43 protein-coding genes and 2 pseudogenes (1 of these 45 running past the window's edge) are annotated in these 57,671 nt (G+C 62.8%); 15 read left to right on the forward strand and 30 right to left on the reverse strand.

Annotated elements, in window-relative coordinates; genetic code table 11:
* The 4 genes from repA (at position 1) to N2597_RS28540 (ending at position 4,878) form a co-directional block, all read left to right on the forward strand.
* Positions 1-1,197, forward strand: coding sequence for a plasmid partitioning protein RepA (gene repA / locus N2597_RS28525; protein ID WP_183598750.1), 1,197 nt, complete (start codon positions 1-3; stop codon positions 1,195-1,197).
* On the forward strand, positions 1,194-2,189 hold the full coding sequence (gene repB, locus N2597_RS28530) for a plasmid partitioning protein RepB (RefSeq protein WP_096762846.1): 996 nt from the start codon (positions 1,194-1,196) through the stop codon (positions 2,187-2,189). The genes repA and repB overlap by 4 nt, the downstream gene beginning before the upstream one ends.
* Before the next feature lie 156 nt (positions 2,190-2,345).
* The gene (repC, locus tag N2597_RS28535; protein ID WP_097663906.1) at positions 2,346-3,560 is read left to right on the forward strand and encodes a plasmid replication protein RepC; all 1,215 of its coding nucleotides are present in this window, start codon (positions 2,346-2,348) and stop codon (positions 3,558-3,560) included.
* A gap of 181 nt (positions 3,561-3,741) precedes the next feature.
* The gene (locus N2597_RS28540; protein ID WP_096762848.1) at positions 3,742-4,878 is read left to right on the forward strand and encodes an RHE_PE00001 family protein; all 1,137 of its coding nucleotides are present in this window, start codon (positions 3,742-3,744) and stop codon (positions 4,876-4,878) included.
* Between the two features lie 121 nt (positions 4,879-4,999).
* Here N2597_RS28540 and N2597_RS28545 read toward each other — a convergent pair whose 3' ends face one another.
* From N2597_RS28545 to N2597_RS28555, 3 genes are read right to left on the reverse strand one after another with little or no spacing between them, the layout of a single operon-like run.
* Positions 5,000-5,710: a Bax inhibitor-1/YccA family protein gene (locus N2597_RS28545; RefSeq protein WP_040111272.1), complete on the reverse strand. Its 711-nt coding sequence runs from the start codon at positions 5,708-5,710 to the stop codon at positions 5,000-5,002.
* A gap of 20 nt (positions 5,711-5,730) precedes the next feature.
* Positions 5,731-6,498, reverse strand: coding sequence for an anti-sigma factor family protein (locus N2597_RS28550; RefSeq protein ID WP_183598752.1), 768 nt, complete (start codon positions 6,496-6,498; stop codon positions 5,731-5,733).
* On the reverse strand, positions 6,485-7,024 hold the full coding sequence (locus N2597_RS28555) for a sigma-70 family RNA polymerase sigma factor (RefSeq protein ID WP_183598754.1): 540 nt from the start codon (positions 7,022-7,024) through the stop codon (positions 6,485-6,487). The genes N2597_RS28550 and N2597_RS28555 overlap by 14 nt, the downstream gene beginning before the upstream one ends.
* Positions 7,025-7,201: 177 nt before the next feature.
* Between N2597_RS28555 and N2597_RS28560 the strand changes: the two genes are divergently transcribed.
* Positions 7,202-7,510 (forward strand): hypothetical protein, encoded by a 309-nt coding sequence (locus N2597_RS28560; RefSeq protein ID WP_040111275.1) that lies wholly within the window; start codon positions 7,202-7,204, stop codon positions 7,508-7,510.
* 5 nt (positions 7,511-7,515) lie between these two features.
* On the opposite strand, the gene cueR is transcribed toward N2597_RS28560, so the two are convergent.
* The 6 genes from cueR to N2597_RS28590 form a co-directional block, all read right to left on the reverse strand.
* Positions 7,516-7,905 (reverse strand): Cu(I)-responsive transcriptional regulator, encoded by a 390-nt coding sequence (gene cueR / locus N2597_RS28565; RefSeq protein ID WP_096762849.1) that lies wholly within the window; start codon positions 7,903-7,905, stop codon positions 7,516-7,518.
* 9 nt (positions 7,906-7,914) lie between these two features.
* Entirely contained in the window at positions 7,915-10,434 is a 2,520-nt protein-coding gene (locus N2597_RS28570) for a heavy metal translocating P-type ATPase (protein ID WP_077989538.1), read from the reverse strand.
* A 347-nt stretch (positions 10,435-10,781) separates the two neighbouring features.
* Complete coding sequence (locus N2597_RS28575) at positions 10,782-11,288, reverse strand: hypothetical protein (RefSeq protein WP_183598756.1); 507 nt, start codon at positions 11,286-11,288, stop codon at positions 10,782-10,784.
* 318 nt (positions 11,289-11,606) lie between these two features.
* Complete coding sequence (gene treY / locus N2597_RS28580) at positions 11,607-14,213, reverse strand: malto-oligosyltrehalose synthase (protein ID WP_183598758.1); 2,607 nt, start codon at positions 14,211-14,213, stop codon at positions 11,607-11,609.
* A 60-nt stretch (positions 14,214-14,273) separates the two neighbouring features.
* The gene (gene pbpC, locus N2597_RS28585; protein ID WP_183598760.1) at positions 14,274-16,355 is read right to left on the reverse strand and encodes a penicillin-binding protein 1C; all 2,082 of its coding nucleotides are present in this window, start codon (positions 16,353-16,355) and stop codon (positions 14,274-14,276) included.
* Positions 16,352-21,823, reverse strand: a complete 5,472-nt coding sequence (locus N2597_RS28590; RefSeq protein ID WP_183598762.1) for an alpha-2-macroglobulin family protein — start codon at positions 21,821-21,823, stop codon at positions 16,352-16,354. The genes pbpC and N2597_RS28590 overlap by 4 nt, the downstream gene beginning before the upstream one ends.
* Before the next feature lie 209 nt (positions 21,824-22,032).
* Here N2597_RS28590 and msrA point away from each other — a divergent pair, with 209 nt between their 5' ends.
* The gene (msrA, locus tag N2597_RS28595; protein ID WP_077989533.1) at positions 22,033-22,737 is read left to right on the forward strand and encodes a peptide-methionine (S)-S-oxide reductase MsrA; all 705 of its coding nucleotides are present in this window, start codon (positions 22,033-22,035) and stop codon (positions 22,735-22,737) included.
* A gap of 8 nt (positions 22,738-22,745) precedes the next feature.
* On the opposite strand, the gene N2597_RS28600 is transcribed toward msrA, so the two are convergent.
* The gene (locus N2597_RS28600; RefSeq protein WP_183598850.1) at positions 22,746-23,285 is read right to left on the reverse strand and encodes a L,D-transpeptidase family protein; all 540 of its coding nucleotides are present in this window, start codon (positions 23,283-23,285) and stop codon (positions 22,746-22,748) included.
* Positions 23,286-23,555: 270 nt separating this feature from the next.
* Here N2597_RS28600 and N2597_RS28605 point away from each other — a divergent pair, with 270 nt between their 5' ends.
* Positions 23,556-23,996: a response regulator gene (locus N2597_RS28605; protein ID WP_010047776.1), complete on the forward strand. Its 441-nt coding sequence runs from the start codon at positions 23,556-23,558 to the stop codon at positions 23,994-23,996.
* Here the strand turns inward: N2597_RS28605 and N2597_RS28610 are convergent, their stop codons facing one another.
* A complete protein-coding gene (locus tag N2597_RS28610; RefSeq protein ID WP_183598764.1) occupies positions 23,997-24,737 on the reverse strand; it encodes a TetR/AcrR family transcriptional regulator in 741 nt (246 codons plus the stop codon).
* A 172-nt stretch (positions 24,738-24,909) separates the two neighbouring features.
* On the opposite strand from N2597_RS28610, the gene N2597_RS28615 reads away from it, so the two are divergent.
* Together N2597_RS28615 and N2597_RS28620 are read left to right on the forward strand one after the other, a co-directional pair.
* Positions 24,910-26,109, forward strand: a complete 1,200-nt coding sequence (locus tag N2597_RS28615) for a multidrug effflux MFS transporter (RefSeq protein WP_077989530.1) — start codon at positions 24,910-24,912, stop codon at positions 26,107-26,109.
* Between the two features lie 106 nt (positions 26,110-26,215).
* Positions 26,216-26,362, forward strand: a pseudogene (locus N2597_RS28620) (MFS transporter); the annotation flags it as partial.
* Between the two features lie 9 nt (positions 26,363-26,371).
* Here the strand turns inward: N2597_RS28620 and N2597_RS28625 are convergent.
* The 5 genes from N2597_RS28625 to N2597_RS28645 all read right to left on the reverse strand — a co-directional run bounded on the left by N2597_RS28625 (position 26,372) and on the right by N2597_RS28645 (position 33,332).
* Complete coding sequence (locus tag N2597_RS28625) at positions 26,372-27,409, reverse strand: LacI family DNA-binding transcriptional regulator (protein ID WP_009993615.1); 1,038 nt, start codon at positions 27,407-27,409, stop codon at positions 26,372-26,374.
* Between the two features lie 34 nt (positions 27,410-27,443).
* Positions 27,444-28,538: a LacI family DNA-binding transcriptional regulator gene (locus tag N2597_RS28630; RefSeq protein WP_183598766.1), complete on the reverse strand. Its 1,095-nt coding sequence runs from the start codon at positions 28,536-28,538 to the stop codon at positions 27,444-27,446.
* Between the two features lie 305 nt (positions 28,539-28,843).
* A complete protein-coding gene (locus tag N2597_RS28635; RefSeq protein WP_183598768.1) occupies positions 28,844-29,158 on the reverse strand; it encodes a hypothetical protein in 315 nt (104 codons plus the stop codon).
* A gap of 94 nt (positions 29,159-29,252) precedes the next feature.
* Positions 29,253-31,151, reverse strand: coding sequence for an ABC transporter ATP-binding protein (locus tag N2597_RS28640; protein ID WP_183598770.1), 1,899 nt, complete (start codon positions 31,149-31,151; stop codon positions 29,253-29,255).
* A 219-nt stretch (positions 31,152-31,370) separates the two neighbouring features.
* Positions 31,371-33,332, reverse strand: a complete 1,962-nt coding sequence (locus tag N2597_RS28645) for an ABC transporter ATP-binding protein (RefSeq protein WP_183598772.1) — start codon at positions 33,330-33,332, stop codon at positions 31,371-31,373.
* A gap of 83 nt (positions 33,333-33,415) precedes the next feature.
* Between N2597_RS28645 and N2597_RS28650 the strand changes: the two are divergent.
* The 3 genes and pseudogenes from N2597_RS28650 to N2597_RS28660 all read left to right on the forward strand — a co-directional run.
* Positions 33,416-33,663, forward strand: a pseudogene (locus tag N2597_RS28650) (NADPH-dependent oxidoreductase); the annotation flags it as partial.
* Positions 33,664-33,906: 243 nt separating this feature from the next.
* A complete protein-coding gene (locus tag N2597_RS28655) occupies positions 33,907-35,313 on the forward strand; it encodes an FAD/NAD(P)-binding protein (RefSeq protein WP_183598776.1) in 1,407 nt (468 codons plus the stop codon).
* Between the two features lie 69 nt (positions 35,314-35,382).
* On the forward strand, positions 35,383-37,314 hold the full coding sequence (locus N2597_RS28660; RefSeq protein ID WP_096762863.1) for a hybrid sensor histidine kinase/response regulator: 1,932 nt from the start codon (positions 35,383-35,385) through the stop codon (positions 37,312-37,314).
* Between the two features lie 66 nt (positions 37,315-37,380).
* Here N2597_RS28660 and N2597_RS28665 read toward each other — a convergent pair whose 3' ends face one another.
* The 6 genes from N2597_RS28665 to cyoA form a co-directional block, all read right to left on the reverse strand.
* Positions 37,381-38,556: an acyltransferase family protein gene (locus tag N2597_RS28665; RefSeq protein ID WP_096762864.1), complete on the reverse strand. Its 1,176-nt coding sequence runs from the start codon at positions 38,554-38,556 to the stop codon at positions 37,381-37,383.
* 110 nt (positions 38,557-38,666) lie between these two features.
* Positions 38,667-39,425, reverse strand: coding sequence for an SURF1 family protein (locus N2597_RS28670; protein ID WP_183598778.1), 759 nt, complete (start codon positions 39,423-39,425; stop codon positions 38,667-38,669).
* A gap of 46 nt (positions 39,426-39,471) precedes the next feature.
* Positions 39,472-39,873, reverse strand: coding sequence for a cytochrome o ubiquinol oxidase subunit IV (gene cyoD / locus N2597_RS28675; protein WP_040111295.1), 402 nt, complete (start codon positions 39,871-39,873; stop codon positions 39,472-39,474).
* The gene (gene cyoC / locus N2597_RS28680) at positions 39,870-40,490 is read right to left on the reverse strand and encodes a cytochrome o ubiquinol oxidase subunit III (protein ID WP_040111296.1); all 621 of its coding nucleotides are present in this window, start codon (positions 40,488-40,490) and stop codon (positions 39,870-39,872) included. Before cyoC ends, cyoD begins: the two co-directional genes overlap by 4 nt.
* Before the next feature lie 5 nt (positions 40,491-40,495).
* On the reverse strand, positions 40,496-42,499 hold the full coding sequence (cyoB, locus tag N2597_RS28685; RefSeq protein WP_183598780.1) for a cytochrome o ubiquinol oxidase subunit I: 2,004 nt from the start codon (positions 42,497-42,499) through the stop codon (positions 40,496-40,498).
* A 42-nt stretch (positions 42,500-42,541) separates the two neighbouring features.
* Entirely contained in the window at positions 42,542-43,720 is a 1,179-nt protein-coding gene (cyoA, locus tag N2597_RS28690; protein WP_096762866.1) for a ubiquinol oxidase subunit II, read from the reverse strand.
* Between the two features lie 376 nt (positions 43,721-44,096).
* Between cyoA and N2597_RS28695 the strand changes: the two genes are divergently transcribed.
* The 3 genes from N2597_RS28695 to N2597_RS28705 all read left to right on the forward strand — a co-directional run bounded on the left by N2597_RS28695 (position 44,097) and on the right by N2597_RS28705 (position 46,422).
* Entirely contained in the window at positions 44,097-45,428 is a 1,332-nt protein-coding gene (locus N2597_RS28695) for an MFS transporter (protein ID WP_096769600.1), read from the forward strand.
* Between the two features lie 245 nt (positions 45,429-45,673).
* Positions 45,674-46,135, forward strand: coding sequence for a ParC-related protein (locus tag N2597_RS28700; protein WP_183598782.1), 462 nt, complete (start codon positions 45,674-45,676; stop codon positions 46,133-46,135).
* Positions 46,132-46,422: a type II toxin-antitoxin system RelE/ParE family toxin gene (locus tag N2597_RS28705; protein ID WP_096769601.1), complete on the forward strand. Its 291-nt coding sequence runs from the start codon at positions 46,132-46,134 to the stop codon at positions 46,420-46,422. Before N2597_RS28700 ends, N2597_RS28705 begins: the two co-directional genes overlap by 4 nt.
* A 9-nt stretch (positions 46,423-46,431) precedes the next feature.
* Here the strand turns inward: N2597_RS28705 and N2597_RS28710 are convergent, their stop codons facing one another.
* From N2597_RS28710 to N2597_RS28745, 8 genes are all read right to left on the reverse strand, one after another.
* Positions 46,432-46,899 (reverse strand): cyclic nucleotide-binding domain-containing protein, encoded by a 468-nt coding sequence (locus N2597_RS28710; RefSeq protein ID WP_004679746.1) that lies wholly within the window; start codon positions 46,897-46,899, stop codon positions 46,432-46,434.
* Between the two features lie 99 nt (positions 46,900-46,998).
* On the reverse strand, positions 46,999-49,713 hold the full coding sequence (locus N2597_RS28715) for an ABC transporter ATP-binding protein (protein WP_096762867.1): 2,715 nt from the start codon (positions 49,711-49,713) through the stop codon (positions 46,999-47,001).
* Between the two features lie 165 nt (positions 49,714-49,878).
* Complete coding sequence (locus tag N2597_RS28720; RefSeq protein ID WP_096762941.1) at positions 49,879-51,039, reverse strand: glycosyltransferase family protein; 1,161 nt, start codon at positions 51,037-51,039, stop codon at positions 49,879-49,881.
* Complete coding sequence (locus N2597_RS28725; protein ID WP_183598784.1) at positions 51,036-52,283, reverse strand: glycosyltransferase family 4 protein; 1,248 nt, start codon at positions 52,281-52,283, stop codon at positions 51,036-51,038. The genes N2597_RS28720 and N2597_RS28725 overlap by 4 nt, the downstream gene beginning before the upstream one ends.
* A gap of 9 nt (positions 52,284-52,292) precedes the next feature.
* The gene (locus N2597_RS28730) at positions 52,293-53,501 is read right to left on the reverse strand and encodes a glycosyltransferase family protein (RefSeq protein WP_040111303.1); all 1,209 of its coding nucleotides are present in this window, start codon (positions 53,499-53,501) and stop codon (positions 52,293-52,295) included.
* A gap of 97 nt (positions 53,502-53,598) precedes the next feature.
* The gene (locus N2597_RS28735; protein WP_040140856.1) at positions 53,599-54,771 is read right to left on the reverse strand and encodes an ABC transporter permease; all 1,173 of its coding nucleotides are present in this window, start codon (positions 54,769-54,771) and stop codon (positions 53,599-53,601) included.
* Positions 54,771-55,769: an ABC transporter permease gene (locus tag N2597_RS28740; RefSeq protein ID WP_040111305.1), complete on the reverse strand. Its 999-nt coding sequence runs from the start codon at positions 55,767-55,769 to the stop codon at positions 54,771-54,773. Before N2597_RS28740 ends, N2597_RS28735 begins: the two co-directional genes overlap by 1 nt.
* Before the next feature lie 3 nt (positions 55,770-55,772).
* Positions 55,773-57,671, reverse strand: the 3' portion of a protein-coding gene (locus N2597_RS28745) for an ABC transporter substrate-binding protein (protein ID WP_183598786.1). The gene runs 9 nt beyond the window's last position; the window shows 1,899 of its 1,908 coding nt (coding positions 10-1,908); its start codon lies beyond the right edge, outside the window — the gene reads right to left on this strand; it ends in the stop codon at positions 55,773-55,775.

A 57,671-nucleotide genomic window follows, 5' to 3' on the forward strand; every position in this document is an offset into this window, starting at 1 on the left:
TTGGACAACATTAGCGTATCGACGACAGATGTGCGGATCGAGCGGCATGCGAACCAGCTTTCGCGGCAGTTGAAGCTGCTGCGTGACAAGCTGTTTCCGCCGCTTTCGCAGAAGACGCTGCGTACATTCTCCTCCGGCGAGGCCGCTCAGATGATCGGCGTTTCCGACGGCTATCTTCGCCAGCTCTCGCTGGATGGCAAGGGGCCGCAACCGGAACTTTCCCCGAATGGCAGGCGCTCCTATACGCTCGGCCAGATCAATGAATTGCGCCATTATATGGCGAAGCTGAAGCCGAAGGATGCGCTCGGCTATCTTCCCTGGCGGTGTCCCGGCGAGAAGCTGCAGACGGTCGCCGTCACCAATTTCAAGGGCGGTTCGGCCAAGACGACGACGACCCTCTATCTGGCGCAGTATCTGGCGCTGGCCGGTTACCGGGTGCTCGCCATCGATCTCGATCCGCAGGCCTCGCTCTCCTCCATGCTCGGCGTGCAGCCCGAATTCGATCTCTCCGACGGCGATACGCTCTATGGCGCAATTCGCTACGATGCAGCCCGCAAGCCGCTGAAGGATATCGTCCGCAAGACCTATTTCGACGGGCTCGATCTGGTGCCGGGCAATCTCGAGCTGATGGAGTTCGAGCATGAGACGCCGCGGGCGCTCAACGATCGCCAAAAGCCGGCCGAGCTGTTCTTCCGCCGGGTCGGCGTGGCAATTGCCGAGGTCGAGGCGGATTACGACGTGGTGGTGATCGATTGCCCGCCGCAGCTCGGCTATCTCACCCTCGGAGCCGTCTGCGCCGCCACATCGCTGCTCATCACCATCCATCCGCAGATGGTCGACGTCGCGTCCATGTCGCAGTTCCTGCTGATGACCTCGGATCTGCTCTCCGTCGTTCGCAAGGCCGGCGGCGACCTGCAGCACGACTTCATCAAATATGTCGTCACCCGCCACGAACCTTTCGATGCACCGCAGTCGCAGATCGTTGCGCTGTTGCGCAGCCTGTTCGGCGATGACGTGTTGACGGCAACCATTCTCAAGTCGACGGCGATTGCCGATGCCGGCCTGACCAAGCAGACGCTCTTCGAAATCGAGAAGGGGCAGGTGCGCCGCTCGACTTACGATCGGGCGTTGGAATCGGTCAATGCCGCCAACGGTGAGGTTCTCGCTGGTATCCACAAAGCCTGGGGCCGCACATGAGCAGACGCGATCGCCTCAAAGGTCTTTTCGACGATACGGCGCAGGAGTTGGCCGCGGCCAACTACGAAGAGACGTCTTCGCGTGGATCGGCCGGGCCGGTTCGGACCATGGCGCTGACCCTCGGCCGCATGGAGGAAGAGAGCAGGGCGATGCAGGAGGCTTTGCTCTCCGGCGAACGCATCGTCGAACTCGATCCCGATCTGATCGATTCCTCCTTCGTCCGTGACCGGCTTGCCGACCAGCCGCTCGATATGGAAGACGAGCTGGTGCAGTCGATTGCCGAGAACGGCCAGGAAGTGCCGGTTCTCGTTCGTCGCCATCCCGACAACGAGGCCCGTTACCAGATCGCTTATGGCCATCGCCGCCTGCAGGCCGTCAGGCTGCTTGGGCGCAAAGTGCAGGCGATCGTCCGCCAACTCGACGATACCGATGTCGTCATCGCGCAGGGTATCGAGAACTCGGCGCGCCGGAACCTTTCCTATATCGAACGCGCCGTCTTCGCCTTCAATCTCGAGCTCAAGGGGTTTGAGCGTCCTGTCATCATGAAGGCGCTGTCGACCGACAAGACGGAGTTGTCGAAGCTGTTGTCGGTCGCAAAAGCCATCCCGGCCGAGATCGTCCGCTCCGTGGGAGCTGCCCCCGGCATTGGGCGGCGTAAATGGATGGCGCTGGCCCAGGACTGGAACGGGATGACGGCGGCGCGGCTTGCGAAGCTTATCGCCTCGGAACAGTTCATGGCGGAAGAGAGCGACCGCCGTTTCGAGCTTTTGGTTGCCGAGCTCGCCCGGAAAGAGGCGAAGCCGGAGCCCACGGAATATGACTGGAAGCCGAAGAGCGGCGGCAAGATTGCCGGCCGAATCAGAAGCGCCGGCAATTCTTTCACGATCGCGTTGAAAACAGGCGATGCGCCGGATTTCGGCGCTTATATTTCACGCCGTCTCGATGAGCTTTACGAAGCCTATCGGGAAGGCAAGTTGCAAGCAGGAGAGTAGGCCGCAAAAGAAAAAAGCCTCCGAACGTTGCCGTCGCGGAAGCCTTTCTCATATCTGGACAATCTGAGAATCGCACTTCCTCGAATCACTGTCAAGCATCTTCGGCATCCTTTTGGGTGGTAAGATTTCTTTTGCCTCGAAAAAAAGGTGAGGGACATGGAGCCTCAATATGTATCGACGCCCTTTGGGCGGCGATCGATGACGCTTGGCATGCTGGCAAGCCAGGAAAGCGCCAGCAAGGTCGATCCGGACGCATCGGTTGACAAGTGGAAGATCTTTCGCTCGCTCTGCGAGGCAAAGGACATGATCGGCGTATCCGATCGTGCGCTTGCCGTTCTCAACGCGTTGTTGACCTTCTATCCGAAGAACGAGATTGCCGAGGCCAACGGCTTCGTGGTTTTTCCTTCGAATGAGCAGCTCTCGTTGCGCACGCATGGCATGGCCGGCACGACGCTGCGGCGGAATCTGGCGATGCTGGTGGAAGCCGGCCTGATCATCCGGCGCGATAGCCCGAACGGCAAACGGTTTGCCCGCCGCAACGGTGAGGGCGGGCTTGGCGAGGCCTTCGGCTTCAGCCTGGCGCCGCTTCTTGCCCGCGCCGGCGAGATCGAAGCGCAGGCGGCTCAGGTGATGGCCGATAGGCTCGAATGGAAGCGCCTGAGGGAGCGCCTGACGCTCTGCCGGCGTGACATCGCCAAGCTGATCGAGATCGCGCTGGAAGAGGAAATTGCGGGCGAATGGATCGAGATGCAGAAGCATTTCAATCTGCTGTCGGCCAGCCTGCCGCGCCGTCCGTCGGCTGCGGAGATGAGAAGCCTGCTGGCGGATCTCGAAGCGTTCCGCGAAATGATCATCAAGACGCTGGAATCGAAAACGAAAACAGAAAAAACAGACGCCAATGACAGCCAAAACGGTCGGCACATACATAATTCAAACCCACACCTAATATCTGAACTTGAACCAAGCTTCGAAACGAAGCAGGGCGCAAAGCCGGAGGAAGAACCGCGGGCGTGGCGGGAGCCGCCAAAATCCTTCCCGCTTGCCATGGTGTTGCAGGCCTGCCCCGAGATCGCCGCTTATGGGCCGGGCGGCGGGATCGGTAGCTGGCGGGATCTGATGGCCGCGGCCGTCATCGTCCGCTCGACGCTGGGCGTCAGCCCGAGCGCCTATCAACTGGCCTGCGATATCATGGGGCCGGAAAACGCCGCCACGGTGATCGCCTGCATTCTGGAACGAGGCGGCCATATCAACTCGGCCGGCGGCTATCTGCGCGACCTGACCCGACGGGCGGAACGCGGCGAATTCTCGCTCGGGCCGATGCTGATGGCGTTGATGCGGGCAAATGGTCCGCTGGCGAGGAGAACCGGGTGAGCGGGTGGCCAAAAAGCCTCGCGCCAGCTGCGAGGGTTAGAAGGAAATGCGGCCTGTCGATGAAACCCCTAACCGCTTTCTTCCCCCACCACTTTTATTGAAATACACCGTTAACCATGTCATAGTGACGGAAGAAAACATGTCTTTTGCTTCCATTTGTGAAAAACCGTAAAGCTTAACAATGCGCTACGATATAGACGGTGCGATGCTGCAAAACCTGCTTCCACCCCTTGCCGCCGCAGAGGACGGATTGGCACGGCTGGACGAGCGGGTGTTGCGCTCGCCGGTCGGCGAGGGATTTGCCGAACGCAGTCATTTCTTCGATGCCGCCGGTGCGCTCTGGGTCGCCGGCGAACTCGTGCATGTCGAGGATCTCGTTTTGCACGACGCGCATATGGATAGCCGCGCGCCGAGCCACGAACTGACGATCGCCCATTCGGTGCTGCGGACGCGTCGGCGCATCTGGACCGGGGAACCTTCCTGGGCGATCGGAGCGTCGGGCCTTGCAACGCTGACGGCAGCCATGGGGGAAGGGGAGGGGGCCGCGCTGGAAAGCAAAAGCCCGGCGATCGAGGTCGACACCGAGGAAGAGGGCGAGGATGAAGACGGGCCGCTCGCCGCCGAGATGGCGGAGATCGATGCGCTGCTTGCCCGCTCGCAGAAGCTCATCGATATCCATACGGGCAAGGCGCCGGCCAGCGAGGCGGTGGCCGCAATGTCCTCAGCCAAGCGCAACGACGACCCGCTCGGCCTGCTCGGCGACGAGGAATGGGACGAGGAACAGCGGCTTGCGGAGTGGCGAAACGTCTTGCCATTGGCCGACAGCCTGCCGCCGGTTCTCGGCGCCGTCATTCTGTTCGAGGCCTGGGACAGGATCGAGCCGCTACGGCGTCAGCATTGGCTCGGTGGTCTTCTGGTCGCAAGTTATCTACGCGCCCGCGGCAAGGTCGCCTCGCATCTCTTTTCCTTTTACGGCGGGCTGAAACTGGTGCGTCACGAGCGGCGTCGGGCACGTGACCGGGCCACCCGGCTGCAAGCCTTTCTGGAGGCGATGCATCTGGGTGCCGCGGCCGGTCTCAAGGAAATCGACCGGTTGTCGCTGGCACGCACGCAGATGGAGTTGCGCTATCGCGGCCGCCGTTCGAACAGCAGCCTGCCGGACCTTGCCGATTTCATCCTGTCGCGGCCGATGGTCTCGGCGGCGATGATCGCCCGCCATCTCAGGATTACGCCGCGCGGCGCGCTGAACCTCGTCAATGAAATCGGCATTCGCGAAATCACCGGCCGCGGCCGCTATCGTGCCTGGGGTATTATTTGAAAAGAAAACGGCCGGGCGTGAACCCGGCCGCTTCGTTTTGAGATGAGCACCCGATCTGCCATCCTGTCACAGACTGCAGACCGGGCGCTCTTGCGCTTCCATTGCCCCCGGAAGCGCGGTCCTATTCCCGCTCGCCCGTGAAGTTGAGCAGAAGCGTGAAGATGTTGACGAAGTTCAGGTAGAGTGAGAGCGCACCGAAGACGGCGAGCTTCTGGTTCGATTCCTGATCATAATTTTCCGAATACTGTTCCTTGATGTTCTGCGTGTCGTAGGCGGTGAGGCCGACGAAGACGACGATGCCGATCACCGAGATGGCGAACTGCAGCGCGCTCGAACCCAGGAAGATGTTGACGATGCTGGCGATGATGACGCCGAAGAGGCCCATCATTAGGAACGAGCCCATGCGCGACAGGTCGCGCTTGGTCACATAGCCGTATAGGCTGGTGGCGCCGAACATCGTGGCGGTGATGAAGAACGTGCGCGCGATGCTCATCCCGGTGAACACCAGGAAGACGGAGGCGAGCGACAGGCCCATCACGGCGCAGAAGGCCCAGAAGGTGATCTGCGCGGTGCTCGCCGACATCGTCTGGATGCGGAACGAGAAGAAGAAGACGAAGGCGAGCGGCGCCAGCATCACCACCCACTTCAGCGGCGAGCCGAAGATCGGCACGTAAAGCGCCGGCGTCGAACCGACGACGAAGGCGACGAGGCCGGTGATGACGAGGCCGAGAGCCATGTAATTGTAGACGCGCAGCATGTGCTGGCGCAGACCCTCGTCGAAGATAGCCTGGGAGCCGGCAACGGCGCCATAGCGGGGATTGATCGGGTTCATGCTGATCTCCTCGGTTAGAATTAATAGAGCGAGCGGGCGAGCCGTTCGGCCGCCTGATCGAGATTGAGACCGCTATCATCGGCGATAAGCGCATACGCGACTTCGCCGATCTGCCAATAGGCGGCTTCTGCTTTGTCAAGCGTGAGATGGCTGACCGGCTTGACCTCGAAAGCGCCCGGACGGACGGCGAAAAGCGACAGCCGCTTTCCATCCGACTGCTCGATCGCCATCTCGACGCTCGGGCCGAATTCGGACGGGAAGATCTGCACGTCGGCGATCTTCCAATCCGTAGGCAGTTCGGGCATCACGATTGCGGTGGCCGCGCGGATTTCGTCGGCGCTGTAAGTGGTCGGTGGCTGCGAAGGCATGGTTTCGCGCAGGACCGCGGTCTGATAGGCGCGGACGGCATCCTCGACATAGGCGGGCGCTGGAACGGAGGCCGCCACCTCGGTCGCCGAGAATGCACCGAAGGAATTGTGCGCCACCCAGCCGGCGGTCACCAGAATACCGACGGCGGCGATGCGCTGCATCGAATGGAAAATGCGGCCGTACGAAAGGCCGCGTTCCAGCCGGCGGGCGGCATCGCGGGTCTCGGGACGGCCGAAGGCTCTTTCGCCGGCAAGCGACAGGCGCAGTTCACCCTTCATGCTGAGATCGGCCATCACCTTGGCGGCAATCGCCGGATTCTCAGAAAGATAGGACTCCACCTGGATGCGGCGGGCGACATCGAGCTCGCCGTCCACATAGGCGTCGAGATCGGCATCGACGATCGGATCAACTGCTTTCATGGCCGTTCCCTCCGATTAATCTCAGTTGCGAAACGCGCGGCGTCTTCTCCTCGAATTCGCGCAGCTGTGTGCGGGCGCGGGAGATGCGCGACATCAACGTGCCGATCGGGATGCCGAGCGCATTGGCGGCTTCCTGATAGGAAAGATCTTCGATTGCCACGAGATGCAGCGCCTCGCGCTGTTCCTCCGGCAGATCGAAGAAGGCGTCTCGCACCTGCTGCAGACGCACGGCATGCTCCTGACCGGCGGGCAGGGACTGCTCGGCTTCGACAGCCGCTTCATCGTGGCGGCGCGTCAGCGACCGGTTCTGGCGAAGTCGATCGATATGGGCATTGTGCAGAATCGAAAGCAGCCAGGTACGCAGGTTGCCGCCGCTGCGGAAGCTTTTTCGCTTCTCGAAGGCGCGCACCAGCGCATCATGCACCAGGTCTTCTGCCTCGTCCGAATTGCGCACCAGCGCGCGCGCGTAACGCCTTAGCGCTGCGAGCTGTCCGATGACGTCAAAAGGACGGTCTTCGCGTTCCATGATTGAGTATACGCAAGCCCGCCGGATTTTATTCCCCGGCAGGGCAAAAAAATCAGCCGGACGGGACATCGCCGCCGAAGATTCGGGCAGGATACGATCAACGCCTCAAATCGGCGATTGTTTATGACAATTACATGACAGATTATTCACGCCGCTGATTGGAGGGGAAGATACAAAATGAAGGAAAAGAAGCGGGTCTACGAAGCTCTCGTGGACGGCGCCATGGAAGGGCTGACGGGTGAGGCGCTCTATGATTTCGTCAAGATGCGTTGTCCGAAGGCCACCAGCAAGAAGATCGTCCGGGCCTCGCTTCTCGCCCTGACCGATCCGCATCTCAAGGACCGCAATATTCTCGACGTGATCTACGCGCTGGCGATCAAGCACCGGCTCGACGACGGCGTACTCGATGACGGCGACGAGGATGATGCTGCAGAGCCGGCGCCGTTCTCTCACGCGCTCATCCAGGACACATCTCGACCTTCCTGAAATGCTCAGCGGCCATCTGAAAGCTCTTCGAGAATCGGACAGTCCGGCCGGTCATTGCCGTGGCAGGCATGCACGAGGTGCTCCAGCGTGCGGCGAAGTTCCGTCAGCTCACGGATCTTGCGGTCGATCTCCCCGAGTTTGCTCTCGGCGATATCCTTGACGTCGGCGCTCGCCCGACCTTTGTCCTCATAGAGCGCCAGCAATTGCCGGCATTCGTCGACCGAAAAGCCGAGACCGCGCGAGCGCTGCAGGAAACGCAGTTTGTGAACATCGCTCGCAGCGTAGTCGCGATAGCCGTTTCCGCCCCTTTCGGGACGGATCAGGCCGATATCCTCGTAATAGCGGATCGTCTTCGAAGGCAGGCCGGACCGCTCAGATGCCTCGCCGATATTCATCGTCATCTCCTATAATTTTGCAAAGCGCAGCCTCAGCGCATTGGCGATCACCGACACCGACGACAGGCTCATTGCCGCCGCTGCGATCATCGGCGACAGCAGCAGGCCGAAGACCGGATAGAGCACACCGGCGGCGACCGGGACGCCGAGGGCATTATAGCCGAAGGCGAAACCGAGATTCTGGCGGATATTGCGCATCGTCGCCGCCGCCAGCCGCCGCGCCCTGACGATGCCGTTGAGGTCGCCCTTGACCAATGTAATGCCGGCACTTTCCATCGCCACATCGGCGCCGGTGCCCATGGCGATGCCGACATCGGCAGTAGCAAGTGCCGGCGCATCGTTGACACCGTCGCCGGCCATGGCGATGACGGCGCCCTTCGCGCGCAGTTCCTCGATCAGCGCCTTCTTGCCTTCCGGCAACACGTCGGCGCGGACCTCGTCGATACCGAGGCTCTTCGCCACCGCCCTCGCCGTGCGCTCGTTGTCGCCGGTCGCCATGATGATCTTCAGCCCGCTTTCGTGCAGCGCCTTGATGGCGGCTGATGTCGTCGGCTTGATCCGGTCGGCGACGGCAACGAGGCCGGCAAGCTTGCCGTCGACCGTGACGAACATCACCGTCTTGCCATCGCCGCGCAGCGCTTCTGTCTTCTCCGACAACGCCGACGGATCGACGCCGAGATCGGCGAGCATTGCGGCATTGCCGAGCGCCACGCTCGTGGTGGCGGCAAGGCCCTTGACACCCTTGCCGGTCTTAGCCTCGAAGCCGGTGACCTCGACGAAGGTGGCACCGCGCTCTTCGGCGCCGGAAACGATCGCTTCGGCCAGCGGATGTTCGGAGCCGCGCTCCAGGCTTGCCGCCAGCGACAGCAGCCGGTTTTCTTCGATGCCGCCGAAGGCGACGATGTCGGTGAGAACAGGCTTGCCTTCGGTCAGCGTGCCTGTTTTGTCGACGATCAGCGTGTCGACCTTGGAAAAGCGTTCCAGCGCTTCGGCATCCTTGATCAGCACGCCTTCCTGAGCGCCGCGCCCGGTCGCGATCATGATCGACATCGGCGTCGCAAGACCGAGCGCGCAGGGGCAGGCGATGATCAGAACGGCGACGGCGGCCAGCAGCGCATTGGCCAGGCTCGGTTCCGGCCCGATCGCGGCCCAGACGATGAAGGCAAGGATGGCCGCGACGACGACGGCCGGCACGAAGACGGCCGACACCCGGTCGACTGCGCCTTGGATTGGCGCCCGCGAGCGTTGCGCCGCGGCGACCATGTCGATGATGCGCGACAGCACTGTGTCTGCGCCGACTTTCTCGGCCGACATGACGAGGGAGCCGTTCTTGTTGATCGTACCGCCGGTCAACCCGTCGCCCGTCGTCTTCTCGACCGGCAAGGGCTCGCCTGTAATCATCGATTCATCGACGGTCGACTGGCCCTCAAGGACGGACCCGTCCACCGGAATGCGTTCGCCGGGACGCACGCGCAGCCGGTCGCCGGCCTGGATGTCGTCCACCGGCACGTCGCTTTCGCTGCCGTCGGCATTGATGCGGCGCGCCGTCTTCGGCGCGAGATCAAGCAGGGCGCGGATCGCCGAGCCGGTGCGTTCGCGCGCCTTCAATTCCAGCACCTGGCCGACGAAGACGAGCGCGACGATGACGGCGGCCGCCTCGAAATAGACCGGCACGGCGGCGCCGTGGCCGCGAAAGCTCATCGGGAAGATCCCGGGCGCAAGCGTGGCGACGAGGCTGTAGAGATAGGCGGTGCCGACGCCGAGACCGATCAGCGTCCACATGTTCGGGCTGCGGTTGACGAGGGACGCCCAGGCGCGGCGGAAGAAGGGCAGGGCCGCCCACAGCACCACCGGCGTTGCCAGCAATAGCTCGATGTAGGTCGCCTGCGGTTCGCCGATCGCTTCGCGGAGCGGCAGGCCGAGCATCGGCCCCATGCCGAGCGCCAGCAGCGGCAGGGCAAGGATGGCGCTGACCCAGAGCCGTCTGGTGAAATCCACAAGTTCCGGGTTCGGGCCTTCGTCATCAGGAGGAATACCCGCCGGTTCCAGCGCCATGCCGCATTTCGGGCAGTCGCCGGGACGGTCGCTGACGACCTCAGGATGCATCGGGCAAGTATAGAGCGTGCCCTTCGGCGCCGGCTTTGCGGCCGGGCGGTTGCCGTCGCGATAGGCCGTGGGGTCGGCTTCGAACTTGGTCTTGCAGCCGGCCGAGCAGAAGTAGAATTTTTCGCCGTCGACCTTCAGAAAATGTTTTGCCGTCGAACGATCGACGGCCATGCCGCAGACAGGGTCCTTCGCTGTCAGGTAATCCTGCGGCGTCGCCGCGAATTTCGTCCGGCAGCTCTCGGAGCAGAAATGGTGGATGCGGCCAGCATGCGTAAGCGAGGGCTTGCCGGCCTCCGGATCGACGGTCATGCCGCAGACGGGATCACGAATGACCGTGTCGGCGGCTTTCTCCCGAGCATGGCTGCAATGGCTATGATCATTGCCATGGGTGTGACCGTGATGGTGGTCGTGTTTTTTGTTCATGCTTATCTCCTATGCCCCAAGGGCAGTTGGAGAGACTTATCGACCTTCCAGCAACTGGAAGGTCAAGTGCTAATTTCGGCGAGATTGATTTTTCGACGGCCGCCGCTCGCTTCCGGAGCGGGTGGGGGGCTTCACATAAAATGGCACAGATATACGCTAAGCGCTTTGGACATCGGAAATTCCGATCTTTTGGCGCAACGGCCGCAGCCCTCCGGCCGTCGCGGAGGCGCGATCCGAGAGCGCAGGCCCCTGTCAAACAAGATGTTTTGCCGACAGGCAGCTTTCCGACGAACTGCAGCGCGACCAATGTCCGGAAAGCCGTGGCGGACATTCGTGCTTTCGAGACTTCAGTTACCTTTAATGCGTGCCCGAAGCTTGAGGAGATAAGACCTGGCCTTCCAAGCGAATAGCGCAAAGCTGATGTTTACAGCCACTGCAACGGTGACAACGGTCGTAAGCGCCCACAGACTGCCGCTTAAGAAGCTGCCGATAGTCAGTAGCAAGACATCTGCGACGATCAGCACTCCCCATCCTGGTCCGGCGTTAATTTGACGTTGCAGGGACCGCAGCGACCCGCGCCGAGATTGCTGAAGCTCCATCGCCCGGGCTATAAACTTGTTGAGCGGATAATTGGCTTCCCGATCCTTGATCGAAAAGCACACCTCCAACTCGTACTGGACGTCATCCAGAAAAGCGCGGAACCTACGAAGCCCTCGAAAGCTGTCGTAGAGCGCACCCTTCCTTTTGGGATCGGCCAACAAGAAGTCGAGAAAGTGGTCTTCGTCGTAGGGTGCGCCCGGCGTCGCGCGGTGCTTCTCGAAAAGGCGAAGAATTTTAGTTCGGGCTTCAGTCATGCTTGCTTCCCCAACGTCCAACTCGTTGTTCAATGATAATCCTTGCAAAAACTCGTTGCGCCGATTTCCGCATGTTTGATTCTTACGCCAGTCCGAACGTCTCCTTTTTCACACACCCACACCGTTAGCGGATTCTGTCCGGACGCGGCAACCTTGCCGTCGAACCTGCGGCAGATTCCGACGGAGGATCGGACGCGTCGAAGGTGGCAAGCGGCTATTCCTGCTCCAATGTCAAACAGGTGTTTTTAGACACCCGCCATCCTTAGCGTATATCTTTGCCCATTTTATGTGACGGACCCGGGTGGCTTGGCGCCATCCTCAGGTCGGGCTGATCAGCCCGAGGGGCTGGCTTCCGAGCAAGGCGGCAACCGAGATGCTGCCGCCGGGCTCGATGGGTTTTCCGGTCAGCAGATCCGCCTTCAACCCGTGAAGAGGGGAGGGCACCGCGATCGCCGTGTCCTCCCAGAACTCCGGACCGGCAAAAAGCACGCGGGGATCGAGCCAGCCGAACATCATTCGGGGCACGGCGACGATTGCGAAATCGCCTTTATGCACCCGGGCAAAGGCGAGCAGATGGTCGCGGCGGCTGCCCGTCGCCTTCAACGGCAGATAATCGCCTTTCGAAAACAGAGCCGGGTGCCGCCGGCGCAGCTGCAGGCCAATGCTGACGATGCGCTGCTTCAACGCCGCCGCCTGTAGCTTGGCGATCGGTCCGGCTTCAGCAAGCCAGGCAGCCAGCTGTTCGTGGTCGACCGGTCGGCGATTGTCGGGATCGACGAGACTGAAATCGAAACCTTCCGCGCCCTGGTAAATGTCGGGAATGCCCGGCGCCGTCAGCTTGAGCAGTGTCTGCGACAGGCTGTTGACGTAGCCGGCCGCAATGAAGGGCTGCAGTACTCCTTCGAAATCTTCGAGAAAGGCGTCATTATCGGGCGACACCAGCGCCGCGGCATAACTCGTGACGGCCTCCTCATAAGCGTCATCCTGTTCCGTCCAGGCGGTGCGCAATTTCGCCTCGCGCACCGCCTTGACCGCGTAGTCGGTAAAGCGGGCGCGCAGCTCTTCCATCTGCCCTCTGTCGAAATCCTCCGGCCAGACGCCGGCAAGCGCCTGATAGAGCATCCATTCGGTATTCGGCTCCGGTGCCGCACCATCCGGCAGATCCTTCAGCCACGCCCGGTTCATCTCACGCCAACGCGCCACCGCCTGGGCAAAAACATCCGAGCCCTCGCTCAAGGCATAGAGCCTTGCGCGTGTATCCTCGCCGCGCTTGGTGTCGTGGGTCGCCGTTGCCGAAAGCCCATGCGGCTGCAGCCGCGCCCGTTCGGCCATGCGGCGGTGGAAGCCGTCCAGGCCCTCGGGCGGCTTGCCCGGTTCGCTGCCGACTTCGTTTGCGGCAAGCAGCCGGTTATAGCGGTAGAACAGCGTATCCTCGGTCGCCTTCGCCATGACCGGCCCGCTCAATTGCTGGAAGCGGATCCGGAATTCATGAGCCGCATCACCGTCGATCCTGCCTTCGAGAAGCTTCAGCACATGATCAAGCGCGCGCCGGTCGTCGAGCTCTGCCATGACGTGCGATGCGGTCGCGGCTAGGACAGCCGAATCCTGCCAGGATAGCGGACCGCCGTCGCCATAGGTGCGGTAGACGGGAAAGGCGATGAGCAGCGCGTTGATAGCGGTGGCGATCTCTGCTCTGTCGAGTTCGGGAAAGATGTCCGCGGCGATCGTTGTCAGGGTGCCGGTCTCCCCGGCGAAATTGCGCTCCACCATCTGTCGCCTGGCAAGCCGCCGACCCTCTTCGGGATCAGCCGTCTCGCCGGCGAGGCGGCGATAGGCATCATCCAATATGCGCAGTCCGCCGGCGTCGATGAAGAGTTCGCTCAGCGCGGCGATGAATTCATATCCTGTGGTGCCCGCGACCGGCCAGCTCTCCGGCAACACCTCGCTTGCTCCGAGGATCTTTTCCACCACGATATAGATATCGGCTCCGACCGCTCCCCGAAGCCTGTCGAGATAGGCCTTGGGTTCGGCGAGCCCGTCGACATGATCGATGCGCAGCCCCTGCACCTTGCCCTGGCGCACCAGCTCGAGCACCAGCCGATGCAGGTCGTCGAACACCGGGGGATCTTCGACGCGGGTGCCGACCAGTCCGGTCACTTCGAAAAAACGGCGATAGCTCAGATGCCGCGCCGCCTCCTTCCAATGCGTGAGGCGCCAATGCTGTTCCTCATGCAGGCTTCTGAGAAAGTCATGATCGGACGAAACGTCCTCGAGTTTTTGCCGGAGGATCGACCGATCGCCGCCTTCGAAGAGGATATCGCGCAGCGCGCGAGCAAAATCCGCCCCCGATGTGACGGCCGCCTCCGCCATTCGCATGGCGACTGGATCGTCGAGGCGGTTGGCGAGCGCACCGTAGCTGCTGGGGTTCAGCGGCAATAGGGTCTGGAAGTAAGCCAAGCCAAAGTTGCCGTGCGCCTCGTCGAGCACGAGACGCAATTCGCCTGCAGCCAGCGCCTCTTCGAAATTCTGGCCGAGCTGCGGCAGGGTCAGCGGCTCGCTCCAATCGATATCGAAGTGGCCGGCATAAGCGCTTTGCCGCCCGAACGTCAGGACGTCGCGCCACCAGCCGTTTTCCGGCGAGGCGGCCATATGGTTCGGGACGATGTCGAGGATGAGGCCCATGCCCGCCGCGGCCAGGCGTTCCGTCAGCCGGTCAAAGCCTGCCCGGCCGCCGAGCGCGGGGTCGATGTCGTTGGCGTCGGTGACGTCATAACCATGGGTCGAACCGCTGACGGCGGTGAAGATGGGTGAGGCGTAAAGGTGGCTGATACCGAGCGTCTTGAGATAGGGAATAAGAGCGCAGGCGCGATCGAAGGTCATGCCGTTGCGGAACTGTATCCGGTAGGTCGCTGTCGGAAGTGTCATGAGCCCGTCTGACGTTGGAGGGAGATTTCTTCCAACGGTTGCCTCCGGGCTTTGGTTCCTTCAGTCGATGAAAACGCCCACACTTGCGGCTCGTCCGGCTGAATCGATGACGGTCAGCTTCGAATAGCCGCCGCCATCGGGCTGCCATTGTTGGGTGCGCCGACGCGATAGGTCAGGCAGCGGCTTGCCGTTTGCAAGCCAGCGGAAGGGCGCGCGGCCGCCCTGCAGCTTCAGCATCAACGGCGATAGATCACCGCCTTTTGCGCCGAGATCGATATGGGCGCCTTCGGGCGGATAGACGATCTGCGGCGCGGGTTCGCGCCCGGAGGCGACGAGCAGGCCGCTGGCATTCAGCGCAAAACGCCGCTGGCTGATCGGAAGCTCCGATTGGGCGATGCGGATGGCCCCGGCGGGGGGCCGCGGCAAGGGTGTCGTCGCGATACCTGATTTGGCAAAAGCTTCGAACAGGATGGGTGCTGCGGTGCCATAGCCGGTCAGACCCGGCACGGCGCTGTTGTCGGGCCGGCCGACCCAGACGCCGAGCACATAGCGCCCGTCATAGCCGACCGACCAGGCGTCGCGGTAACCGTAGCTGGTGCCGGTCTTGTAGGCGATGCCGCGCTGCGGCGCGCCGGCGGGGGGAATGACGCCGGAGAGGATATCGGCGACGTTCCAGACCGCGACCGGCTCCAGCAGCGGTTCGCCGTCGAGCTTATCAGGTGTGCCGGTTATGCCGTCGCCGAGCCGTGCCGGCTGGCCGCGATCGGCGAGCGCCGTATAGAGCTGCACCAGATCCTTGAGCGTGATGCCGACGCCGCCAAGACCGATCGCAAGACCGGGCGTCTCGTTCGGCGGCAGAACCGGGCGCACCTCGGCACGGCGAAAGCGCACCATCAGCCGTGACGGGCCGACGGCGTCGAGCAGCTTGACGGCCGGCACGTTCAAGGAAAGCTGCAAGGCCTCGCGCACGGTGACGTCGCCCTGGTAGCTCATGTCGAAATTGCGCGGCCGGTAGCCGAAGAAATCGGCCGGCCGGTCTTCGATGATCGTCTCCTGAGAGACAAGGCCCTGTTCGAAGGCGAGCCCGTAGATGAAGGGCTTCAGCGTCGAACCGGGCGAGCGGTTGACGCGCGTCATATCGATCCAGCCGGAGCGGCTGGCGTCGAAATAATCGGCCGAGCCGACCTCGCCGACGATCGCGCCGGTCTGGGCATCGGCCATCACCATGGCGAGCGAAAGCTTCGGTCCGAGCTTCATGGCCGCCGCCCGGGCGACCGCTTCCAGCCCTTGTTGCACCTGCTTCTTCAAGGTCGTCCGATGCTTGAGGACATCAGGCTTCTTGCGAAGCGCGGCTTCCGCGACATGGGCGGCCAATGCCGGCAGCTGCATGCGCCGCATGGGGATCGCGACAGCTTCGGCCCGCTCCGCCTCGCCATCGCCGACGGCCTCGGCCACTGCGGCCCGCTCCAGCACGCGTTTGCGCGCCCCTTGCGCCGCCTGGAGATTGCGGTCCGGCCGGCGCCGTTCCGGCAATTGCGGCAGGGCGACGAGCAGGGCGGCTTCGGCGACGGTCAGGCGGCGCGGCTCCTTGCCGAAATAGGCGAGGCTTGCGGCGCGCACGCCCTCCAGATTGCCGCCATAGGGCGCATGCGTCAGATAGAGATCGAGGATCTCGTCCTTCGACAGCCGCCGTTCGATCTGCACGGCGCGGGCGAGCTGCAACAGTTTTGCCGCAAACGAACGTTCCGCGCGCGGCTCGATCAGCCGCGCCACCTGCATCGATAGCGTCGAGGCGCCGGAGACGATGCGGCCGTTGCGGACGAATTGCAAGCTGGCTCGCCCGAGGGCCCAGACGTCGACGCCGCCGTGATCGTAGAAACGCTGATCCTCGTAGGCAACAAGCATGCGCAGGAATTGCGGATCGACATCGGCGACCGTCGTTTTCAGCCGCCAGCGGCCTTCGGCCGTCGCGAAGGCGCGCAGCAGCTGCCCGTCGGCATCCAGCACTTCCGGGGAAACCATATCCGCCTTGTCGAGCGGCGGCGGAAAGGCCTTGTCGGCGGCGTCGAGCGCGAAGAGGGCCGCGCCGGCAAGAAGAATGCCGGCGGCGGACCCGATCGCAAACTTGTGCCATCGTCTCATTGTTGCGCCGCTACGACCTCCATCTTGCCGGTCGCCGTGCGGGCCGAAAACTCCGGCCGATACATATCCTCGACGCTTGCTGCCGGATGGTCGTAGGTGCCGGGGGTGACGGCGCGCACGACATAGGCGACGTTGAATTCGCGATTGTCGCCGGCCGCACGGTTGAAGGCGGCGACGAAGCGGTCGTAGCGGAATTCCGTATGGGCAGCGGAGATTTCGCCGATCCAGTCGAAATTCGTCATCTGGGCGCTGTCGACGAGGTTGGGATTGTCGATCTCGAAACCGGCGGGCAGAAGATCGGTGATGACAATGCGCGACGGCCAGTCGTTGGTCTCGCGCACATGGATGACGACGACGTAGCGTTCATTCTGCTTCGCCTCGGTGACATTCGCCTGCTCGCCGTCGAGCGTGTAATAGCTGCGCTCGATGAGGAAGCCATCGCCGCCGGCCGGCAGCGGCACGGTCGGGGCGGCAACGGTCGTAACGATGGCCGAGACCGCGTCTTTCGTCTGGTTGGTCAAGGTCAGCGGATGGTCGGCGAGTGCCTCGCCGGCCAGCCGGGCCATATAGGCGCCGGTGTGCGCCGCGCCATTGACGTCGATCTTCAGGCCGTCATCACCGCCCTGGATGGCGCGCGCGGCAAGCAGCATCCAGGTTTCTTCCTGGGTGCTCTTGTATTTGCTGCGACCCCATTCCTTGGCGACGGCCTTGGCAAGATCCGGGATGACAGGCGGAACCGGCCGGCTTTCGGCAGCAAGCGCCAGGATCGCCGCGCCGTCGCGCAGGATCGTGCCGTAATCGGTCCGCGACAGGTTCACGCGCGACACCATCGACTGCTGCGACATCTGCAGTGCGTCGACGAAGATGTTCTTCGAACGCTGGGCGTCGCCATAAAGCGCCAATGCGGCGGCGATATGCGCCTTGGCGAGCGGCGTCGGGAAGTCGTTGATCATCGTATCGGCGTAATAACGCAGATCGCTGATCGCGGCCTTCTTGTTGCGGGCCAGCACATAGACGGCATAGGCGATCTGGTCGCCCTGGCCCTTGATGTCGGTGGTGTAGGAGAGGGTATTCTGCAGGTTTTCGAGCGCCTGCACGAAGGCCCTTTCCGGCACGTCATATTTCATTTCGCGGGCTCGCGTCAGGAAATCGGTGACGTAGGAATCGAGCCAAACGTCGCCCGAATCCGGCCCCCAGAGGCCGAAGCTGCCGGCCGAGGCCTGGTAGGAGAGCACGCGGTAGATCGCGTCCTGCACGCGCTTGCGCACATCGTCGTCGTTTTCGATGCCGGCCTGCTTGGCCACTTCGGCGAAGTAGAGCAGCGGTAGCGCCCGGCTGGTGGTCTGCTCGGCGCAGCCGAAGGGATAGCGGTCGAGCGTCATCAAGAGCGCCGGAATGTCGAAGGCGGCCGAACGGGTGACGTTGACGCTGATTGCCGCGCCGGGCAGCACGCTGTCGGCCAGGAGGTTCTTGTCGACGGTGAGCTTGGCCCCCGGCTTCAGCGCCAGCACCCTGCGCTGGGTGATCGGCAGGGATGCCGGGCGTACCGGCACGTTGACGGTCTGGTCGAGCGACAGGCCGGAGGCGTCGGAGAGGTTGATCGAGACGCTGCCGGCGCCCGGCTGCTTGCCGATCAGCGAAAGCGTCAGCTCCGTCTTTGCGCCGGCCTCGAGGCGGATCGTCTGCGCGGCGGAGGTCTGCTCGATGCCGACCGCCTCATCGCCGGTCAGCTGCAGTTTGAAGTCGCCGGCCGGCGCATCGGTATTGGCAATGTCGAGGCGCAGATCGGCCTTGTCGCCGGGGGCCAGGAATTTCGGCAGGCTCGCGGTGACGACGACGGGATCACGGATGATGACATCCTTGACGCCGTGGCCGACACCGGTCTTCGACCATGCCACAGCCATGACGCGCGCCGTACCGTTGAATTGGGGGATATCGAAGGAGACGTTGGCCTTGCCTTCGGCGTCGAGCTTCACCGGGCCGGAGAAGAAGGCAACGAGCTTCTGCGTCGGCGGGCTTGCCTGCAACGCAATGGCGCCGCCGTCGCCGCCGGTCCTGAGCTTGCCGGTGGCACCCAGCGAACCGTCGATCAGCCGGCCATAGAGGTCGCGGATCTCAAGGCCGAGCTGGCGCTGGCCGAAATACCAGTCCTCCGGATTTGGCGGTTCGTAGCGCGTCAGGTTGAGAATGCCGACATCGACGGCGGCAACCGTGACATAGGCATCCTCATTGGCGCTCGCACCAGCCACCTGCAGGCCGATGTTCAACGGTCCGCGCGGCAGCATCTTTTCCGGTGTGTCGAGTTTGACCTGCAGAGCGCGCTGTGCGGGATCGACCTTCAGCCATTGGATGCCGATCGAGCGCATCGGCATGTGGCTGTCCTGGGCGTCGCCGGGACGGAAGAGGGTCGCGGTCACATAGGCGCCGGCGCCCCAGTCTGATGTGACGGGGATGTCGACCTCGCCGCCGCTCTCGCCGATCGTCGCATTCTGCACGGCGACGAGCTTTTCGGTTCCTGATGTCACCATCAACTCGCCGCCGTAGCGCGAGGTGACTTTCAGCTTGGCCGTCTCGCCGATCTTGTAGCTGTCCTTGTCGAGGGCGATTTCCAGCCCGTCCGGCGTTTCGGTCGAGGTCGAGGCGACGAACCAGCCGGCGTCGAATTCGACGCTCGAGGTCGGGCCGTCGGCATCCGGGCTTTCCACTTCGAGGCGATAACGGCCCCATGTTACCGGCACGGAGATCTTGCCGCCCTCCAGCGTCGCATCGACGCTGCCGTTGGAAATCTGCTCGGCGGTATAGACCGGCTCGTATTTCCACGCCGTTCCCTCGCGATACCATTGGTATTCGCGGTTGAGGCTGTAGAATTTCCAGCGCAGGTCCTTGCTCTCCTGCTTCTTGCCATCGGCGCTGACGCCGATCACCGTGAAGTTGGCGATCGAATTCTCGGGCAGTTCGTCGGAAAATTCCGGCTTGATGCCGATCGAAGCGCGCTCGTTCTTCACCGGAATGACAAGCGAGCGTTCGATGGCGCGTCCGCCCGCTTCCTGCATCCTGATGTAGACGGTGGCGTTGAGCAGCTGCGTCGTCGCCGGCAGCTCGCCGACGGTGAGATCGGTCGAAGCTTGCCCGTTCTCGTCGAGCTCCGGCAGACCGTCGATCGGCAGGCGCGAATCTTCGCTCGCCTCTTCGTCGGCGAGACCGAACAGAAAGCCCTTATAGGCGGCGTTCTCACGCGTCGGTTTGACGACGACATCGCCTTCAAGCGTCAGGCCGGCGGCCGGGGCGCCATAGAGATACTTGCCCGAAATGGTGACATTCGCCGGCGTATCCGGGCCGATTTCCTTGGCCTCGGTCTTGATCTCCATGTCGGTGCGATCGGGCACGAAATCATCGACGAGGAAACTCTTGCTGGCGATCGCACTGCCCTTGGGATCGGTATAGATGTTCATCGTCCAGGTGCCGCGCATGGCGTTTTCCTGGGTGGCGAAATCGATGGAATAACCGCCAAGGTTGCTGGTCTGGCTGACGATCCGCCGGTCTTCGACGCCGTCCGGGCGGCTGAAAATGAAGGTGAGCGGCAGGTTTTCGATGGCGTTGCCGTCGGTGTCGCGGGCAAGCGCCTGGGCATGCACCGTTTCGCCGGCCCGGTAGATGCCGCGTTCGGTGAAGGCCAGGACGTCGATTGCGCCGGGTGCGGCGCGACCGGTGACGCCGCGGTCGAAGAGGTCGAAGCCGGCCCGGGTCATATCGAGGAAGACATAGTCCGACGTGCCGTTCCTGGCGGCGATGACGGCGGGCGTCAGCGCCGCCGTGCCGCGGATCAGGCCGGCGGTGAAGGTGGCGCGGCCGTTTTCGTCTGTTGTCGCGGTGCCGAGCACTTCATTGTTCTTGGCAAGCAGCTGCAATTCGACGCCTGACATCGGCTTTGCCGAGGCAAGCGAGCGGGCGAAGACGTTGAGCCCGTCCGTGCCGGCATAGGTGGTGATGCCGATATCGGAGACGAGGAACCATTGCGTCGCCTGCGAATTCCACTCCTGCGCCGGGCCGTTCGGCGCCGTTGCCGTCATGACGTAGATGCCGGGCTTGCGCTCCGGCAGCGCCTCGTCGACCGGGAAGCTGGTGACGATGTCCTTGTTCAGCTCGTGGGCGATCTCGATCGAGCCCTGCCAGACGAGCTCGCCGCTCTGGTCCTGGATGTTCTGGGCGCTGTAGCCGTCGAGCTGGCTGAGGAACTGCGAGTTCGTCAACAGCGGCGCAATGGCGCGGTCGCCGATGCGGTAGAGTTTCAGATTGGCCGAGGTCATGTTGACCGAGACGATCGGGATGCCGCGGCGCGCCGTCGAGGGCAGCACGAAGCTGTCGCCGGTAAACCGCACCATCTGGCTGCGGTCCTTGATATAGACGTCGACGGTGACAGGTGCGTCGAGGGTCTCGTCGACGGACGACGGCAGCCCGGTGCGGAAGGCGATCTTGTAGGTCTCGCCATGCGTCAGTCCTTCGACGCAGATCTGCTTATCCTTGGTCTCGACCGCCTTCGGCGCCTCGCCGTTCAGCGTTACGAAAGGTGTGTAGTCGGTAGTCTTGACGAGCGCCTCGGAGAAGGTGGCGCAGGCGCGCGGCGTGGCGCTGTCGGCGTCGACCGTGTGTTCGGTGATGCGGAAGCCATGCGTCGCCTTCAGCTGCAGATAGGCCGCCTGCACATCGTCGGAGGCAACGAGCGCCAGGCTCGCCTTGTAGGCGTAGAGGGCCGGGCGGTAATTGGCGTTTCGGTCCAAGGCGTCGGCGAGCACGGCGAGCGCCTCGGCGCGCTTGGCCTTGGTGCGCGTCAGCTCGTAGCCGTTCAGCGCGTCGAGCACGGCCTGGCCGCTCGTGCCGGTCTGGGTGCTGCCGAGCGTAGCGGCGGCGCGGGCGGTTTCGAGCCAGAGATCGGCATCGTCGGGCGTGATCGACAGTGCGCCATGAAAGGCGATCAGCGCGTCGGTCAGATTGTTGGCGGTCATGTCGAGACGGGCGCCGGCCGTCAGGCTGTCGACGCTCTGGCCCTGCTGGGCGTCGGTTAGGGCAAGATTGTCCCTGAAGTCGTGGGCCTGCTGGATCAGGTCGTCGGCCAGGAAGGTCAGGCGCGGCGCCGCGCCGATATCCGGCTCCTTCTGGGCGGCGGTCTCAACGATCTTGCCGGCGATGGCGCCGGGGAAGGCGTTCATCGTCTTGAAATCGGATTTCAGGAAGCACCATTTCACCTTGGGATTGTAAGTGAAGGCCTTGCAGCTCTTGTCGCCGATGCAGGAGGTCTTGCACTGATCGAGCGAGACGTTCTGCTCGGTGCGAAGATCGAAGCCGAAGAAATCGGCGTCCTTGATCGTCTGGATGTCACGCTTGGTTTCCGCGGCGGCGGCTGGAAAACTGACGGCGATCATCGACAAAAATGCGATGCTAGCGAAAGCGAAGAACGAGCGCACGGACATAGGTTCCCCCCAAAGGATACAGGCGATGCTGGCTCTGACTGGCCGCACTCTCCTCACTCCTCACGAGATTGTCAACTCAACTTGAGGGTTGTTTCACCTTCGCACAGGGGCTTTCTTCGAGCTGTCACATCGGCGTGAGCAACCGCTTTGTGATTTGCCGCATTTGCAAGGGTGAGCAAGGATTTGGGCGACCCTTTGGAGGTAGCCCGATGTCCATCTCTTCCAACCGTCGGCGCCTCGCCACGTTCCTTGCCGTCGCGGCCGTTTTGCTCGGTGCGGATGTAGCCGCCGCTGCCGAAGAGGCGGTCGTGATCCCGCCGCCTGCTATCGACGAAGCCCCCGGCTCGGGCACGCAGACCGCCATTTTCGCCGGCGGCTGCTTCTGGGGCGTCCAGGGCGTCTTCCAGCATGTGAAGGGTGTCGAAAGCGCCGTCTCCGGTTATGCCGGCGGCACGGCCAAAACGGCGCAGTACGAAATCGTCAGCACCGGCTCGACAGGCCATGCCGAAGCCGTCGAGGTGAAGTTCGATCCGAAACAGGTCAGCTACGGCAGGTTGCTGCAGATTTTCTTCTCCGTGGCGCATAACCCGACGCAGCTGAACTTCCAGGGACCGGACCGGGGCACCCAATATCGCTCGGCGCTGTTCGTCCTCGATCCGCAGCAGCGCAAGGTCGCCGAGCGTTATATCGATCAGCTCGACAAGGCGCATGTCTTCCCGCGGCCGATCGTCACCAAAGTGTCTGAAACCACCGGCTTCTATCCTGCCGAAGCCTATCATCAGGATTTCCTGACGCTCAACCCGACCTATCCCTATATCGTCTATAATGACCTGCCGAAAATCGAGAACCTGAAGTCGCTGTTTCCCGCCGACTACCGCAGCCAGCCGGTCCTCGTCGGCAAGACCAGGGGCTGATTAACCGGTCAGGGCATGATGTCGATGGGTGTACGGTCGGGGACGCGAGCCCAGATATCGCGCATTTCCGCATTGGTGACGGCAATACAGCCATCGGTCCAATCCCAAAGGCGATGGGCTTCGCCAAGCAGGCCCCAGCCATTGGGCAGCCCGTGAATCATGATGTTGCCGCCAGGCGGAAAGCCGTTCACATTCGCCGCGCGCTGCTCTTCCGGCTTCGGATAGGAAATATGCAGGCTCAGATGCGCCATCGATTTCGGATTGCGCCAATCTATTTCGTAGCGCCCTTCAGGCGTCTTCTCGTCGCCTTCGCGTTGTTTGGGGCCTGCATCGGCAGCACTGCCCAGAGAAATTTGATAGGTCGCGATAGGAGCGTCGCCTTTAAGGAGAACCATGCGGCGTTCGGATTTATAAACGCGAATAAGATCGGCGCGCTGGTCCACCGGTGCGTCCGGAGGCGGCGAGCCTGAGCCGATCCTGGCCATCACCTTGGTATAGGCGAAAAGGCCAACGGCCACGATCGCCAGCACGACAACCTTGTTTCTCAAGCCGATCCTCAATCATCGAGCCAATGAATAATCATATCGTGTCATCGCGCCCTCAACCAGAGGTGCGCGCTCAAGATCGGCGATTGTTTTTTGCCTTGCCGGCGGCCTGTTAATAATTCATCAACGTTAACAATATCTTAAATCAGGAAAATCGCGTTTCACCGCGGAACATATCTCCAAGTTCCTCGTTTCGACAATGAGCTTCGGGCAGGCACAACTGCCGGAGCGGATCCTTCTTTCGAAGTATGTGCGTAACAAGGGGACGGTATCATGGCCACCAATGTCGTGCGGCGCTGGCAGCGAGATGATCTCATGAAACAGCGCGTCTTGATCGTCGAAGATGAATTCCTCATCGCACTCGATCTCGGCGCGACGGTGGAAGGCATGGGCATGCAGGTCGCCGGCTTGGCGAATGATCGCGAACAGGCGCTGCGGCTGGCGCCGTCGGCCGATATCGCCTTCGTCGACGTCAATCTTGCCGATGGCCCGACAGGTCCCGAGCTCGGCAGGCGGCTGGCGGAAGAGCATGGCATCGCCGTCGTGTTCATGACCGGCAATCCCGAGACCGTCGCCGATGGTGTGAAGGGCGCGGTCGGGGTCGTCCAGAAGCCGGTCATGCCTTCGGTTGTCGAACAGCTGGTGAAATATCTTGCCGCCCGCCGCGCCGGCATGTTCGCCGTCGTGCCGGCGCAGATGACGGTTTTTGCCTGATCAGCCGGATACGGCTGCCAGTTGCGGCTGAACGCCGGCCTTGTTCGCCGCCGGTCGGCCATAGGCCCTGAGAAAAGTACGAACGGCATTGCGGGCCGCCTTTTCCAGTTCCGCGTCGGTCGGTGTTCCCCCGAAAAGCGTCAACATCTGCAGGTCGGCATTGCCGAGCGCGACGAACTGCCGGGCGGCGACGTCGAAATCGTCGATGACGAGCGCTCCTTTTTGCGCCAGCCGCGCGAGAAGCGCAGAAAGCGCGGTGGTCAGCTTGCCGGGCCCTTGCTGGCGCCAGCTTTCGAAGAGATGCGGATATCGCTCTCCCTCCGTCTGCACCAGCTTGCGCAGGAATTTTCCGTCCTGGTTGCAGATGCAATTCTTGTTGAGGCGCACGACGAAGGCGGTCAGGTCGTCCTCCAGATTATCGGCGTCATCAGGGAAGGCCGACAAGACGGAGAAGAGCATGGCATTGGCGCGGTTCATCACGTCATCGACGACGGCGACGAACAGCGTTTCCTTCTCGCGATAGTGGTTGTAGATCGTCTGGCGGGAGACACAGGCGACCGCGGCGATCTCATCGATGCTGGCGGCGGCGAAACCCTGGCGGCAGAAGACGTCGGCGGCGGCATCGAGGATGGACATGCGCTTGGCGCATTGCCCGCGCTGGCTATGTCCCGTCATCCGGCCTGCCGGTGTCATGCGATCTTTCATGAGAGCGAAGATAAGACGTCTTGACGTTTTAGACAATGGCGTCTAGTTTTACATTAGTGTCCAAAATTATTGACACGCCTGCTTCCCAGCTGAAGATGTGAGCTCCCAACTTCGTCTTCGCGCGAACAATCATCATTGAACCCCTAAGAGCACTGCGGCGAAGCGACGATCCGGCGTCTTTGCTGCGCTTTTATGAAAGATCACCATTATGACGGCTTCCTTCTTCCGCATTGCCCTCATTCTCGGCCTTTTATCGGCCATCGGCCCCTTTGCCATCGACATGTATCTGCCTGCGCTGCCTTCGATCGGCCAGGATCTTCATGCCGACAATAACGTCACCCAGCTGACCCTTCTCGCCTTCTTCATCTCCTTTGCGCTCTCCCAGCTCGTCTACGGTCCGATCTCGGACATGTGGGGCCGCAAGCTGCCGCTCTATCTCGGCATCGGCCTTTTCGCGCTCGCCTCGATCGGCTGTGCGCTTGCGACGGATATCGAGACGCTGATCGCCTTCCGTTTCATCCAGGGCATCGGCGGTGCGGCCGGCATGGTCATTCCGCGCGCCATCGTCCGCGACATGCATACCGGCGTTCAGGCGGCGCGCCTGATGTCGCTGCTCATGCTGGTCTTCTCGATCTCGCCGATCCTGGCGCCGCTGACCGGCAGCGCCGTCATCGAGTTTTACGGCTGGCGCGGCGTGTTCTGGGCCGTGACAATGGCGGCCTTGATCGGCCTCGTCCTGCTCTCCACCCAGCTTGACGAGACCCGCCCGGCCACTGAGCGCAGCGGCAGCGGTCTCGGGAGCGCCATGGCCGCCTACCGGCTGCTGCTTTCCGACCGCAATTTCCTGACGCTGACCTTCATCGGCGGCCTCGGCATTTCGAGCTTCCTCGTCTATCTCGCCAACTCGCCCTTCGTGCTGATCCAGCATTACGGGCTGACGCCGACGCAATACAGCTTCGCCTTCTCGATCAACGCTGTGTCCTTCTTCGCGGTATCGCAGGCGACGGGCTGGCTCGGCGAGCGTTTCGGCCTGGTGCGCGTCATGCGGCTTGCCGTCAGCGCTTTCGCGCTGGCCATGATCGTCATGGCCATAGTGATGGCCTCAGGCTTCAACCAGCTGCCGGTTATGGCGACCTTCCTGTTCATCGGCTACGGCTTCCTCGGCCTCGTCATCCCGACGAGCGCGGTGCTTGCCCTTGAGGATCACGGCGCAATCGCCGGCACCGCCTCGTCGCTGATGGGCACGCTGCATTTCGTCATCGCCGCCGTCGCCATGGTGATCTCGAGCCTGTTCTTCGACGGCACCGCCGTTCCGATGGCCGCCGGCATCGCCGTCTGCGCCTTCTTGGCCTTCGTGCTAACCCAGGCAACGATCGGCCGCCGTGCCGCCGTCGCCGCTGCCGAATAGTCAAAGACCAGCCGCACCCGATCACCCGGGTGCGGCCACTAATCTGGGTTGTGGCATCGGAGAAAATACCTCGCTTAATTGAACATTGGCGGCCGGCGCTATCTACGTGCGCTGGATCAAGGATGAGTGCGGCAGCATGATCGCGCCGATGTTCTTCCTGGCTGCCTGCCTTGCGGCCGGCGCCCTGCTGGTCTTCTTCGTGACGCGTCAGCTGTCGAGCCGGGAAGCTGCGGCGGCACCGAGCCGGATTTGAGGCGCCTCTTCAGGACGTCAGCGTGAAGGCGTCGCTTTCGCCGGGAACCAGCTCCATCGGCCAGATCCTGTTGCGGGCGCCCTGCGGATAGTGCTCGGCATAGGCCGGCATGGTGGCGAGCAGGGTTTCGCCGAGCTGGGCGCCGAGATCGCGCAGCGACATGCGGAAGGAGGTCAGCGTCGGCTGCAGGAAATGCGTGCGCGACTCCTCGCGGAAGCCGACGACGGCGAGGTCGCGGCCGGGCAGGATGCCGGCCTCGGCCAGCCTGCGGTAAAGTCCGATCGCCATCAGCTCGTGGATCAGGATGATCGCCGTCGGCCGGTCTTCGATCATCAGCAGTTCGTGGCCGGCCTGATAGCCGCCCTGTTCGCTCGACTTGACCCGGATGACCAGCGCCGGGTCGAAGGCAAGGCCGTGGCGCTGCAGCGCCTGGCGGTAGCTGTCGAGGAAGATGTAGCCGAGATTGATGTCGGAGGAGGGGGCCGCCACCGCAATCCGCCGATGGCCCTTGGCGACGAGCCGGTCGACGCCGCGTGCCGCCACGCCTTCGAAATCGAGGTCCATCCAGGTATAGCTGCCGCCGGACGCGCTCCGGCCGAGCGCCACGAAGGGGATGCGGGCCTTTTCCAGAAGCTCGATGCGCCGGTCGGTGCGCCGTGTCGCCGAGATGATCAGCGCATCGACGAGGCGTCGCGCCACCATGCGCTTCAGATATTCGTGCGGATCCTCGTCGTCGGGGCAGGGCAGCATGACCAGATCGAGCTTGTGGCGGGAAAAGACGCTCTGCAGCCCGTCGGTGACGCCGAGGAAGAAGTCGTCGCTGTTTTCGACCGTCTCGCGGCTGACCTCGAGCATCAGCCCGATGACATTGGTCATGCCCTGGCGCAGGCTGCGGCCCGACTGGTTGGCGACGTAGCCAAGCTCTTCGGCGGCGGCGAGCACCCGCCGGCGCGTTTCCTCATTGACGTCGGGCTTGCCGTTCAGCGCGCGGGACACGGTTCCGATCGAAATGTCGAGATGCTCGGCGAGCTGGCGAATTCCCTTCATCTCTGGCGATCTTCCTCCCTTGCAGCGCCGCGCGTCATCGCCCTTCTTGCCACAGGACGGCGTCTGCGAAAAGCCGTGGGGGAAGAGGTTGCGGTCTGAAGCTCTGGCGGATGACGAGTTCGGGAATGACGCGTTCGTAAGCCGGCGGCGAATCCGGGTTTTCCAGCCGCCGTTCCAACAGCGCGACGGCGCGTTGCGCCATGATCAGCGGGTCCTGGCGGAAGGTGGTCAGCTGATAGCTCAGCCAGGCGGATTCCGGCACGTCGTCGAAGCCGATGACGGCGACATCCTCGGGGATGCGCAGCTGCGCTTCCCGGCGCAGGACATCCATCAGCCCGAAGGCGATCTGGTCATTGGCGCAGAAGACGGCGTCGGGCTTTGTTTTTTCCGCAAGCAGCGCGCGCCCGGCGGTGACACCGCCGTCATAATCGGAATCGCCGCCGCGGGCGAGGGTGACGGGTGCACCAAGCGTCTCCGCCGCCGAAAGGAAGGCGCTTTCGCGTTCGACGATCGCAGGCGTTCCCGTATTGGAGCCGATGACCGCCAGCCGCCGCCGGCCGCTGTCGTAAAACGCCGTCGCCGCCTTGCGTGAGGCTTCGGAGTTGCCGGCGCGCACGTGGTCGGCGCCGGGCTCCGACCGGCCGATGACGACGAGCGGCTGGCCGTTTCGCTGTGCGAGATCGAGGAAGCTTGCCGGCGGCGAACCGGAGAGAATGATGATGGCCTCGGCGCGGTGACCGATCAGCATCTTCTGGGCTGCGAGCAGTTCCTCTTCCGTCTGACCGGTGTCGATGAGGATCGGAATGCTGCCGCGCCGAATCAGCGATTTGGCAAGGGCTGCGGCGAGATGTGCGCGAAAGCCGACTTCCGGCCGGGTCGCGACGATGCCGACGAGGCGGCTCTGATTGGCGAGCACGCCGCGCGCGAGATCATTGACGTGGTAGCCGAGTTCGTCAGCCGCCCGCAGCACCTTTTCGCGCGTGGTCGGGGCGACGCTTGCGCCCGGCGTGAAGGTGCGCGAGACCGCCGAGCGTGAGACGCCCGCCAATTGCGCCACCTGCTCGGCGCTGACGAAGCGCATGCGTTCTTTTTTCGGCGCTTTGCCGGCATTCACGGGACCATCGTTCATCGGCCCTCAGCTATTGCGCGTCTCTGACAGGCAGATGACAGACGGCGGTGCGGCGGGCGGAATTTTTGCTGAGAAAAACCGAGGCTGCAGGATTTTGGGAGATGGCGGCTCGCCCCTCATCCGCCTGCCGGCACCTTCTCCCCGCTCGCGGGGCGAAGGGGTCAAGCTGCGAGCTTTCCGTTCCCCACAGACCTCTCACAGGGCACGTCCCCTCGCCCCGCTTTACGGGGAGAGGGTTAGGGTGAGGGGCAAATCGCAGTAAAGCGGCGATACATCGGATCAAAACCGCTGCAAAAACTTCAGGTCTACTCGCAGACCCGTACGGTTTCAGTATGATAGCCGCCGTCATAGCGGTTGCGGACGTCACGGTCCTCATACCAGCATCTCGGAGCCGGCTCGACATAACGAGGACCATCGACATAGCGCGGGCCTTCATCAACGTAACGCGGGCCGCCATTGGCGATTGCGCCGCCAATCAGGCCGCCGACGACACCTGCGGCTACGCCGCCGGCGATGATGCGGCCGGTATCGTCGTGATGACGGTCACGCGCGGCAGCAGGCTGAATGGCCGATCCAACAAGGGCCGTGGCGATCAACAGGCTGCAAATAATTCTCTTCATGACATTCTCCTCAGTGGCACTCGCCCCGGATAATACGGAAATACGGCAGCAAATCGTTTGTTCGTTCAAACTTTGCGACAGGCGTTAATGCACGTCAGGTCGCCGATTGCGTCGCCGTCGTCTCCTCCAGCACATCTTCGGGAATATCGTCGAAAGAGGCGTAGTTGAGGTTATAGAGCCTGGAATACAGTTTGCCGTTCTTCATCAGCTGGCGATGGTCGCCGCTTTCGATAATTTCGCCGTTCTGCAGCACGATGATGCGGTCGGCCTCGCGGATCGTTGCCAGGCGATGGGCGATGACCAGGCCGGTGCGGTTTTCCAAGAGCTTCACCAGTGCCTTCTGGATCAGCATCTCCGTATAGCTGTCGATATTGGCGGTCGCCTCGTCGAGCACCAGGATCTTGGCGTCCGCCACAAGCGCGCGGGCAAAGCTCAAAAGCTGGCGCTGGCCGAGCGACAGGTTGCCGCCGCGCTCCCCGAGAATGCTGTCGTAGCCATCGGGCAGGCGCATGATGAAATCATGGGCGCCGACGGCCTTCGCCGCCTCGATCACCTGTTCGCGCGTCGCCTCAAGCTTGTGGTAGCGGATGTTTTCGAAGACGGTGCCGGTGAACAGGAAAGGCTCCTGCAGCACCATGGCGATCTGCGCCCCGAGCGAATCCTGCGTCAGGTCACGCACGTCGTGGCCGCCGACCAGCACCTGGCCCTGCTGCACGTCGTAGAAGCGGTGGATCAGCGACATGCAGCTGGATTTTCCGGAGCCCGTCGGCCCGACCAGCGCCACGGTCTCCCCGGGATTGACCTTGAAGCTCACATGTTTCAGCACCGGATGCTTCGGATTGTAGCCGAAGAAGACATCCTTGAATTCCACCGAGCCGTCCATGTCGCGCGACAGGGTCTTGGCGTCGGGCGCGTCCTTGATGTCAACAGGCACGTCGAGCACTTCGGTCAGCCGCTGACCCGAGGCCATGGCGCGCTGCATCACCGAATATTGCAGGGTCAGCGACCGGATCGGGTCGAAGAAACGCTGGATGTAGAACAGGAAAGCCACGAGCACGCCGACGTCGAGCGCCTGGTTGAGAACGCGGGCGCCGCCGACGACGATAACGAGCGCCATTGCCACACCGGTCAGGCTGTCGACGATCGGCACCATCACTTGGGCATAACGCGCCGCCGTCAGATGCGTCCTGAGGTTGGCATGCGCCTTGTCGTCGTAGAGCGTGAAGTTGACCCCCTGCCTGTCCATGCTCTGGACGGCGCGCACGCCGTGGATGGCTTCGGCGAGCGCGCCGTTCGCCACCGAATTGGTCTCGTGCGCAGCCATGAAGGACTTGCGGGCGAGCGGCAGCCAGAACAGTCGGACGATGAACAGCACCGGCAGCACCGAAAGCGTCAGCAGGCCCAGCTTGAAATCGAGATAGAGCATCACGAAAACGATACCGAAGAGCAGCACGATGTCGCCGACCGAGAGCACCGAGGTTTCGAGGAATTCCTGCATCGAGTTGACGTCGCCCTGCAGGCGCGACATCAGCCGCCCCACTTCGGTCTTGTCCATGAAGGAGAGCGAGACGCGCTGGAGATGCGAGAACATCGCCTTGCGGATGTCGAACAGCACCTCTTCCGCGACATTGCCGACCAGCGTCTCCTGCGCGTTGCTCGCCGCATAATTGACAAGGATGGCGATGGCGAAGGCGGCGATCGCTGAGATCAGCGCCGAAGCATTGCCGCCCGGCGACATGCCGTGGTCGATGGCGTAACGGATGATCAGCGGGATCAGCAATTGCATCGTCGTGAAGGTCAGGACCGCAACGATCGCCCAGAGGACCTGGGTGCGGTAGGGATGGACGAAAGCCCAGATGCGCTTGACGATGTTGCCGTCGAAGGCCTTGCCGAACATCTCCTCCTCGACGCGGTGCGAACCGACCACCGCCCGCGGCGGCCGGCGGCCATCCTCGCGAACGTCGGGACGCTCGGTTTCCAGTTCCTCGGCCATCACATTCCTCCTGCGGCCTCACATCGGGTGGCCCGCACATCAATTGCTTGTCCACTTCTCCCCAGCGGGGAGAAGGTCCCCGAAGGGCGGATGAGGGGGCTACACGGCACGCCCTCATTTGCCCTTGGCTTCCGCTCAGCGCACTCGTCGCTATCGCTCCTCGCCCCCTCATCGCCTCGCTCTGCTCGGCACTTCCCCCCGATGGGGAGAAGAGGGGCGTTACGCACTCAGCACTTCATCGCCCGGCCGTACCTGCAGGTCGTAGAGCGCCTTGTACCGCCCGCCGAGCGCAAGCAGCGCCTGATGGGTGCCGCGCTCGACGATCCTTCCGTCTTCGACGAACAGGATCTGGTCGGCATGCATCAGTGAGCTCAGGCGATGGGCGACGATGATCGTCACGCGATCGGCGGCATAGCGGCGCATGGCGCTGCGGATGCGCTGTTCGGTGGCGGCATCGATCGCTGCCGTCGAATCGTCGAACACCATTACCGCCGGCTTCAGCATCAGGGCGCGGGCGATCGAAAGCCGCTGCCGCTGGCCGCCGGACAGCGACACGCCGCGCTCGCCGACGACGGTGCCGTAGCCGGTGGGCAGGCCGAGCACGTAATTGTGCAGCTGGGCGCTTTCGCTGGCGCGCTCGATACGGCTTTCCTTGGCCCAGGGGTCGCCATAAGCGATGTTGTTTTCGATCGTCGTCGTGAACAGGAAGGAATCCTGCTGCACGACGGCCACGGCGCGGCGCAGAGACTGCAAAGTCGCCTTGCGGATATCCTGGCCGTCGATGGTAATCCTGCCGCCGCTGACGTCGTAGAAGCGCGGAATCAGATGAGCGATGGTCGACTTGCCGCTGCCGGGGGGGCCGACGATGCCGATCGTCTGGCCGCGCCGGGCTTCGAAGGAGACATCGTGCAGCACGGTGCGCTTTTCCGAGCCGGGATAGGCGAAGCTGACATTCTCGAAGCGCAGCGCTCCGTCGGTCACAGCCAGTTCCCTGGCATCCGGCGCGTCCTTGATCGCGATGTCGAGGTCGAGCAGGTTGAAGAGCCGGGTGCCGCAGGTGGAGGCGCGGGCAAAGGCGTTGACCATCAGGCCGAGCTGGCGCACCGGCATCTGCAGGATGGTCATGAAGGTCAGGAACGAGGCGAGTGTGCCGACGGTGATCTCGCCCGACATCACCTTGCCGCCGCCGATCCAGAGCACCAGGCCCATTGCCGCGAAGAAGGAGAAGGTCATGGCGCTGGTATTGGTGACGCGGATGCCGACCCGCTGATGGGCGAGCGCCAGCGCGTTCTTCGAGGCTGCCTCGAATTTCGTCAGCTCGTGCTCCTGCGCGGCAAAGGCGCGCACGACGCGGATGCCGCCGAGATTCTCCTCCATGATGCGGGTCAGCACCGACAGTCGTTCCTGCAGGTCGAGCCAGGTGGCGCGCAGCTTGAGCTGCGTCACCGACGAGCGCCAGCCGACGAAGGGCACGAAGGAGAGCGCCAGAAGCCCGAGCACGACATCGGTCGACAGCAGCATATAGGCGCCGATTCCGATCAGGATCGTGAGCAGGATCATGCGCACCAGCGCGGTGGAAAAATACATGCGCACCCCTTCGAGATCGAGCATGCCGACGGTGATCAGATCGCCGGAATGGACCGTGTCGTGAAAGCTGAAGGAGAGACGCTGGATTTTTTCGTAGCAGGCCAGGCGCAGCTCGTAGCCCATGTGGTGGCCGACGGCTTCGCTGTAGTAGTTCTGCACCATGGTGAAGAGGCCGCGCAGCACGCTGGCGCCGAGCAGGAGCAGCGCCGTCGTCAGCAGCGCGTCCTGCGCCGCCTGGCCCGCCGTACCGCCGCCCATCGCCATCTGCGTGTGGTCGACGGCCTCGCCGAGAAGGCGGGGTATCATCAGCTGGAAGGTCGAGGCGACGAGCGTGGCGCCGATCGCAAAACCGGCCTGCCAGGGGTGGCGGAAGGCCATCACGGTGATGCGCACCAGTGTATAGAGGCCTCGGCCCCAGCCTGCCGCAGTTGCAAGCGCCATCGAAGCCGAAGGCTTCGTCGCGCGGGTTGACGCTTCGCTGCTCACGGTATTTTTTCCAATAGATGTGTGTTCGGACGCTGGCCCGAAAAGACGGCAAATCCATGAAGGGATTGATAGCACCGTCAGTTTTGCCGATTCCAATAGGCGGTTCAAGTAAAGAATTCACCAACTGGTTATTTTTGCGTGAGGCCGCCTCGCACATGCCCTGCGGGAACAATCGGCGCGCGGGTGGGTTGCAGGGCCGCATGATCTCCTATGGCAGGTCGCGGCCGTCGTCGGCCATGAGGACGGCGCCGATCAGGCGCTGAACGATGTCGGCCTCACCTCCCGGCCAATCGCCTATTGGGTTGGAGAGGCGATGGGCTCCACCAATTTCGTCGATCTCGCCAAGGTGCCGAAGCTCGGCACGAAAAGCAATATTCAGGCGAGTGCAGCTGAGATCGCGTTGCTCCGGAGTGCTAAAGTTTTCCCGTATATTCAATAGCTTGCCCCAAGAGACAACAAAACTCTTGCCAGGCGCGCCATTTGGCGCTTTCATACACGACAAGATTGATAGACTAATGGCGAGGGTGATTATTCCTCTCGTTCTGGGTTCGCCTGATCGAACCCCGATGCTGCGGCAGCTGTCGTGAATGGCCGCATGACCCTCATCAACGCGTGACCCGATGTTCATGCGTTGAAACCTCGATCGACCCCAGGGTGCTGATGAAGCCGCAAAGGAGTTGCGATGACGGTTCAGGGACTTTTTTCCGGAAGGGCCAATGCGGCGGCGCAGATATCAGTCGTCCCGCGCGTTGCAATCGTCGGGCGCGGCTTCTCCGGCATGATGACGGCCATCGCGCTGATGAAGACGGTGCGCACGCCCTTCCACCTGCAGCTGTTCGATCCGAATTCGTCGGTCAGCGGCGGCCAGGCGCTGGCCTCTGCCCGCGCCTCGACGATCCTCAATACCCGCGTGCGCGATCTCTCGGTCGCAGTCGGCGACAGCGATGATTTCAACGACTGGCTCTGTAGCAACGCCGCCTTCCGCGCTGCCGTGCCGGCTGCCATTCCGGGTTTCCGGCAGATCTTCGTGCCGAAGGAAATCTTCAGCGATTACGTCTACCAGCGCTTTTCCGAAGCGCTGGCGGCGCGCCGGGACATCACCGTTCAGGTCTGCAACGATCCTGTCGTGGCGATCCGCCGAAGCCACGGCAACCGCTTCCTGCTCGAAAGCGCCAATCCGGCCAATCCGCTGTTCGATACGGTGATCCTCGCCACCGGCTACGGCCTCAGCGATCCGCATGCTGAGGAGCCGGATGTTTCGCCGATCCGCGCCCAGCGCCTTGTCGCGCGGCCGCATGCCGTGCTGCTCGGCAGCGGCATCCGCGTCGTCGATCAATTGCTGCAGCTTCGCGATTCCGGCTATGCCGGCCAGGTGACGATCATTTCCCGGCACGGGTTTCTGCCGCAGAGCCATACACCGAATTCCGCCGATCCGGTGTTTCCGGCCGAAGCGCTGCCGGAGGGCCTGCCCGACATCATGCGCTTCATCCGCCGGGCCTGTCGCGAGGCGGAAGAGCAAGGGCGAAGCTGGCAATCAGTGATGAACGGCCTGAGGAAGCATGCCCGCTCGCTCTGGTGCTCTCTGCCGGCCCGCGACAAACATCAATTCAATCGGCATTTGCGAGCGATCTACGACAGCCATCGCAACCGCTTGCCGGAGGCCATGCACCTGCGACTGCAGCGCGAGCTTGCCAAAGGCCGTACCGTGCTGCGCCGCGGCCGGGCCGGCCGCCGGGGCCTGAGCGGCCTGTTTTTCACACCGGCGGGATCCTCTGCCGAAGAGGTCCTCCATGCCGAGCGGATCATCGATTGCCGCTGCCAGGCGCCGGATCTTTCCACGCCGCTGATGGAGAGCCTGTTTTCCTCAGGCCTCGCCATGCCGGACGAACTGTCGCTCGGGCTGGCGGTCACTGCGCGCGGCGAGCCCTTCCTAGAGGACGGTTCGACGGTTGTCGGGCTCTTTGCCGTCGGCCCGCTCGGCCTCGGCAGCCTGCCCGATATCGATCTGGTGCCCGAAATCGTCTCACAGGCCTATGCGGCGGCCGAACGGATCGGCGAGCGCTTCTATCCGCAGGTCAGGGCCGTCTGAAAAAGTGTGATCTTTTTGGAACCATCTCCGCCCCGCCGCGTTAACAGCGCTGGTGACCAAGAGGGGCAGATGGAAGTGTTGGATCGACATGATACGTCTCTTCAAGAAGAGGGACGGTTTCGTCTTCTGGTCGATGCCATCACCGACTACGCGATCTACATGCTGAGCCCCGAAGGCATCGTCACCAGCTGGAATACCGGCGCTCAGCGCTTCAAAGGCTACAAGCCTTCTGAAATCCTCGGCGAGCATTTTTCCCGGTTCTATGTCGAAGAGGACCGCGCAGCCGGAATTCCCGAGCGCGCGCTCGCCACGGCGATCGAGCAGGGACGGTTCGAGGGGGAGGGCTGGCGTCAGCGCAAGGACGGCAGCCGCTTCTGGGCGCATGTCGTCATCGATCCGATCCGCCGTCCCTCCGGCGAGCTCATCGGTTTTGCCAAGATCACCCGCGATCTGACCGAACGCCGGGCTGCCGAAAACGCGATCCGTCAGAGTGAGGAACAGTTCCGCCGGCTTGTCCAAGGCGTTTCGGACTACGCGATCTACATGCTCGATCCCGAAGGCAATGTCAGCAGCTGGAATTTCGGCGCCGAGCGGATCAAGGGCTATCGGCCGGAGGAAATCATCGGCCGGCATTTCTCGACCTTCTATACGCCCGAGGACCGCGCCGCTGGTCTGCCGGAGACCGCGCTCCGTGTCGCCCGCGCCGAAGGCCGGTTCGAACGGGAAGGCTGGCGCGTGCGCAAGGACGGCACCCGCTTCTGGGCCAGCATCGTCGTCGATGTCATCAAGGGCGATGACGGCGACGTGCTCGGTTTCGCGAAGATCACCCGCGATATTACCGAGAAGATGGAGACGCAGCGGGCGCTGGAGCAGGCGCGCGAAGAGCTTTTCCAATCGCAGAAGATGGAGGCGATCGGTCAGCTGACCGGCGGCATCGCCCATGATTTCAACAATCTGCTGATGGCCGTGCTCGGCAGCCTGGAGATCCTGAAGAAACGCATGCCGCAGGATCTCTCGCTGACATCGCTTGTTGATAATGCCATGCAGGGCGCCCAGCGGGGAGCGGCCCTGACCCAGCGCATGCTGGCCTTTTCCCGCCGGCAGGAACTGCATATGGAGCCGATCGACGTCTCCGGCCTGGTGCGTGGCATGATGGATATTCTGAGCCGTTCGCTCGGGCCTCTCACCACGATCGAGACCTCTTATCCCGTCCGGCTGCCGACTATCCTCACCGATCCGAACCAGCTGGAGATGGCGATCCTCAACCTTGTCGTCAACGCCCGTGACGCCATGCCGTCCGGCGGCCGCATCACGCTGCGCGCGTCCGAAGAATCGATCGCCGCCAGCAGGGGAGGGCTGTCGGCCGGCCGCTATATCAGGATCGCAGTGGTCGATGAAGGCGAAGGCATGGATGCAAAGACGCTGGAGCAGGCGGTCACGCCATTCTTCACCACCAAGGGTGTCGGCAAGGGCACAGGGCTCGGCCTTTCGATGGTGCAGGGTCTTGCCACCCAGTCCGGCGGCCGCCTCATCCTGAAGAGCAGCCCCGGCGAAGGTACAACGGCGGAATTGTGGTTCCCGGTCGTAACCATTGAGCAGAGGACAGAGGCGGCGGCCGAACTGCCGCAACGGCATGACGATGCACAGCGCCGGCTGCGCATCGTCGCCGTCGACGACGACGGCCTGGTCCTGATGAATACGACGCTGATGCTGGAGGATCTCGGCCACACGGTTTTCGAGGCGATGGCCGGTCCCGAGGCGCTCGCCATCCTGCGCAAGGAGCCGGTCGATCTGGTCATCTGCGATCACGCCATGCCGCGCATGACCGGGGCGCAGCTCGCCGAGGCAATCCGCAGCGAGTGGCCCGGCCTGCCGATCATCCTTGCCACCGGTTACGCCGATCTGCCCGACGGCGCCGGCGCCGCCAATCTGCCCCGGCTCGGCAAACCCTTCTCGCAGGCGCAGCTCGCCGATGCGATCAGCCGGATCGCTTCTCAATGACCGGAGCGGCTGGCGGTGCTGGGTTACCTGATGCACTCGGTCAGCGAAGATTCGCGAGCCTTGGCGTTACGCGCGAAGCTTCTCGTCACCATCATCCTGAATGACGGTGCGGCCGGTTTTCTCCCGGAGGTCGGCCGCCGGGGCTGAAGCTGCGCCGCCGAGGAGGCGCTTCTCGGTCTCTTGCAGGTCAAGGATCGCTTGTTCGATCCGCTCAGCCGGAGCCTGGCGCGAGACCAGACGCCACCGATGATGCTGCCAGAAGGTGACGAGCAGGCGCCGGCTCGGGACTTCTATCGTTTCATGCAGGAACCATGCTCCGCCGAGGGCAACGAACAGCGCTGCTGCGATCAGCGCCGGTTCAGGCAGCAGCGCTTCAAAACTCCGATGGACAAGGAACATGATGGGGACGTGGAAAAGATAGAGCGAGAAGCTGATCGTGCCCAAAAACCTGAGCGGTGCAGCTGCAAGGAAATGACCTGCGATGGGCGGTTGTCGCGCGACGAGTGCGACGATGGCGGCGGCGGCGGCCGCGCTTTGCAAGCCCCAAAATTCGGGCGAGAAATTCGGCAGGACATGCCTGTAGGTAAAGAACACCGCCAGAAGCAACAGCGTGAAAATTCCCATGAGGGCGGATGGCGTCCATCTTTCCAAATGAGAATGCATCCCACCGGCAAGTGCGCCGAAGAGAAAGTAGGGGAGCTTGGACAGGAGCATGATTCCGGGCCCCGGCAATTCGAGCAGGCCGTCTACGGCGACAACAATGGCGAAGCCTGCGATCAGGCCGCTATAGCGGTGCGGCCGGGCTAGGCAGAGCCACAGGATCGGGAACAGCAGATAGAACTGAATTTCGGGTGGGATAGACCAGAAAACGCCTCTCGAGCCGAGAAGAAGGACATGGCGCACAAAGTCCATACCGCCGGCGATCGGCTGAACGAAGTTCAGAGTCGGCATGCCGGACAGCATCGCCACGAGCAGGACGGCAACCAGATAGACCGGATAGATGCGGGCAAAGCGGCTCACCAGGAAATCCAGGACGTTTTCCCGGGTCACCGGCCGTGAACCGTAGAGATGGGCCATCAGGAAGCCGCTGAGGGCAAAGAACAAGCCGACGGCTTCGCTGCCCACAGTCACCAGATGCGAGGTCGTGCTTGGAAAGATAAGGCCGATATGGGCTTGCACGACCAGCAGCGCGGCAATGCCGCGCAGGCCATCGAGACTGGGGATGTAATCCGGCCGGCTCATGTGCAGCTTTTTTCTGTTCGGTTCCGGCAAGCAGTAGCCGACATCGCTTTAGAAGATATTAATCCGCCGCGCTGAAGCCACGGCGGCGCAACTGCTTGCCGGAACTCGTATTATTCGCGGCCGCCTCTTCCGATCTCGCCGCGCAGGATGAATACCAGCAGTGCCAGCGCCATCGCCGCCAGCGCGTACCAGGTGATCGCATAGACGAGATGGTTGTTGGGGAAATGGATGACCGTCAGGCCGCCGACGGGCAGACCGCCGGGATTGGCGGTCGCGTCGGCGTCGATGAAATAGGGCGCGACCGCACCGACGCCGCGCTTCTGTGCGATTGCCGCGACATCGCGCGAATACCAGCGGTCGGCGCCGACATCGTTGGATTGCAGCAGCGATCCCTCCGGCTCTGTCATCCGAATCAGCCCGGTGATTTCGACCGGTCCCGCCAGCTGGCCTTCGCGGCGGGTGGCCGGGTCGCGCCTGTCGGTCGGCACGAAACCGCGGTTGATGAGGATGGCGGTGCCGTCGGCAAGCATCAGCGGCGTCATTACCCAATAACCCGGTCCGAGCGCCGTCGAGGCATAGACCAGCGTCTCTTTGTCGTTGGCGAGCGTACCGGCGACGCTCACCCGGCGATATTCGTCATCGCCGGCATTGACCTTGTCCCAATCGGCCCGTGCCGGGGCTGGCACGGCTGTGGCATGCACACGCTGGTCGACGCGGACGATGAGATCGCGCTTCCAGGCGAGCCGCTGCACCTGCCAGGTGCCGAGGGCTGCGAGCGCTGCCGCAATGAGCGCCAGGCAGACGGCAAAGGCAACGCGTTTTACAGGCGAATGCCGTTTATCCGCTTTTTCGGGGGGAGCTTCGCTCATGGCGTGAATCGCTTCGGGCGGCGGTGCCGCCACCCTTTCGATGCCGTCACGGCATGTTCTTCATCATCTCGGGGCTCATCGGCATCATGTTGGTGTTGAGATGATGCATGACCCAGAGGGAGCCGGAGAGCGCGATGGCGACGATGATGATGGTGAAGATCAGCGCCATCATCGTCCAGCCGCCCTCGCTGCGGGGGTTCATGTGCAGGAAGAAGACCATATGGACGACGATCTGGATCGCCCCGATGGCCATCACCAGCACCGCCGTCACCGCCGGGCTTTCGAAGACGCCTGCCATGACCAGCCAGAAGGGAATGGCGGTCAGGATGACGGAGAGCGCGAAGCCCGTCATATAGCTGCGGAAGGTGCCGTGGCCGGCCTGGTGGCCGTGGCTGTGGCCGTGATGCGCCTCGTGGGCATCCTCATGTGCGGGTGCTTGCGAACTCATCCGAGAACTCCCAAGAGATAGACGAAGGAAAAGACGCCGATCCAGACGACGTCGAGGAAGTGCCAGAACATCGAGAGGCACATCAGTCGGCGGCGGTTGGCCTCGATCAAGCCGTGCATCGACACCTGCACCATCAGCGTGATCAGCCAGATGATGCCGAAGGTGACGTGCAGGCCGTGCGTTCCGACCAGCGTGAAGAAGGAGGAGAGGAAGGCGCTGCGCGTCGGCCCGGCGCCCTCGTGGATCAGGTGGATGAACTCGTAGAGCTCGAGCCCGATGAAGGCGGCGCCGAACAGGCCGGTGACCCCAAGCCAGAACAGCGTTTCCGCCTTGGCGTTCCGCTCCATCTGCAGCATGGCGAAGCCATAGGTGATCGAGGAGAGCAGCAGCATCGACGTGTTGAGGGCAACGATCGGCAGATCGAAGAGATCGGCCGGCGACGGCCCCGCGGCATAATTGCGGCCGAGCACGCCGTGCGTTGCAAACAGCACCGCGAAGATCAGGCAGTCGCTCATCAGATAGAGCCAGAAGCCGAGATTGGTGCTGTTCTCCGGATGATGATCTTCCGTCAGGTAGAATTCGGGCTTTTCGGCCGTATCGACAGTGTGATCGCTCATGGTCGTTACACCTGCTCGGCAAGCAGAGTGGTGCGCTTGCCTTCCGTTTCGATGACGTCTTCTGCGGGGATGTAGAAGTCGCGTTTGTAGTTGAACGTATGGCCGATCGCCACGACGATCAGGGCGACGAAGGAGACGACGACCAGCCACCACATGTACCAGATCAGGCCGAAGGCGAGTGCGACGCTGATGGCCGACAGGATCGCGCCGGTGCCGGTATTCTTCGGCATGTGGATCGGCTTGAAGCCGCCGAGCGGACGCTCGTAGCCGCGCCTCTTCATGTCGTACCAGCTGTCATGATCGTGGACGACGGGCGTGAAGGCGAAGTTGTAGTCCGGCGGCGGCGAAGCGGTCGACCATTCCAGCGTGCGGCCGTCCCAGGGATCGCCGCTGTCGTCGCGCAGTTCCTCGCGCTTCATGAAGCTGACGACGATCTGGATCAGGAAGGCGGCGAGGCCGAGCGCGATCAGGCCGACGCCGAAAGCGGCGATGATGAACCAGATCTGCAGCGACGGGTCCTCGAACTGGCTCATGCGGCGCGTGACGCCCATCAGGCCGAGCACATAGAGCGGCATGAAGGCGAACCAGAAGCCGATCTGCCAGAACCAGAAGCTCATCTTGCCCCAGAAGGGATCGAGCTTGAAGCCGAAGGCCTTCGGGAACCAGTAGTTCACGCCGGCGAACATGCCGAAGAGCACGCCGCCGATGATGACGTTGTGGAAATGAGCGATGAGGAAGAGCGAATTGTGCAGCACGAAATCGGCAGGAGGGACCGCAAGCATGACGCCCGTCATGCCGCCGATGACGAAGGTCACCATGAAGCCGACCGTCCACAGCATCGGCACCTCGTAGCGGATGCGGCCGCGATACATGGTGAAGAGCCAGTTGAAGATCTTCGCCCCTGTCGGGATCGAGATGATCATCGTGGTGATGCCGAAGAAGGAGTTGACGGATGCACCCGAGCCCATGGTGAAGAAGTGGTGCAGCCAGACGATGTAGGACAGGATCATGATCACGCAGGTGGCGTAGACCATCGAGGCGTAGCCGAAGAGGCGTTTGCCGGAGAAGGTGGCGACGACTTCGGAGAAGATGCCGAAGGCCGGCAGCACCAGGATGTAGACCTCCGGATGGCCCCAGATCCAGATGAGGTTGATGTACATCATCGGATTGCCGCCGAGGTCGTTGGTGAAGAAGTTCGTTCCGGCGTAGCGGTCGAGCGACAACAGCACGAGCGTTGCCGTCAGGATCGGGAAGGAGGCGACGATCAGCACGTTGGTGCAGAGTGCCGTCCAGGTGAAGACCGGCATCTTCATGAAGGTCATGCCCGGCGCGCGCATCTTGACGATGGTGGCGATCAGGTTGATGCCGGAGAGCGTCGTGCCGACACCGGCCACTTGCAGGCCCCAGATATAATAGTCGACGCCGACACCCGGACTGTAGGCGGCCCCCGACAGCGGCGGGTAGGCGAGCCAGCCGGTCTGGGCGAATTCACCGATGAACAGCGACAGCATGATGATGACCGCGCCGGCGGTGGTCATCCAGAAGGAGAAGTTGTTCAAGAAGGGGAAGGAGACGTCGCGCGCGCCGATCTGCAGCGGCACCACGAAGTTCATCAGGCCGGTGACGAAGGGCATCGCCACGAAGAAGATCATGATGACGCCGTGGGCGGTGAAGATCTGGTCGTAATGGTGCGGCGGCAGGTAACCTTCCGACCCGTTGAAGGCGATCGCCTGCTGGATGCGCATCAGGATCGCGTCGGAAAAGCCGCGCAACAGCATGATGACCGCCAGGATCACATACATGATGCCGATCTTCTTGTGATCGACGCTGCAGATCCAGTCGTGCCAGAGCGGCCCCCAGAATTTGAAATAGGTGATGGCGCCGAGCACGGCGAGACCGCCGATGACGACACCGATGAAGGTCACGACCAGGATCGGCTCGTGATAGGGGATGGCATCGAGGGTCAACCGGCCGAAGACGAACTTCAGGAGGTCAGGATTGGAAAACATGGAACAACCCGTTCATTATGTCTTGCGACGCAAAGCGCCAGGTTAATTGTTGTTGTTGAGCTGCGCCGGCGCCGGATCGGCGCCGTTGCCCGTGGCGGGCATGGAATGGCCGTCATGCTGCATGCCGGGCATGTCGGGCATGCCTGGCATGTCGTGTTGCATGCTGCTGCCCCCGGAATTGCGCGGCGGCTCGGCCCTTGCCGGAACGCCCGTCGCCGGCACGGTTGCGCCCGGCGCCACGACGCCTTCGTCGGCATGGCGGTTGTCGTATTGCAGCTTCTCTCGGTTCTCAGCACTTTCCTTGCCGGCGCCGCCCATCATGTCGATGTGCATCATCTCGTTCATGCACATTTTGCCGGGCGTGGCGCACATGTTGAGGATGGCGGTGTAAAGATCGGCGTCGGCGCCGGCATAATAACGCACCGGCTCCTTCTCGCTCGGCTTCTCGAGCTTCAGATAGGTGTCGCGGTTGAGCATCGTGCCCTGCTGCTTGACCTTGGCCACCCAGGCGTCGAAGCCTTCGCGGGTAAGGCCATGAAATTTGAAGCGCATGTGCGAGAAGCCGGCGCCGCTGTAATTGGCCGAGAAGCCCTCATACTCGCCTTCCTTGTTGATGACGGCGTGCAGCTTCGTCTCCATGCCGGGCATGGCGTAGATCTGCCCGGCGAGCGCCGGGATGTAGAAGGAGTTCATTACCGAGGAAGCGGTGATCTTGAAATTGATCGGCTGGTCCACCGGGGCGGCCATCTCGTTGACGGTAGCAATGCCGAGTTCGGGATAGAAGAACAGCCATTTCCAGTCGAGCGCCACGACTTCGACGGTCAGCGGCTTGGTATCGGCCGGTATGGCGCGCTCCGCATCGAGGCGGTCGAGCGGGCGGTAGGGATCGAGCTTGTGCGTGGAAATCCAGGTGACGGCGCCGAGCGCAATGATAATCGCCAGGGGTGCAGCCCAGATGACGATTTCGAGCCGGGTCGAATGGTGCCATTCCGGGTCGTAGGTCGCGGCCGTGTTGGAGCGGCGGTAGCGCCAGGCGAAGAGCAGCGTCAGGAAGATCACCGGAACGATGATCAGAAGCATCAGCACCGTCGAGACGACGATCAGATCGCGCTGTTGCGCGGCGATGTCGCCAGAGGGCGCCATGACCACCATGTTGCATCCTGCCAGGAAAAGCAGCGGCAAGACGGATAGAAGGCGGGAAAACTTCATGAGTTTTGGCACGTCTCTAAGCTCTTGTTGTTTCGTTTGGTCCGCGACTAAAGCACTGAACCGGATCGCGACATGAGGCGGAAGGTCGCAGTGCAGCAAACATGCCGCAATGCGGCAAAAATCATTGGGCGCTAGTACTTCGAAATCCTGATGAAATTAGAAGGATTTTAGGCGTGCGCATGTCTCAGGCCAATATATCCGCAACAGTCGGTCAGGCCAGCATTTGCAGGGGAAAATCACCGTCCGGATCACGCAAAATTTTCGGTCCCCGCTTCATTTGAGCCTTGATGATGAACTATTTCAGTCTTACGGACTTGATAAGCCTGCGGGTTTGATCAAGATCACGCTTAAGGCGCCTTGCCGGAAGCGCCTTAACGAGGAGGCGTTTATGGCAACAACATCGCATTACGGACCGTCGTCGTCATCGCTGGAACGCGACGCGCGGCGCATTCACGACGACAAGCCGGTGTCACCGGGCAGCATCGCCATCGGCGTGGTGATTGGCCGCATGTCGGAATTCTTCGATTTCTTCGTCTACGGCCTCGCCTCGGTCCTGGTCTTTCCGCAGCTCGTCTTTCCCTTCGCGCCCGACAGGCTGACCGGCACACTCTATTCCTTCGCCATCTTCTCGCTCGCTTTCCTTGCCCGCCCCGTCGGCTCCGTCGTCTTCATGACCATCGACCGGATGTATGGGCGCGGCACGAAGCTGACGATCGCGCTCTTCCTGCTCGGCGGCTCGACCGCCTCGATCGCCTTCCTCCCGGGTTACGAGGTGATCGGCGTCTGGTCGATCGCGCTCCTGGCGCTCTTCCGTCTCGGCCAGGGCTTTGCGCTCGGCGGCGCCTGGGACGGTCTGGCCTCGCTGCTGGCGCTCAACGCGCCGGCCAATCACCGCGGCTGGTATGCGATGATCCCGCAGCTCGGCGCGCCGATCGGCTTTGCCCTGGCAAGCACGCTGTTCGGTTATTTCGTTGCCAATCTTTCCAGCGAAGACTTTCTTTCCTGGGGCTGGCGTTATCCCTTCTTCGTCGCCTTCGCGATCAATGTCGTGGCCCTCTTTGCCCGGCTGCGCCTGGTGATGACCAAGGAATTCGGCACGCTGCTCGAACAGCACGAGCTGGAGGCAGCACCGATCCTCGAGGTGTTGCGCGTTCACGGCCGCGACATCCTGATCGGCGCCTTCGTGCCGCTCGCGAGCTTCGCCATGTTCCACCTCGTCACCATCTTCCCGCTCGGCTGGATGAGCCTTTACGGCAACCAGCCGATCGGCACCTTCATGGTGGTGCAGGTGGTCGGCGCTATGGTCGGCGTCGTCGCGATCATCGCCTCGGGCCTGATCGCCGACCGCATCGGCCGGCGCGCCCAGCTTGCCATCGGCGCCGTCATCATCGCCGTCTTCAGCTTTATCGGGCCGACCCTGATCGCATCCGGCAATAACGGCCACGACGCTTTCGTCATCATCGGCTTCGGCGTGCTCGGCCTGTCCTTCGGCCAGGCGACCGGTTCGATCTCCTCGCGTTTCGGCCGGGGCTATCGTTATACCGGCGCTGCCTTCACCTCGGACCTCGCCTGGCTGGTCGGCGCCGGCTTCGCACCGCTGGTGGCGCTCAGCCTCTCCAGCCGCTTCGGCCTGACCTTCGTCGGCTACTACCTGCTCTCCGGCGCCATCTGCACGCTGGCGGCACTGGCCTTCAGCAAGGCGCTGGAACAGCGCGAATAGGCGAAGCGTCGCGGCCCGCCCCTCATCCGCCTGCCGGCACCTTCTCCCCGTAAACGGGGCGAAGAGGATATGCCGCGACCTTTCCGTCCCTCGCCAACCTCTCGCAGGGCACGTCCCCTCTCCCCGTTTTTACGGGGACAGGGTGAGGGGCAGCCATCGGCAGGAATCTGCCCAATTCCAATTATTGACTGCATTGCAATTTATAATTAAATGCATATCCTTGTCGGCCGCAACGAGGATATGCCATGACCGCGGAAACCATCGATCATTCGACCCTTTCCCGTCTTGTCGAAGCCGGCGCCGTCGATGCCGCCCATGTCGTAGGCAAGACCGGCGGCTGGTCCGTCGTCATCCGCTACGGCAAGGCCGAGCGCCCGCTTGCCGCCCAGCGCAGCCGGCAGGTGCGCCTGTTCAAGCGCATGGATACCCTGGTGTCTTATCTCAAGGATGTCGGGATCTCGCAGTTCGATGTCGATGCGGCCGATTACATTTCCGAGACGGCACCGCGGCCGGATCGGGCCGCCGCTCTGCGTCGTACCCACGAGGCGGCGGAATACGACAAGTGGTTCCGCGAACAGGTCGAAGAAGCGATCCGGGAAGCCGATGATCCGAACGCGGTCTGGATCAGTGCGCAGGATGCCGAAGAGCGTATGGATAAGCTTCGGGCCGAACTGCTCGCGCAGCTGCACTCCGGAGATAGAGCTTGATTGTCAGATGGCTGGCTCAGGCTCTTGTGGACCGGGAAAGGCAGATCCGCCACATCTTTACCCAGAATCCAAACGCCGCGATCGCATTGGATGATGTTATCCGGCATCAGGCCAAAATGCTCGCCGATCACCCCGAAGCAGGACGCAGCGGTCGTCTCGAGGGAACACGGGAATTGGTCATTCCGCGCACCGCATTTCTGCTGATCTATCGCATCGACAGAAAGGCACAGAGGGTGGAAATATTGCGCCTTCTTCATGGCGCCCAGCAATGGCCGCCGAGACTCTGAAAAGCGTTTTTACTGCGCCATCTGCGGCTGCTTCGCCGCCCGCGCCGCGGTCAGTTCCGCGGTGGTGTGGTTCAGGCGGTCGGCGAGCACGCGCATGATTTCGACGGCCATTTCGGGGAAGTCGCTGAGCAGCTTCAGGAAGTGCTCCTTGCTGATGCGCAGCACTTCGAGCGGCGAGGTGGCGCGTACCGTTGCCGTGCGCGAGACGTCGCAGAGGATGGCGATTTCGCCGACGATGGAATTGAGCTCGACGTCGGCGACCTTGATCTCGCCGGCCGGCGAGGAGACGATGATATCGGCGCTGCCGGAGAGAATGACATAGGCGGCGTCGCCGACATCACCCTGATGGAAGAGATCCTGACCGGCCTTGTAAGTCATGCGGTCGGAGGTGAAGGCCAAAAGCTTGAGCTTTGCTGGCGCAATCCTTGAAAAGATCGGCACCCGTCGCAGCATTTCGACTTCGTCTCTCAACAGCATGAGCGTTTCAATCCCCTGGGCGCAGGGTTCTTCGAACCAGACGCCTTAAATTCCCGGCATTCCCTAGGGAACACCTACCATCGCCGCTCCCATAGAATATTACGATAACAGTTCCTTGAACATACCGTTTTTCTCGGAAAGTTCCGGATAGTTCCCTGCTTCGGCCAGGCCGCCGCGGTCGAAGAGCAGGATCCGGTCGAACATCTCGGCGAGCCGCGCATTGGAAAGCACCCAGACGATCGCCGGCCGCTCGCCTTCCTTGTGCAGGTCTTCGATGATGTTGCGGGTGATCTGGTCCTGGACGCGCTGATCGAGCGCCGACAGCGGCCGGTTGAAGATGAAATAGTCCGAACGCTTCAGCAGTGCGCGGGCCAGGTTCAGCTTCTGCCGCTGCACCATGGTCAGGCGTTTGCCGCCCGAGCCGACGTCGAATTCGAGCCCGATCGACAGCACATCGTCATAAAGGTCGAGGGCATCGAAGAGTTCGCCCATGATGGCACGGATGCGGTCGGAGGCGTCGGCTTGCTGATAGGCGATGCGGCCGAACAGCACATTGTCCATCAGGCTGGCCGACGGCGTGAAACGTTCGGCGTCGTAACGCTCGATCAGCTCGGCGAGATCGGCCGGAATATGGGCGTGGAACTGCTTGCGGGCGCTGACGATCTTGTCCATCAGCTCGTCGGTCAGCAAACCGAAGCGATGCCGCGGCTCGATATAGGCGAAGCTCAGGCGGATGATGGCCGAGCGTTCCTCGGGGGTGGCATCCTCGAATCGGCGGCTCTGCAGCTTCTGCAGCAGCGCCTGGTAGGTCGGAATATCGTCCGCCGTCATGAAGGTCAGCTGCTGGAAGAAAGGATGATCCGGCGGCAGGTCGTGGAAGAGTTCGACGGCGTTCTCGGCGATCTCGAGGCCCATGGCGTAGAGATCGGTGCTGAGGCCCGTCTCGCGAAAGAGCTGCTGGAAATAGGGATGGGCGGCCAGCCTGCGGTTGGTCATCAGCGGCCGCTTCATGGTGCCGAAGAGCAGGTTCTCGCCGACCGTCGCCTGGGCATTGTAGGTATCGAAATCGAAAGGCACGACGATCCCGTCGAGGCCCTCGTCACGCAACCGGTCCCTGAGCGAGGCACGCAGCGCCACGACATGGTCGCTGACGGCCACATGCACGTCGGTGTTGACGTTGGAGCGCAGCGCCAGATCGAGAATGTCCTGCGAGATCAGCACGGCGTCGAGCACCGGGCGGATCGCTTTCAACAGATCCTCCGGTCCGTTGGCGCCGGCCGCCTGGTAATCCACCCAGTCGCTGTTGAGGTCGAGCGTCGGGTTACCGGCCTTCACCGCCTCGGCCGAATGCCATTTATATTCGAGCGCTTCCTTCTCGTCGTAGACGGGATCGGTCATCGGCGCGTGCTTGAGGCCGTAGAGCAGATTGCTGGCGAGCGAGCCATGGAAGAAGAATGTGTCGGCCGAGGCATAGGAGATGCGCCGGCCGGTGATCGATTCCGGCAGATTCAGCAGGTCGCGCCCATCGATGGTGATGCGGCCGGAATCCGGCCAGATCATCCGGCCGAGCGCTTCGGCGAAGGCTTCCGCGCCGCTGCCGTTCGGGCCGACGATCGCCACCGTCTCATTCGGCTTGATTTCGACCGAGACGTGGTCGACGAGGCGGGCGCCGCTGTCATCGGAAAGGGTCAGGTTGGTGACGACGAGGGCGCTCGTCAGCGCCCCGACCGGGGCGGTGGCGAGTTCCTGGATCTGGCTGTCGATCAGCGGTTCGACGTTGAACTGTTCGTAGACCTGCTGGTATTTCACCTGCACGTCCTGGCGCATCTGGTCCCAGTCGATCAGTTCCTTCAGCGGTCCGGGCAGATCCTTGTAGGCTGATATGACGGCGACGAGCTGGCCGATGTCGAGGCGGCCCTGCAGCGCCAGATAACCGCCGATCGCGTAAAACAGGAAAGGCGTGACCTGGGCGAGGAAGTTGTTGATGAACTTCACCAGGAATTTCCACTGGTAAAGGTCGTAGCGGATCGAGAAGATGCGGCCGAGCCGCCAGGCGATGTCGGCACGTTCGAGGTTGGAAGTGTCGTTGCCGTGGATCGTGCCGATGCCCTCGACGATTTCGCCGACGCGGCCGGAAAGCTCGCGCGCCGTCAGCTGCCGCTGGCGGCCGAGGTCCAACAGGCGTTTCCTCATGCGGGGAATGACGACCGCCTGGACGCCGACGATGCCGGCGGCGATCATGCCGAGCCAGAAATTCTGCACGATGATGAAGGCAAGCGCGGTGATCGCCTGGCCGCCGAGAAGGGCGGGCGAAACGAAGGCATCGCCGGTGAAGCCGCCCATCGGCTCCACCTCGTCCTTGATCATCGTGGCGATTTCGGCCGATTTCACCCGCTTGAAATGCGCAGGCGGGAAACGCAGGACCCGGTCGATCAACTCGAAGCGGATGCGCCGCAGCATGCGTTCGCCGAGCCGGCCCTTATAGGTGTTGATATAGAATTTGAAGAGGCCGTTCAGCACCACCAACGCCAGGAACACCAGGCTGAGAGCCATCAGCATCTGGAAACGATTGAGCTCTACGCCCTGGAAGAATTCGACATGGCCGATCAGCGGAATGTCGTAGGCGATATGCATGAATCTCTGAGTTGCGCCAGGCCCTTCGAAGCCGTCGCCCTGGATCGGTCCGTTGACGATCTGCTTCGGTAGGTCGAATGACAGGAAATAAGGCACCATCGAGGCGGCGACGACAGCCAGGATCCACAGCTGCTGCAGCCGCGTGTTCTTCCAGATGTAGCGGGCAAGGCTTTTTTCCATGGCTAACCGTTAGCTTGCTGGGAAATTCCGAAGGCGCGATCCGGGCGCCGGAACGGGAGAAATCCTTGAGAACGAACCATGCAGCCGGACCGCCGATATCGCAATGAAAACAAGGCGAAGCCACCGGCTGCAGAAAGGCCGATTCTCGCCGGACTTTTGCTTATATCACAGGAATTTTGAATTAGGCGAGCTATTCGCAATCATCGAGCGAATGATGCCGGCGGTTTTCTCCGCACCGTCGAGATCGAGCGATACCTGTTCCCGCCGAGGTGCTGCGAGCGCCTTTTCGACGGTCTGTTTCACAAGGGCAGAGGTCAGCCCGTTTTCCGGCAGGATGTCGGCGAGGCCAAGCGCCTGCAGCCGTTCGGCGCGCACCGTCTGCTCGGTCTCGCCGCCGGCGACGAAGGGGATGAGGATCGCCCGGCATTGACTGCGCAGGAGGTCGCCGACCGTATTGTAGCCGGCCTGTGAGATCGAGACCTTGGCGCCGCGCAGCAGCGAGGGAAAATCCTTGCGGAAGCGCACCAGTGTCACGTTTGGCGCCGCCTCCCGCGACAGCGCGGTGAAATCGGCCTCCGGCAGGTTAGGCCCCGCGATCAGCAGCCAGCGAAGATTGTCCGGCATGAGCGCTGCCGCCGCTTTCGCCGCGCCGATCAGTTCGGCGCCGACGGCGCCGCCGCCCGCCGAGGCGATGATATCGAATGTTTCGGTCGGTTCGGGCGCCGGCGGCGGGGTGACGAGCCCGGTATAACGTACCCTGTCGGCAATCTCTGCCGTCAACGGGAAGGTGTCCTCGAGCTTGACGAAGGCGGGATCGCCATGGACGAGCACGGCGTCGAAATGATCACTGACCAGGGCTGCGGTTTCCGCATCGCGGCCGGCCTTGCGGTTTTCCTGCAGGATGTCGCGTACCGAACTCAGCAGTTTTGGCCGCGGTTCGGCCGTTTCGACCGCCGCGAGCAGCGGCAGCAGTTCGAAGCGCATCTGCCGGCGGCCGAAGGGGAAGGCTTCGATGATGACGACATCGGGCCTTGCGGCATGAAAGGCCTCGAGCAGCAGGTCGCGGCGGGCATGGAGGAAGTCCTCGCCCACCGGCCGGCCATCGGCATCGGCAAGGCCGGAGAAGCCGGCATTGCTGGCGACGACCGCCGGCAGCGCCACGGTCTTGACGCCCTCGCCGGGAAAACCCGGCACCGGCAGGCCGCCGGTCACCACAGTGACGTCGAAACCGTCCTTGACGAGCGCATTGGCGATGCGGCTGGCGCGGGCGATATGGCCGATGCCGAGCAGGTGCTGGACGTAGAAGAAGATGCGTGGTGCAGTCATGACGCCTTCTGCCATTCGGCCTCGAACAGGCCGCTGAGCTGTCTGATGCTGGAGTGATAGTCGAAGTCGCCGCGCACTCGCCTTTCGGCGGCGTCGCCGAGGCGCCTGCGCAAGGCCGGGTCGCGGATTGCCGCCGTGAGGGCCCTCGCTAGCAGCGCCGGATCTTCCGGCGGCACGACGAGGCCGTTTTCGTCGTTTTCCAACAGTTCCGGCACGCCGGAGACTTCGGTCGAAACGCAGACGAGCCGCTGGCTCGAGGCTTCGACGAGCACGTTCGGCAGGCCGTCGCGATCGCCATTGGCGGCGATCCGGCAGGCCAGCGCGAAGAGGTCGGCGCGGCGGTAGTGATCGAGCACGTCTTCCTGCGCTAGGGCGCCCTTCCAGACGATGCGGTCGGACAGGCCGAGTTCGGCGGCCAGCGCCTTCAGCTTCGCCAGTGCCTCGCCGCCGCCGATATGCTCCATACGCCAGTGCAGATCGGCGGGCAGCAGGGCGAGTGCGCGCAGCAGCACGTCGTAACCCTTCTTTTCAACGGCGCGGCCGACGCTCAAGATGAGGGCCGGATCGTCGGGATCGCTGCCGGTGCGGTTCGAGCGCTCGCCGGCAAAATGGCCGAAGCGGGCGAGATCGAGACCGTGATAACTCAAGTGCACCGCATCCTTGCGGGATGTCAGCGTGCGCATGTGCTCGTAGCCCGCCCGGGTGCAGGTGACGGTCCAGCGGGCGCTGTTCAGTTTTTCGGTGAGCTCCCAGTCGGGCGACGTCCATATGTCCTTGGCATGCGCCGAACAGCTCCAGGGCGTGCCCGTCAGCATGCTCGCATATTCCGTCACCGAGGCCGGCGTGTGGATGAAATGGGCATGCAGCCACTCGCCTCCATCCGGCCATTCGCGCCCTAGCACCAGCGCCTGGCCGAGACGGCGGAAACGGTTGCGGGAGAGGTCGCGCTTGAGGTCGGCGAGGAAACGTATGATCAGCGCCTTGAAGCGGGGTCTGGAAAAGCCGGCGACCAGGCCTCTCAGCACGCGGATCGGCTCCTCATGCAGATATTCCGGCAGATAGACGACACGCGCCTTGATCTCGTCATGGACGGGATGGCGCTTCTTGTCGGTCGGCCGGCGCATCGAAATCAGCGTCAGGTCGAAGCCGGCCTTTTCCAGGCCGAGCAGCTCCTGGGCGATGAAGGTTTCCGAGAGGCGGGGATAGCCTTTCAGCACGACGAGAATCTTGCGGCGTGGCGGCAAGGCTTGGTCCTATTCCGCGCCGACGAGGGCGAGGTGGCTGGCGCGGCCGTCGATCCACCGGCCGACGGTCTGCGAGATGTGGTCGAGCCCTTCGAGATGCATATTACTGCCGCTCTTCGACGGGGGCAGGCGGGAGGGCAGGCGCTTCAGCGCCTCAGCCATGATGGTGGGATCGACCGATTGTTCCGGCAGCAGCATGTCGACGAGGCCGAGCTCGCTCGCCCGCTTGGCGCGCAGCAGCTGTTCCTGGCGCGGTTTGACGCGCGGCACGATGAGGGCCGGTTTGTCGAAGGAGAGGATCTCGCAATAGGTGTTGTAGCCGCCCATGGCGACGACACCGGTGGCGCCGTCGATCAGCTCTTCCATATGGTTATCGAACTCGATCACCTCGATATAGGGGATGGCATCGCCCTTCTGCACCAGTTTGGCGCGCTCGGCCGCCGGCATATAGGGCCCGAGCACGACGAGCGCCTTCTGCGTCAGCGTCGAATCGGCCTCATAGGCATTCATCACGTCGTGGACGAGATCGGAACCATCGCCGCCACCGCCTGTGGTCACGAGGAGGTAATTGTCCTTGCGGGCGTGGATCGAGGTTTTGCCCTTGGAGACACTGCGCTGCAGGAAGCCGACGAAATCCATCTTCCGGCGCAGGCTGGCCGGCACGTCGAGACCGATGAGCGGGTCGTAGAAATCGGGCGGGCCGTAGACCCAGACGCTGTCGTAATATTGGTCGATCTTCTGCATGATGCCGTTTCTTTTCCACTCGGCATCGAGCAGATGCGGCGCGTCCATCACCTCGCGCAGCCCGAGCACCAGCACGGTGCCGCGGGCCTTGAGATAGGCGAGCGTATCCTCGACCTCGCCCTTCAGTCCCATCGGCTCCTTGTCGACGATGAAAATATCGGGCTGGAAGGTCTCGGCGGTGTGGCGGATGCTCGATTCGCGCATCTTCAGCGTCTCGTGCAGGTCGATATGGCTGGCGAGCGAGGTATATTCGCCGTTGCGCAGCTTGATGACGCTCGGGATTTTCACGAAGTCGACGCGGGCGCGGTAGTCGAAGGCGCCGGCGATCGTCGCGCCCGAGATGATCAGGATATTGAGGCCGCGATAATCCTCGACCAACGCATGGGCGATGGCGCGACAGCGGCGCAGGTGGCCGAGGCCGAAGGTGTCGTGGCTGTACATGAGGATGCGAGCATCTTCGAGACGTCTGGCCATGGGTGTTCCCTCCGGGGTGAACAACATGCGTTAGTACCCCCACCGTCCGGAGGCCACGAGGCGGGGGCGGTGCCGTGCGGCGCCGCCGGGTTTCCTGCTATTTGTAGGGATCTGCCGCATCACGCAAGCCGTCTCCCAGAAAGTTGAACGCCAAAATGACAAGAACAACAGGAATGATCGGAAAGAGCAGCCAAGGATAGAAGGCGATGACGCTGACGCTTTTTGCCTCGGTCAGCAGAATGCCCCAACTGGTGATCGGCGGGCGAAGGCCGAGGCCGAGGAAGGAGAGCGCGGTCTCGCCGAGGATCATGCCGGGGATCGAAATCGTCGCGGAGGCGATGAGATGCGACATGAAGCCCGGCACCAGATGGCGGCCGATGATGCGCGGCGTGCTGGCGCCCATGAGCTGGGCTGCCTGGACGTAATCCTCCTCGCGCAGCGCCAGGAGTTTCGAGCGCACGGCACGCGCGAGCCCAGTCCAGTCGATGATGCCGAGGATCACGGTGATGCCGAAATAGATGACGATCGGGCTCCAGGTCACCGGCATGATGGCGGCGAGCGCCATCCACAGCGGCAGGCTCGGCAGCGATTGCAGCACCTCGATCAGGCGCTGGACGATGAGATCGAAGATGCCGCCCCAATAGCCGGCAAGACCGCCGATGACGATGCCGAGCACGAAGCTGATCGCGATGCCGATCAGGCCGATCGTCAGCGAGATCCGCGCGCCGTAGAGGATGCGCGAGAGCACGTCGCGGCCGAGCCGGTCGGTGCCGAGCAGGAACATCTGGCCGCCGATCGACGGGCAGACCAGATGAAAGTTCGAGGCGACGAGACCCCAGAATTTATAGGAATCGCCGCGGCAGAAAAAGCGGATCGGCTGCACGTCGTTCGGCCGGTCGGTATAGACACGGTGCAGCGTATCGAGATCGAGCGTCATGCTGCGGCCGTAGACGAAGGGGCCGACGAACTCTCCCTTGTCGAAGAAGTGGACGCGCTGCGGCGGCGCATGGATGAAATCGACGTTGCGGGTGTGCAGGCCGTAAGGCGCCAGGAACTCGACGATCAGGATCATCAGGTAGACGACGGCGAGAAAGATGCCGGAGATCAAGGCCAGCTTGTGCTGCTTGAACTTCCACCACATCAACTTCTTCTGCGAGGCGAGATGAATGCGCGATTGCGCCGCCGTCATGGTCTCGGTCGCGAGCGGGTCGAATGGCGCGGTCGAGACGTAATGCGGCAGCGGCGCACCGGGTGCGGGAAGGGGCGACATTATTTGGTGCTCCTGCCTTGCAGACGGATGCGGGGATCGAGGAAGCCGAGGGCGATATCGGAAATCAGCACGCCGATGACGTTGAGGAAGGCGAGGAACATCAGGAACGAGCCGGCAAGATACATGTCCTGGCTCTGCAGCGCCTTGATCAGCATCGGTCCGGTCGTTTCCAGCGACAGCACGATCGCGACGATCTCCGCACCCGAGATGATCGACGGCAGGATCGAGCCGATATCCGCGACGAAGAAGTTGAGCGCCATGCGCAGCGGATATTTGACCAGCGCCCGCATCGGATGAAGGCCCTTGGCGCGCGCCGTCGTCACATATTGCTTCTGCATCTCGTCGAGCAGGTTGGCGCGTAAGCGACGGATCATGCCGGCCGTACCCGCCGTGCCGACGATGATGACGGGAATCCACAGGTGGGAAAGGATCGAGCGCGCCTTCTCCCAGCTCATCGGAGCCGAGATATATTGCTGGTCCATCAGATGGCCGATCGAGATGCCGAACCAGATATTGGCGAAATACATCAGGATCAGCGCCAGCATGAAGTTCGGAATGGCGATGCCGAGCAGGCCGAGGAAGGTCAGCCCGTAATCACCCCAGCTGTACTGGTGCGTGGCCGAATAGATGCCGATCGGGAAGGCGATCAGCCAGGTGAGCAGGATCGTCGTGAAGGAGACGAGGATGGTCAGCCACAGGCGGTCGCCGACGACGTCGGACACCGGCAGCTGGTATTCGAAGGAATAGCCGAAATCGCCGTGCAGCATGCCGCCGACCCAGTAGAAATAGCGCACGATCTCCGGCTTGTCGAAGCCGTATTGCTGGCGCATCTCCTCGATTTCCTGGAGATTGGCGGTCTCGCCGGAAGCGCGCAGCTCGGCGATCTGACTCTCGAAGAAGTCGCCGGGCGGCAGTTCGATAATGGTGAAGACCAGCGCCGAAATGACGAAGAGCGTCGGTACCATGGCGGCGATGCGCCAGAGAATATATCTGAGCACGCCTCAGGCCTCCTTGTACCAGAATGCATCCGGCATGTAGATGCCGAGATAGGAGGTGGGGTCGAAGCCGTAGAGGGCTTTCTCCGGCAGGTTCTGCAGCTTGGCGGCGCGAAGGATCGGCTGCAGCGTGCTGTTGATCAGGCCGATCGAAAACACCTGCTGCGTATAGAGCGACAGCATCCTGTGCCAGATCGCCTGGCGCTCCTCGAACTTCGCCGTCGAGCCCCATTGTTTGAGCAGATCGATCAGTTCGGCCGCCTCCGGCAGGTCGGGCGCGACACCCTCCTGGCCGGCGGAGAGATAGTGCATGCCCCAGAGCGGCCACTGCAGCTGATCGTCGAGCGTCGGCGCCAGCCCCGAGGGCGACATGTCGGCCGTCGGCACGCCATTGTCGAGACCGTACCAGATCGACATCATGATCGTGCCGCTCATGGCGCGGTTGCGGAAGACGTCGCGCTGCGAAGTGCGGGTATAGAGCGCAAGGCCGATATTGGCCCAGTGATCGTGCACCAGCTCCAGCACGTCGGTATCGAGATTGCTTTCGCCGGCGGTCTCGACGGTAATCTCGGCGCGCCGTCCGTCCGGCAGCAGCCTGATGCCGTCGCCGCCGCGCCTGGTCAGACCGAGTTCGTCGAGCAGGCGGTTGGCCTCGTCGGGATCGAACTTGACGAAGGCGTCGGCATATTCCTGCTTGAACAGTGGGCTGTCTGGCAGCACGGTATCGGCGCTCGGCGTGCCCAGGCCGTAGAAGGCGACCATGTTGATCTCGTGCCGGTCGATCGCCAGCGACAGAGCCCGGCGCAGACGCACGTCGCGGAACAGGCCGCGCCAAACCTCGTCGGCGCAGTTGAGGTTCGGCAAGAGCGTGATGCGCGAGCCGCGCGCCACCTTCCAGAGATTGACCTTCACCGGAAAGCGCTTTTCGGCCTCCTTCAGGAAGGTGTAGTCGTTGAAATCGATGCCGGTCGCCTGCAGGTCGGCTTCGCCGGCACCCGCCTTGGCGGCGATAATCGACGAGGAGGAGACGTTGAGGACGAAACGGTCGAGATAGGGCAGCTGCCGGCCGGTCTCGTCGACCCGGTGGAAGAACGGGTTGCGCTCGAAGACGAACTGGTCGGCCGGCAGCGCCGTCGTGTTGCGCCAGGGATCGAGCGTCGGCAGGTTGGGATTTTCCGGCCGGTAGGAGCGCGCCATCTTGATGTGCAGATCCTGCCACTTCTTGACGCGGCTGGTCTTCATCATCTGTTCCATCTTCGCCTCGTCGGGCTGGAACTTCTTATGGAATTGCTTGAGGTAATGCCCCGGCCCGAAGATGACGAGCGGCTGGGGACCTGCCAGCGTCGGCAGGAACATCGGATTGGGTTTTTCCCACGTATAGCGCACCGTCAGCGGATCGAGCATTTCGAAGCGCGGCAGACTGCCGTGCGGGCGAAGCTCGAGCGCGCCGCCGCCCGGCGTCAGCTTGTCGTTCAGGATGACGTCTTCCCACCAGTAGCGGAAATCGTCGGCGGTGAACGGCGCCCCATCGGACCATTTATGGCCTTCGCGCAGCGTGAAGGTGAAGACCGTGTCGTCCTCCGCGCGGAAATCGGCGAGAATGTCAGGCTGGAACTGCAGGTGCTTGTCGTAGCCGACCAGGCGGGAATAGCCGTAGATCGTCATGAAGCGGATGTCGCGCTGGCTGCCGATGATGGTGCGCACCGTGCCGCCATAGGCGCCGGGTTCGAGCCCCATCTCCTTCAGGTTGACGATGCGCGGGCGCAGTGGAATACGCTCAGCCATACCAGGCAGGCTGCCTGCGGCCAGCCGCTCCTTGAGAAATTCCGGCTCGACTATCTGCTCGGCGCGAAGCACCGCCGGTGCGATCGCAGCCCCGACAAGGCCGCCGAGAAAGGTGCGACG

The organism is Rhizobium sophoriradicis (assembly GCF_025200795.1).
Classification (GTDB): Bacteria; Pseudomonadota; Alphaproteobacteria; order Rhizobiales; family Rhizobiaceae; genus Rhizobium; species Rhizobium sophoriradicis.

Bases quoted from the DNA above. Each gene is read 5' to 3' on its own strand.
- N2597_RS28640 (WP_183598770.1), bottom strand. From the start codon at position 31,151: ATGGCCGAGGAACTGGAAACCGAGCGTCCCGACGTTCGCGAGGATGGC.
- N2597_RS28550 (WP_183598752.1), bottom strand. From the start codon at position 6,498: ATGAAAGCAGTTGATCCGATCGTCGATGCCGATCTCGACGCCTATGTG.
- N2597_RS28615 (WP_077989530.1), top strand. From the start codon at position 24,910: ATGACGGCTTCCTTCTTCCGCATTGCCCTCATTCTCGGCCTTTTATCG.
- treY (WP_183598758.1), bottom strand. From the start codon at position 14,213: ATGACACTTCCGACAGCGACCTACCGGATACAGTTCCGCAACGGCATG.
- N2597_RS28665 (WP_096762864.1), bottom strand. From the start codon at position 38,556: ATGAGCCGGCCGGATTACATCCCCAGTCTCGATGGCCTGCGCGGCATT.
- N2597_RS28625 (WP_009993615.1), bottom strand. From the start codon at position 27,409: ATGAAGGGAATTCGCCAGCTCGCCGAGCATCTCGACATTTCGATCGGA.
- msrA (WP_077989533.1), top strand. From the start codon at position 22,033: ATGTCCATCTCTTCCAACCGTCGGCGCCTCGCCACGTTCCTTGCCGTC.
- N2597_RS28735 (WP_040140856.1), bottom strand. From the start codon at position 54,771: ATGTCGCCCCTTCCCGCACCCGGTGCGCCGCTGCCGCATTACGTCTCG.
- N2597_RS28590 (WP_183598762.1), bottom strand. From the start codon at position 21,823: ATGTCCGTGCGCTCGTTCTTCGCTTTCGCTAGCATCGCATTTTTGTCG.
- cueR (WP_096762849.1), bottom strand. From the start codon at position 7,905: ATGAATATCGGCGAGGCATCTGAGCGGTCCGGCCTGCCTTCGAAGACG.
- cyoC (WP_040111296.1), bottom strand. From the start codon at position 40,490: ATGAGCGATCACACTGTCGATACGGCCGAAAAGCCCGAATTCTACCTG.
- N2597_RS28720 (WP_096762941.1), bottom strand. From the start codon at position 51,039: ATGACTGCACCACGCATCTTCTTCTACGTCCAGCACCTGCTCGGCATC.
- N2597_RS28730 (WP_040111303.1), bottom strand. From the start codon at position 53,501: ATGGCCAGACGTCTCGAAGATGCTCGCATCCTCATGTACAGCCACGAC.
- N2597_RS28570 (WP_077989538.1), bottom strand. From the start codon at position 10,434: ATGAACAAAAAACACGACCACCATCACGGTCACACCCATGGCAATGAT.
- N2597_RS28560 (WP_040111275.1), top strand. From the start codon at position 7,202: ATGAAGGAAAAGAAGCGGGTCTACGAAGCTCTCGTGGACGGCGCCATG.
- N2597_RS28545 (WP_040111272.1), bottom strand. From the start codon at position 5,710: ATGAACCCGATCAATCCCCGCTATGGCGCCGTTGCCGGCTCCCAGGCT.
- N2597_RS28575 (WP_183598756.1), bottom strand. From the start codon at position 11,288: ATGACTGAAGCCCGAACTAAAATTCTTCGCCTTTTCGAGAAGCACCGC.
- cyoD (WP_040111295.1), bottom strand. From the start codon at position 39,873: ATGAGTTCGCAAGCACCCGCACATGAGGATGCCCACGAGGCGCATCAC.
- N2597_RS28540 (WP_096762848.1), top strand. From the start codon at position 3,742: ATGCGCTACGATATAGACGGTGCGATGCTGCAAAACCTGCTTCCACCC.
- N2597_RS28555 (WP_183598754.1), bottom strand. From the start codon at position 7,024: ATGGAACGCGAAGACCGTCCTTTTGACGTCATCGGACAGCTCGCAGCG.
- N2597_RS28715 (WP_096762867.1), bottom strand. From the start codon at position 49,713: ATGGAAAAAAGCCTTGCCCGCTACATCTGGAAGAACACGCGGCTGCAG.
- N2597_RS28635 (WP_183598768.1), bottom strand. From the start codon at position 29,158: ATGAAGAGAATTATTTGCAGCCTGTTGATCGCCACGGCCCTTGTTGGA.
- N2597_RS28605 (WP_010047776.1), top strand. From the start codon at position 23,556: ATGGCCACCAATGTCGTGCGGCGCTGGCAGCGAGATGATCTCATGAAA.
- N2597_RS28695 (WP_096769600.1), top strand. From the start codon at position 44,097: ATGGCAACAACATCGCATTACGGACCGTCGTCGTCATCGCTGGAACGC.
- N2597_RS28655 (WP_183598776.1), top strand. From the start codon at position 33,907: ATGACGGTTCAGGGACTTTTTTCCGGAAGGGCCAATGCGGCGGCGCAG.
- repB (WP_096762846.1), top strand. From the start codon at position 1,194: ATGAGCAGACGCGATCGCCTCAAAGGTCTTTTCGACGATACGGCGCAG.
- N2597_RS28700 (WP_183598782.1), top strand. From the start codon at position 45,674: ATGACCGCGGAAACCATCGATCATTCGACCCTTTCCCGTCTTGTCGAA.
- N2597_RS28710 (WP_004679746.1), bottom strand. From the start codon at position 46,899: ATGCTGTTGAGAGACGAAGTCGAAATGCTGCGACGGGTGCCGATCTTT.
- cyoB (WP_183598780.1), bottom strand. From the start codon at position 42,499: ATGTTTTCCAATCCTGACCTCCTGAAGTTCGTCTTCGGCCGGTTGACC.
- N2597_RS28660 (WP_096762863.1), top strand. From the start codon at position 35,383: ATGGAAGTGTTGGATCGACATGATACGTCTCTTCAAGAAGAGGGACGG.
- N2597_RS28670 (WP_183598778.1), bottom strand. From the start codon at position 39,425: ATGAGCGAAGCTCCCCCCGAAAAAGCGGATAAACGGCATTCGCCTGTA.
- repC (WP_097663906.1), top strand. From the start codon at position 2,346: ATGGAGCCTCAATATGTATCGACGCCCTTTGGGCGGCGATCGATGACG.
- pbpC (WP_183598760.1), bottom strand. From the start codon at position 16,355: ATGAGACGATGGCACAAGTTTGCGATCGGGTCCGCCGCCGGCATTCTT.
- N2597_RS28630 (WP_183598766.1), bottom strand. From the start codon at position 28,538: ATGAACGATGGTCCCGTGAATGCCGGCAAAGCGCCGAAAAAAGAACGC.